The sequence below is a fragment of the Burkholderia sp. MSMB2157WGS genome, from assembly GCF_001532755.1.
Lineage (GTDB): Bacteria > Pseudomonadota > Gammaproteobacteria > Burkholderiales > Burkholderiaceae > Burkholderia.
In genome coordinates, this window is record NZ_LPJG01000050.1 from 55,396 (window position 1) to 111,224 (window position 55,829).

Sequence of the window (55,829 nt, forward strand, 5' to 3'; positions counted from 1 at the left end):
ACGTTTCGCTCGGACCGGTGCTGGGTATGAAAGTAGCCGTTCTCGGCGCCGGTGCCTGGGGCACCGCGCTCGCGGGCCATCTGGCCGCGCGGCACGATACGCTCTTGTGGGCGCGCGACGCCGCGCTCATCGCCGGGCTGCAGGCCCGGCACGAAAATTCCCGCTATCTGGACGGCATCGCGCTGCCCGATGCGCTGCGCTACGACGCCGATCTCGGCGTCGCGCTCGCGCATGGCGCCGCGGACGACGCGCTGTGCGTGATCGCCGCGCCGGTGGCCGGGCTGCGCACGCTGTGTCGCGCGATGCGCGACGCAGGCTGCGTGCCCGCGCACATCGTCTGGGTCTGCAAGGGCTTCGAGGCCGACACGCATCTGCTGCCGCATCAGGTGATCGCGGCCGAGCTGCCCGAACAGCGGAGCAACGGCGTGCTGTCCGGCCCGAGCTTCGCGCGCGAGGTCGGACAGTCGCTGCCCGTCGCGCTGACGGTGGCGAGCACGTCGGCCGAATGCCGCGAGCGCACGCTCGCCGCGTTCCATCACGGCGCGATGCGGATCTATACGGGCGACGACGTGGTCGGCGTCGAGGTCGGCGGCGCGGTGAAGAACGTGCTGGCGATCGCGACCGGCATTTCCGACGGCCTCGGCCTCGGGCTGAACGCGCGCGCCGCGCTGATCACGCGCGGCCTCGCCGAAATGTCGCGGCTCGGCGTGGCGCTCGGCGGCCGCGCGGAAACCTTCACGGGCCTCACCGGCCTCGGCGACCTGATCCTCACCGCGACGGGCGACCTGTCGCGCAACCGCACGGTCGGCCTGCAACTGGCGGCCGGCCGCACGCTGAACGACATCCTCGGCGCGCTCGGCCACGTGGCCGAAGGTGTGCGTTGCGCGCAGGCCGTGCTGGCGCTCGCCCGCGCGCGGGCGATCGAAATGCCGATCACGGAAGCGGTGTGCGGCGTGCTGTTCGACGGCATCGCGCCGCGCGACGCGGTCAGCGGTCTGCTGCGCCGCGACGCGCGCGCCGAGTAGGCCCGGCGGGATCGCCCGGCACGGGTGCGCCGGGCACGCGGCGCCAAAGCGGACTACGCTTGAAGTGTCTCCGGCGTTCCGCGAGGTCGTCATGCTGCAGATCCATTCCACCACGCTCGATGCGCAGGTCGTCGACATCACGACGCTCGACGTCGATGCGATCGTCAACGCCGCGAACGGCTCGCTGCTCGGCGGGGGCGGCGTCGACGGCGCGATTCACCGCGCGGCCGGCCCCGGCCTGCTCGCCGAGTGCCGCACGCTCGGCGGCTGCGACACCGGCGACGCGAAGCTCACGCGCGGCCACGGGTTGCCCGCGCGCTACGTGATCCACGCGGTCGGGCCGGTATGGTATGGCGGCGCGCGCGGCGAGGCCGAACTGCTCGCATCGTGCTATCGGCGCGCGATCGAGCTGGCCGAAGAGGTTGCCGCGACGTCGATCGCGTTTCCGGCGATCAGCTGCGGCGTCTACCGCTATCCGGCCGAAGCCGCCGTCGATATCGCGGTCGGCACCGTCATCGAGATGCTCGCGCAGGCGCCGAACCTCGCCCGCGTGGTATTCGCGTGCTTTTCCCCCGACATCTACGACCTGTACCGCGCGCGCCTCGTGCGAACCTGACGCATTCGGCGCCTGGGCTGCGTGCGGCGCGCGTCAGGCGCCGCCTTCGAAGCCGGCCTGACGCCAGGCCTCGAACACGACCACCGCGACCGTGTTCGACAGGTTCAGGCTGCGGTTGTCCGGCCGCATCGGCAGGCGCACGCGCTGTTCGTTCGGGAAGCGTTCGAGCAGCTCGGCGGGCAGGCCGCGCGTTTCGGAGCCGAACACGAACCAGTCGCCGGGCAGGAACGCACGATCGTGGAAGCGGCCCGAGCCGCGCGTCGTGAACGCGAACATCCGCGCGGGCTCGGGCGCTTCGGCGGCGACGAACGCGTCCCAGTCGCGATGCACGCGCATCTGCGCATACTCGTGATAGTCGAGGCCGGCGCGGCGCATCCGCGCGTCGTCGAGCGGAAAGCCGAGCGGCTCGATCAGGTGCAGGTGCGCGCCGGTGTTCGCGCACAGGCGGATCACGTTGCCGGTGTTCGGCGGAATTTCGGGGGCGACGAGAACGACGTTGAACATGTTTCGGTTGGGCTGGGGCGGCCGGAGCGGCGCAGCGCGCGCGTGCATCCGGCCGGCCGGTTCGTGACGGCCGCACGCGGGCGGCCGGCTTATCTATCTAATTAATCCCTGGCGGTGCGCAGCGCAACCAGATTCGTCACGCGCGCGGCGCCCGCCGCCTTCAGCGCCTGCGCGGCCGCCGCGAGCGTCGCGCCGGACGTCATCACGTCGTCGACGAGCGCGATGTGGCGACCGGCGACGCCGCCTGCCACCGCGAAAGCCGCCATCACGTTGTCGCGTCGTGCGTGCCGGTCGAGCCGCGACTGCGGCGCGGTGTCGGCGACGCGCGCGAGCAAGGCCGCGTCCGCTTGCACGCCGAGCCTGCGCGCGAGCGGACGCGCGATCGCCCACGCCTGGTTGTAGCCGCGCGCGACGAGCCGCCGGTGCGACAGCGGCACGGGTGCGACGAGGTCGAAGCCGCGCGCATCGCGCGTATCGTCGACCAGCCGTGCGAGCCGGGCCGCGAATTCGCCGCCGAGCGCGAGCCGCGCATGAAACTTCAGGCCGCGCGCGAGCCCGTCGAGCGGCGCGCGGTAATCGGCGAGTGCGAGCGTCGCGTCGAACGGCGGCGGCGCGGTGCGGCACGCGTCGCACCGGTACGCGGCCGCGCGGCCGGCGCCGGGGCGACGGCCGCCGGGCGATCGCACGTGCCCGACGCCGAGCGGCAGCGCGCAGACGTCGCAGCGCAGCCGCGCTTCATTCCAGTACGCGGCATCGCAGGCGCCGCAAATCACGGCGTGTGACAAATTGCCGCACAGCGCGCACCGGTTCGGCAACGCGACCGCGGCAACGCGCGCGCCCCATGTTCTGGCGTGCGACAAAACGACGCGCACCGAGCGTTCGGCGGAACCGCGGACCATCGCAACACTCCTGGCATGCCGCCTCAATGAAGCTTGCGAGGCGAGCGAGTATACTTCGGGCTCTTCGCCAGTGTGCCCGACATGTCCCCAGCTTCGACTTCAACCGGCCGTCCGGCCAATGACGCCAGGCGCCTGCGGCGGATCTTCGACCGCCGTGCCGCCACGTTCGATGCGGTTGCGTTCCTGCCGCGCGAGATCGCGCAGCGGATGAACGAGCGCCTCGAATACATCAAGGTGAGCCCCGCGGCCGTGCTGGATGCGGGCTGCGGCCCGGGCGACGATCTCCCGGCGCTGCGCGCGCGCTTTCCGGAAGCGCCGGTGTTCGGCGTGGACCTGTCCGGCGCGATGCTCGCGCGGGCCGGTCGGCGCGAAGTCGAGCAGACTACCTGGCGCCGCTGGCTGCCGGCGTCGCTCGGTCGGGCGCTGGGCCAGCGCGGCCCGCGCGTCGCGCAGGCCGACTTCGCCGCGCTGCCGTTCCCGGGCGGCGCGTTCGACCTGATCTGGTCGAATCTCGCGCTCCACTGGCATTCGCGTCCCGATACCGTCTTCCCCGAATGGCAGCGCGTGCTGCGCGTGAACGGGCTCCTGATGTTCAGCACGCTCGGCCCCGACACGCTGCGCGAGCTGCGCGCGGCCTGCGCGCACGCCGAAGCGGCGCTCGGCATCGCGCCGCCCGCCGCGCGCGTGATCGATTTCGTCGACATGCACGACCTCGGCGACATGCTCGTCGAGAGCGGCTTCGAGATTCCCGTGATGGACCAGGAAGTGCTGACCGTCACCTACAAATCCGCCGATTCCCTGCTGGCCGACGTGCGCCGTTGGGGCGCCTATCCGTTCGAGCGCACGGCGCCGCGGCACGCGATGCGGCGCTTTCGCGCGGCGCTCGGCGACGCGCTGGACGCGCGCCGGCGCGAGGACGGCACGATTGCGCTGACCTTCGAGGTGATCTACGGCCACGCGTGGAAGGCCGTGCCGCGCACGACCGCGGAAGGGCATGGGATCGTGCGCATCGAGGACATCGGCAAGGGGCGTCCGAAGAATCGGTAAAGCGGTAAAGAGGGGTTTTGTTATGTCTGAAATTAGCGGCGCAAAGCGGGGTCGAATTGGCGGCTAAAACGGCCGAAAAGCTTGTCGCGCTTGGCTTGGCGGGCGATAGGCGCTTGCTTGTGGATGCCATTGAACCCGCCTATAATGCGTCAGCTTGTCGTCCCGGGGTCCCCGCAATACGGGGCGACGAGTCCGATGCAGGCATGCATCGCATGCCATTCGCGTGAGGCGGCGATGGAAGCAGCGAGGGTTTTGGCGGAGACGGCGGACAGCGAACCGATCCTCGAAGATTGGCTCATGAAACGCAACTGTTCGGTGTCGCCACGCCAGTTCGTGCTGTTTTACGCGTCGCTCGCGGGCTTCTCGCTGGCGATCGCGGCGTTGCTGATGTGGAGAGGGGCCTGGCTCGTCATGCCCTTTACCGGCATCGAGTTGCTGGCGGTGGGTGTCGCATTTGCGATCTACGCTCGCCATGCGGTCGATTACGAGCGCATCAGGCTGTTTCCGCACCGGCTCGTGATCGAGCGGATGGATGCGGAGCGGCTCACGCAGATCGAATTCAACCCGCGCTGGGTGCGGGTCGAGCCGGGTGCGACGCCACGCGATCCGATTCGGCTGGTGTCGCGCGGGCAGACCGTCGTAATCGGGCAGCATCTCGCGCAGTACAAGCGCGCGCAGTTCGCCGACGAACTGCGCGTGTCGCTCAGGCGCTGCGGCTGACGAGGCGCAGCCATCGGCCGGATCGGGCCGGCGGCTTGCGACGGGGGAGGGTTTGAATGGAAATTTTGGGTAAGGATGCTATGAAAACAATCAAGCGAGCCCTCGCGGGCGTGCTGGCATGCAGCGGATTGCTCTTTGCCGGTGCGGCCCTGGCGGTCGGTGATAGCCCGGGCGGCCCCCGTGTCAACGAGATCAACTTTCAGCCGCCGGTCACGAAAATCGCCGAGGAGCTCTACGATCTCCACACGATGATGCTGATCCTGTGTACGGTGATCTTCGTCGGCGTGTTCGGCGTGATGTTCTATTCGATCTTCGCGCACCGCAAATCCAAGGGCCACAAGGCCGCCAATTTCCATGAAAGCACGACCGTCGAGATCATCTGGACGATCGTGCCGTTCGTCATCGTCGTGCTGATGGCGCTGCCGGCGACGAAGGCCGTCGTCGCGATGAAGGACACGACGAACGCCGATCTCACGATCAAGGTCACCGGCTACCAGTGGAAGTGGGGCTACGACTACGTGAAGGGCCCGGGCGAGGGCATCGGCTTCCTGTCGACGCTGACCACCCCGCGCGACGAAGTGATGGGCAAGAAGCCGATCACCGACACCTATCTGCAGGAAGTCGACAATCCGCTCGTCGTGCCGGTCAACAAGAAGATCCGCATCATCACGACCGCGAACGACGTCGTCCACTCGTGGTACGTGCCCGCGTTCGGCGTGAAGCAGGATGCGATCCCCGGCTTCGTGCGCGACACGTGGTTCAAGGCCGACAAGGTCGGCACGTTCCGCGGTTTCTGTACCGAGCTGTGCGGCAAGGAACACGCGTACATGCCGGTCGTCGTCGAAGTGCTGTCGGAAGACGACTACGCGAAGTGGGTCACCGCGCAGAAGGCGAAGCTCGCCAGCGCGGCGGTCGATCCGAACAAGGTCTACACGATGGCCGAACTCGTCGCGCACGGCGAGGAAGTCTACAAGGCGAACTGCGCGGCCTGCCACCAGGTGAACGGCAAGGGCCTCGGCGCGTTCCCGGCGATGGACGGCAGCCCGATCGTGAACGGCCCGATCGCGGCCCACGTCGAGCGCGTGCTGCACGGCAAGGGCGCGATGCCGTCGTGGGCATCGCTGTCGGACCTCGACATCGCTTCGGTCGTCACGTACGAACGCAACTCGTGGGGCAACCACAAGAACGACCTGCTGCAGCCGAAGCAAGTGGCTGACGCACGCAACGGCAAGATGCCGGAAGACACCGCGGGCGCGGCACCGGCAGAAGCGGCTTCGGCACCGGCGCAAGCCGCGTCGGGCACCGAGCAGCCGGCGGCAGCGGCATCGGCCGCGCTGTCGACTATCTACTTCGAGACGGGCAAGAGCGTGCTGCCGGCCGACGCGAAGGCGGCGATCGCCGCCGCGGCCGACTATGCGAAGGCGCATCCGGACGCGAAGCTCGCGCTGTCGGGCTTCACCGACAAGACGGGCTCGGCCGACGCGAACGCCGAACTGGCGAAGCATCGGGCCCAGGCCGTGCGCGATGCGCTGAAGGCAGCAGGCGTGGCGGAAGACCACATCATTCTCAAAAAGCCGGAAACGATCACGGGCGGGGCTGACGCGAAGGAAGCCCGGCGTGTCGAGATCGGCCCGGCGGCTTGACGTGTCGCTGAGTTAGTCGACGTATTCGCATTAGGAGATTCTCATGTCTAGCATCGGGCACGACGTAGCCGCGGACCACGCGCACGACGACCACGCGCACGAAGCCCCGCACGGCTGGCGTCGCTGGCTGTTCGCCACCAACCACAAGGACATCGGTACGCTGTACCTGCTGTTCTCGTTCATCATGTTCCTGTCGGGCGGCGTGATGGCGCTCGGCATCCGTGCCGAGCTGTTCGAGCCGGGCCTGCAGATCATGCGTCCGGAGTTCTTCAACGAACTCACGACGATGCACGGCCTGATCATGGTGTTCGGCGCGATCATGCCGGCCTTCGTCGGCTTCGCGAACTGGATGATTCCGCTGCAGATCGGCGCATCCGACATGGCGTTCGCGCGGATGAACAACTTCAGCTTCTGGCTGCTGCCGGTCGCGGCCGTGCTGCTGGTCGGTTCGTTCTTCGCGCCGGGCGGCGCGACGGCCGCCGGCTGGACGCTGTACGCACCGCTGTCGACGCAGATGGGCCCGGGCATGGACTTCGCGATCTTCGCGGTCCACATCATGGGCGCGTCGTCGATCATGGGCGGGATCAACATCGTCGTGACGATCCTGAACATGCGCGCACCGGGCATGACGCTGATGAAGATGCCGATGTTCGCGTGGACGTGGCTGATCACCGCGTACCTGCTGATCGCCGTGATGCCGGTTCTGGCAGGCGCGATCACGATGGTGCTGTTCGACCGCCACTTCGGCACGTCGTTCTTCAACGCGGCAGGCGGCGGCGACCCGGTGATGTACCAGCACATCTTCTGGTTCTTCGGCCACCCCGAGGTGTACATCATGATTCTGCCGGCGTTCGGGATCGTGTCGCAGGTGATCCCGGCGTTCGCGCGCAAGACGCTGTTCGGCTATAGCTCGATGGTGTACGCGACGGCGTCGATCGCGATCCTGTCGTTCATGGTCTGGGCGCACCACATGTTCGCCACGGGCATGCCGGTCACCGGCCAGCTGTTCTTCATGTACGCGACGATGCTGATCGCGGTGCCGACGGGCGTGAAGGTGTTCAACTGGCTCGCGACGATGTGGCGCGGCTCGATGACGTTCGAAACGCCGATGCTGTTCGCGATCGGCTTCCTGTTCGTGTTCACGTTCGGCGGCCTGACGGGCCTGATGCTCGCGATGGCGCCGCTCGACATCCAGTATCACGGCACCTACTTCGTGGTCGCGCACTTCCACTACGTGCTGGTGGCCGGCTCGCTGTTCGCGCTGTTCTCGGGCTGGTACTACTGGGCGCCGAAGTGGACGGGCTGGATGTACAACGAGACGCGCGGCAAGATCCACTTCTGGGCGTCGATGATCTTCTTCAACCTGACGTTCTTCCCGATGCACTTCGTCGGTCTCGCGGGCATGCCGCGCCGCTATGCGGACTACCCGGCGCAGTTCACGGACTTCAACCAGGTGGCGACGATCGGCGCATTCGGCTTCGGCCTCGCGCAGGTGTACTTCCTGTTCGCGGTCGCGCTGCCGGCCTATCGTGGCGGCGGCGAGCTGGAGAAGGCGTCGGACAAGCCGTGGGACGGCGCGACGGGCCTCGAGTGGACGGTGCCGAGCCCGGCTCCCTTCCACACGTTCGAGCAACCGCCGCACGTCGAATAAGTGTCACCCGGCGTTCCGCCGCTGCCTGCCGCGCAGGCAGGCGCGGCGGGCGCCGAATCGATGGATCAGCGAAGTTTCAGCGAAGTTGCAGATGACCCGGAATCCACAAGAAAGACGAACGCCCGAGCAGATCCGCGCGGGCAACAAGCGGCTCGGCCTCACCCTGCTCGTCATCGCCGCCGTTTTTTTTGTGGGTGTCGTGATCAAGCAGTGGTGGCTGTCCACCCACTGATGCAGTAATTGACGCAGTAGCGAGGAAGTCGTCGTATGTCGAAGCCGGAAGAGGGCGCCGTGGATCGTGCGTTCAATCGTTCGATGCTGGTGAAGCTCTTCGTCGTGGCCGGGCTGATGTTCGGTTTCGGCTTCGCGCTGATCCCGATGTATCGGGCGATCTGCCAGATCACCGGCATCAACAACCTGGTGCAGCGCGATGTCAGCGAGCGCGAGGTGAAGAACTCGCAGGTCGACTATAGCCGCACGGTGTCGGTCGAGTTCGATGCGAACGCACGCGGGCCGCTCGGGTTCAAGCCGGAGCACAACAGCCTCGACGTGCATCCGGGCGAGCTGACGACGATCGTGTACGACGTGACGAACGGGCAGGGCCGGCCGGTCGTCGCGCAGGCGATTCCGAGCTACGCGCCGAAGCAGGCGACGGAGTTCTTCAAGAAGATCGAGTGCTTTTGCTTCACGCAGCAGACGCTGACCGCGAACGAGTCGCGCAAGATGCCGGTGGTGTTCGTGATCGACCCGAAATTGCCGAAGGACGTGAAGACGATCACGCTGTCGTACACGTTCTTCGAGCTGAATACCCCGGCCACGCCGGCACCGGCGCAGCGCAGCACGGCGGCGGCGCAGGGTGCGGCGAAGCCGGACGCATGAAGACGGAGGCGGGGCGATGACGGAGATCAAGCGGAGCGGGACGTTCGGACAGGCGTTGAGAGCGGTGCTGTGGTCGTTCTTCGGGGTGCGCAAGCGGCGCGACCTGGAGGCCGATGCGACGCAGCTCAATCCGCTGCACGTGCTGATCGTCGCGTTGATCGCGGCCGGCGTGTTCATCGGCGTGCTGATCCTGATCGTGCGTGCCGTCGTGGGCTGAGGGCGCGCGGCCAGCGGCGCGCAGCCACGAAAGAATGCAGTGCGCGGCGCCACGGCGCGGCGTGCAGGAAAGAGCGGCGGCGGTCTCGCCGCGCAAGAAATAAAGCCGGAGCGGTTTCCGGTACACAAATTGGACTGAAGTGGAGAATCAAGCATGAGCGGTCAAAACCAGACCCCGTACTATTTCGTGCCGCATCCGTCGCAGCATCCGATCAGCGCGGCCATCGGCCTGCTGGTCATGCTGGGGTCGGTAGCGCTGTGGATCAACGGTCACGACTGGGCGCCGTTTACGGCGCTGCTCGGCCTGCTGTGGTTGCTCTTCACGCTGTATCACTGGTTCGGCGACGCGATCGCCGAATCGGAAGGCGGTCATTACGGCAAGAACGTCGACAAGTCGTACCGCTGGAGCATGAGCTGGTTCATCTTCTCGGAAGTCATGTTCTTCGGCGCGTTCTTCGGCGCGCTGTTCTATGCGCGTGAAATCGCGCTGCACCAGCTCGGCAGCCTCGACTACAAGCTGATCTGGCCGGACTTCTCCGCCGTGTGGCCGAACGAAGGCCCCGCCGCGCTCGCCGGTCACTTCAAGACGATGGGCCCGTGGCCGATCCCGACGCTGAACACCGCGCTGCTGCTGTCGTCGGGCGTGACGCTGACGATCTCGCACCACGCGCTGCGCGACGATCATCGCAAGAAGGCGATTGCATGGCTGGCCGCGACGCTCGTGTTCGGGATCTGCTTCCTGTTCCTGCAGGGCTTCGAGTACTACCACGCGTACAACGAACTGAACCTGACGCTGAACTCGGGCGTGTACGGTTCGACGTTCTTCCTGCTGACCGGCTTCCACGGCTTCCACGTGTTCCTCGGCGGCACGATGCTCGCGGTGGTGCTGGTGCGGATGATCCGCGGCCACTTCAAGCCCGATCATCACTTCGCGTTCGAAGGCGCCGCGTGGTACTGGCACTTCGTCGACGTCGTCTGGCTCGGCCTGTACGTCGTCGTCTACTGGCTGTAAATGGAAAAACGGCCCGCGCAGCGATGCGCGGGCCGTTTTCATTGGTGTGCGGGCGCGGCGGCGAAGCCGCGGCCGACACCGCCCCGGCGCCGCCGCGACTCAGTCAGGCGGCGCTTTTGCTTGGTGGCGCGGCCGTGCGGCGAAATGTCACAGCGGCTGCGGCAGCCGGCGCGGCAACGGCATCAACGTCCGATCGGCAGGCCGGTCGAATGGATCCAGCCCATCCAGTTCGCGAACAGGATGAACAGGAACAGCGACACCGACAGCCCGACGCGGGTGGCGAGCGACCAGACCATGCGCTTCGTATGGCCGCGGTCGTGCATCATGAAGTAGAGCGCCGAGCCCATGCTGGCAATGATGAGGACGAAGGCGATGGGAACGAGTATGTGCATGACACGAACCGGACGACGGCAATTCGAAAGGAAGAGGATAATTATCGCACTTCGCTTTCGCGCACGTGCCGGGCGGGCCGCACGATGAAGATTCGCTGGCTGCCTGCGCTGCTGATCCTCGTCGTCGTCGCCGTCACGATCCGTCTCGGTTTCTGGCAACGCGACCGCGCACACCAGAAGGAGGCGCTGCAGGCGAGCATCGCGCGCTACGAGCAGGCGGCGCCGGTCGATCTCGGCGCGCAGCCGGTGCCGCTCGCGTCGATCGAGTTTCACCGCGTGCGGGCGAAAGGCCGTTTCATGCCCGAGCAAGCGGTGTTCCTCGACAATCGGCCGTATAACGACCAGCCGGGTTTTTACGTCGTGATGCCGTTTAAACTCACGGGCGGCGGCGTCGTGCTCGTGAACCGCGGCTGGCTGCCGCGCAACATCGCCGATCGCACGGCGATCGAGCCGTTCGCGACGCCGGCGGGCGAGGTCGAGATCGTCGGCATCGCGCGCGCCGATGCGTCGCGCGCGTTCGAGCTCGGCGAAGGCGGGTCGGCCGCGCACCAGAAGATCCGGCAGAACCTCGACGTCGCCGCGTATGCAAAGGAAACCGGGCTGCCGCTGCAGCCGTTCGTGATCCAGCAGACGAGCGACGACGGCGACAAGCTCGTGCGCGACTGGCCGACGGCGACGACCGGCGTCGAGCGCAATTACGGTTACATGTTTCAGTGGTGGGCGATGGCGGCGGCCGCGCTCGGCTTCGGCCTGTACGCCGCGCGGCGTGCGGCGAAGAAGTCGACCGGCGCGTGAGCGCCATGCCAGGACGCGGCGCCGGCGCCGCGGGTTCGTTTCGAGAGGTCTGATTTGTCCATGCAATCTTCCCGTCAAGGTCCGGCCGCAGCGCCGATGTCGCCCGCTGCCCGCAAGCGCGGCCGCTGGATGCTCGTGCTGCTGGGTCTCGTGTGCGCCGCACCGATGATCGCGTCGTATTTCACCTATTACGTGATCAAGCCGAAGGGTGGGTCGACGAATTACGGCACGCTGATCGAGCCGCAGCGCCCGATCCCGACGGATCTGCAGGTCACCGACGAAACCGGCAAGACGGTGCCGCTGTCGTCGCTGCGCGGCGTCTGGCTGTTCGTGATGACCGACCGCAGCGCGTGCGACGACGCCTGCGCGCGCAAGCTCTATTTCATGCGCCAGATCCGCGTCACGCAGGCGGGCGAGCGGCACCGGATCACGATGGTGTGGCTGCGCAGCGATGCGGGCGCGACGCCGCAAAAGGTGCTGGACGCGTATCCGGACACGCGCCGGTTCGTCGCGGATCCGGCCGCGGTGGCCGCGTGGCTGCCGGCCGATGCCGGCACGAAGGACACCGACCACATCTACATGGTCGACCCGAACGGCAACCTGATGATGCGTTTCCCGAAAGACCCGAATCCCAGCAAGATCAAGTCGGACGTGACGAAGCTGCTGAAGTGGTCGAGCATCGGTTGAGGCGAGAGAACGAGGCACCATTCCGATGTCGTATCTACTGCAACTCGGCCTGATCGGCCTGTGCATCGCACTGCTGCCGCTGTCGTACGTGTGGGTGAAGGCCGACGACGACAAGTTCCGCAAGCTCGTGTGGATCACCACGTTCCTGACCCTCGACCTCGTGATGTTCGGCGGCTTCACGCGGCTGACCGATTCGGGGCTCGGCTGCCCCGACTGGCCCGGCTGCTACGGCACGTCGTCGCCGTTCATCGCGCACGCGGCGATCACGGCGGCGCACCAGGCGATGCCGACCGGGCCGGTCAGCATGACGAAGGCGTGGATCGAGATGATCCATCGTTATTTCGCGATGGCGATCGGCGTGCTGATCATCGCGCAGGTGGCGATCGCGTGGGCCGCGCGGCTGCGCCGCCGCCCGCTGCACGTGTCGCCGTGGTGGCCGACGAGCCTGCTGCTGCTGATTCTCGTGCAGGGTGCGTTCGGCGCATGGACGGTCACGATGAAGCTGCAGCCGGTGATCGTCACGATCCACCTGCTGCTCGGCCTCACGCTGCTCGGCACGCTCGGCTGGCTCGCGGCGCGGCAGACGCCGCTGCCGTCGCATGACCCGGAGGCCGGGCGCTACCGGGCGGCCGCGCTCGCGGCGCTCGTGCTGCTGGTCGTGCAGATCGCGCTCGGCGGCTGGGTCAGCACCAACTACGCGGTGCTCGCGTGCACCGACTTCCCGACCTGCAACGGTCAGTGGATTCCGCCGATGGATTTCCAGCACGGCTTCCACCTGTGGCGCGCGCTCGGAATGACGAAGGACGGCGACGCGATCACGCAGGACGCGCTGGTCGCGATCCACTGGACGCACCGCACGTTCGCGTTCGTCGTGGTCGCGTATCTGGTCGCGTTCGCGCTGAAGATGCGCCGCTTCGCATCGCTGCGGCGGCCCGCGAACGGCGTGCTGCTGGTCGTCCTGCTGCAGTTCGTGACGGGCCTGACCAACATCGTGCTGCAGTGGCCGCTGCCGGTCGCGGTCGCGCACAACGGCGGCGCCGCGATCCTGCTGCTGCTCGTCGTCATGTTAAACTTTCGCATCCTTTCAAGCCGCCCCGGCCGTGTCGCGCAGCCCGCGCGCGACGCCGCCCCGGCGTGACCGCCCCCATGCAAAGCACCCTCTCCCAATCGCCCGGTAGCCGCTTTTCCCAGTACATGGCGCTGACGAAGCCGCGTGTCACGCAGCTCGCGGTGTTCTGCGCGGTGATCGGCATGTTCCTCGCGACGCCGGGCATGGTGCCGTGGCATGTGCTGATCGGCGGCACCGTCGGCATCTGGCTGCTGGCCGGCGCCGCGTTCGCGATCAACTGCCTCGTCGAGCAGAAGATCGACGCGATGATGCGCCGCACCGCGTGGCGCCCGTCCGCGCGCGGCGAGATCACGACGCCGCAGATCCTGCTGTTCTCGGCCGTGCTCGGCAGCGTCGGCGCATGGACGCTCTATACGTTCACGAACCCGCTGACGATGTGGCTGACGATCGCGACGTTCGTCGGCTACGCGGTGATCTACACGCTGCTGCTCAAGCCGATGACGCCGCAGAACATCGTGATCGGCGGCGCGTCGGGCGCGATGCCGCCGGCGCTCGGCTGGGCGGCGGTCACCGGCGCGGTGCCGGGCGACGCGTGGATCCTCGTGCTGATCATCTTCGTCTGGACGCCGCCGCATTTCTGGGTGCTCGCGCTCTATCGCCGCAAGGATTACGAGAACGCCGGGCTGCCGATGCTGCCCGTCACGCACGGCGAGAAGTTCACGCGCCTGCACATCCTGCTGTATACGGTGATCCTGTTCGCGGTCACGCTGATGCCGTTCATTTCCGGGATGAGCGGGGCCGTCTATCTGACGAGCGCGGTGCTGCTCGGCGCGGTGTTTCTCGCGTATGCGTGGAAGATCCATCGCGACTATTCGGACGAACTCGCCCGCAAGGCCTTCCGCTACTCGATCGTCTATCTGTCGCTGCTGTTCGCGGCGCTGCTCGTCGATCACTATGCACGCCCGCTGCTCGGCGTGTAACCGCACGGTTTGAACGCAATGCTCCCATCACGGTTCGGGCGCCGCGCGCGCCAAGGCTGGATGCTCGCGTGCGCATTCACGGCAGCGCTGCTGCTCGCCGGATGCGACAACGCGCCGAAATTCCAGAATCTCGACATCACCGGCAACACGCAGTTCGGCAGCGACTTCTCGCTGCCCGATACGACCGGCAAGGTCCGTACGCTCGCCGACTTCAAGGGCCGTGCGGTCGTGATGTTCTTCGGCTATACGCATTGCCCGGACGTGTGCCCGACCACGATGGCCGAATTGTCCGAAGCGCTGAAGCAGCTCGGGCCGGATGCCGCGAAACGCGTGCAGGTGCTGTTCGTCACCGTCGATCCGGAGCGCGACACGCCGGCGCTGCTCGGCCAGTACGTGCCCGCGTTCGATCCGTCGTTCATCGGCCTGCGGCCGGCCGACGAAGCGCAGCTCAAGAAGGTCACGAAGGATTTCCGCGTGTACTACGCGAAGGTGCCCGGCAAGACGCCCGGGAGCTACACGATGGACCACACGGCCGCGAGCTACGTGTTCGACCGCGACGGCAAGCTGCGCCTGTTCGTGCGCGACGGCCAGGGCCCGGCGCCGTGGGTCCACGACCTGAAGCTGCTGGTCGACTGACCGGCAGCCGCCGGGCGAGCGGCCCGGCGTGTCGCGTGACGGCCGTTCTGCGCCGTCGCGTTTTTCCTCTCTCATCGTGGTGCGCATGCGCTGCCCGCCGGGCGGCGCGTCGGCATGCGCGCGCGTGGCGCCGAAGCCGCGTTACGGCAGCGCCGGCACGTTGAAGCCGGAGGCGGCGCGCGTGATCCGGAATTCCGTCACGCGATACGTGGCGAGCCCCTCGGTGACGAACGGGTCGGTCTCGAGGATCGCGTCGAGCGCGTCGCGATCGATGCGGGCCGCGAGGATCACGCCGCCTTCGCGCGGCACCTTCGGCCCCGCCGCGATGAAGATGCCCTTGTCGAACTGCGGCTGCAGGTACGCGCGGTGGCGTTCGAGCGCGTCGTCGATGCGCTCGAGCGACGCGGTGTAGTGGATGTCGATGACGTACATGGATGGCCCTGGAAGGATGCCGGCGCTTCGCGCACCGGCCGGCCGGTCTTTTTAGCACAGCGGACGCGGGCTGTCGCGCCGGCGCGGCCTCGCGACGGGCGCCGTACCTGTCGATCGCCGGCTCGCCGCGGCCGCGCGTATTCAAGATGTAAGCCTCGTTGCCGTAAATGAAAGAGCAACCGTTTGCGCGCGGCAGGCCGTTCGCGCGTCGGATGCTTCGACATCGACAGAGGCACGCAGATGAGCAGAATGAGTTTGAATCGCAAGCTGTGGCTCGCGCTTGCGCTGGTATGGATCGGTCTCCTGGGCGTCGGCGCATGGAGCGCCTACGAGACGCGCGCGACGATGCTCGCCGAACGCAAGGCCGGCATCGCGAATCTCGTCGACTCGGCGGCGGGTATCGTGAAGGCCTATCACGCGCTCGTGCAGAACGGCACGCTGCCCGAGGCCGACGCGAAGCGCGACGCGCTCGCGCGTCTCGCCGCGATGCGCTACGGCGATTCGGGCTACGTGTTCGTGATGGATTCGAAGCCGGTCGTGCTGATGCATCCGACGCTGCCGAAGCTCGTCGACACGCAGGTCGGCGACTATCTCGATCCGGACGGCAAGCCGCTGTTCGTGACGATTCTGAACGCGGCGAAGGCGACCGGCAGCGGCTTCGCCGAATATCGCGGGCGGCTGCCGCACAGCGAGACGGCCGTCCCGAAGATCAGCTACGTCACGCGGTTCGCGCCGTGGGACTGGAACATCTCGAGCGGCGTGTTCCTGAAGGACATCGACACCGTTTACTACCGGACGCTGCTCGGCCATCTGGCCGTGGTGTTCGTGATCGGCCTCGTGATCAGCGCGGCGATGCTGGTGATCATCCGCAACGTGCGCGGCAGCCTCGGCGGCGAGCCCGACGAAGCGGCCGCGCTCGCGACGCGTATCGCGCAGGGCGACCTGACGCAGCCGGTGCCGGTGCGCGCGGGCGACCGCACGAGCATGATGGCCGCGATGCACGACATGCAGGCGCGGCTGCAGGCGACGATCGGCGGGATTCGCCAGTCGGCCGAAGCGATCGCGTCGGCGAGCCGCCAGATCTCGGCCGGCAACGACGACCTGTCGCAGCGCACCGAGGAGCAGGCCGCGTCGCTCGAGGAAACGGCCGCGAGCATGGAGCAACTGACCGCGACGGTGAAGCAGAACGCCGACAACGCGCGGCAGGCGAGCGGGCTCGCGAACAATGCGTCGGACATCGCGCGCACGGGCAGCGACGTCGTGAACCGCGTGATCGGCACGATGGGCGAGATCGACGACAGCTCGCGCAAGATCGCCGACATCATCGGCGTGATCGAGGGCATCGCATTCCAGACCAACATCCTCGCGCTGAACGCGGCGGTCGAGGCCGCGCGCGCAGGCGAGCAAGGCCGCGGCTTCGCGGTGGTCGCGGGCGAGGTGCGCTCGCTCGCGCAGCGCAGCGCGACGGCCGCGAAGGAGATCCGCGCGCTGATCGTCGATTCGGTCGAGCGCGTGCGCAACGGCTCGACGCTGGTCGGCCAGGCCGGTACGACGATGGGCGAGATCCTGCAGGCGGTCGCGCGCGTGACCGACATCATGGGCGAGATCGCGGCGGCGTCCGAGGAGCAGGCGAGCGGCATCACGCAGGTCGGGCGCGCGGTCACGCAGATGGACCAGGTGACCCAGCAGAACGCGGCGCTGGTCGAGGAAGCCGCGGCGGCGGCCGCGTCGCTGCAGGAACAGGCCGCGCGGCTGCGCGATGCGGTCGGCGCATTCCGGGTCGGCAATGCCGGCGGCCCGGCGCCGCGCGGGGCCGGTGCGCGTGCGGTCGAACCGGCCTTCGGCGCGAAGGTTGCCGACGAGACGGTGGCGGCGTGACGCGTGTCGGCCGATGGACCGATGCGTCGATGGACCGATGCGCCAAGAAAAACTGCAACTAACGGCCGACTCGTGCGTCGGCCGCCGGCACCGCGCGGGTGCATACCCATATGAGCGGGATGTATTTCACTTCCCGCCGATCCTGTGACACCATTTGGCCCTTCCTGCGAGTCGGGGCATACCCGTATCGCGCCCCATTTCAAGTAAGCAAGCAAGCGAGAAACAGATGAAGCGTCGCAGTCTCCTGAAGGTATTTTCCGTGCTGGCCACCGGCGCCGCGCTGACGCTGTCGGCAGGCGCGCACGCCGAAGACAAGGTGATCAAGGTCGGCACGGTCGCCGGCCCGGATTCGGAAGTGTGGCAAGTCGTGCAGAAGGTCGCGAAAGAGAAGGAAGGCCTGAACGTGAAGGTCGTCGAGTTCAACGACTACGTGCAGCCGAACGCGGCGCTCGATTCGGGCGACCTCGACGCGAACAGCTTCCAGCACCAGCCCTACCTCGACAGCCAGGTGAAGCAGCGCGGCTACAAGCTCGTCAGCGCGGGCCTGACCTACATCTCGCCGATCGGCGTGTACTCGAAGAAGTTCAAGTCGCTGAAGGATCTGCCGCAGGGCGCGAAGCTCGCGGTGCCGAACGATCCGTCGAACGAAAATCGCGCGCTGCTGCTGCTGCAGGCGCAAGGCGTGATCAAGCTGAAGTCGGGCGCCGGCACGGGCGGCAACAACGCGACGGTGCTCGACATCGCCGAGAACCCGAAGAAGCTGAAGATCTCCGAACTCGACGCCGCGCAACTGCCGCGCGTGCTGTCGGACGTCGACGCGGCCGTGATCAACACGAACTACGCGCTCGCCGCGAACCTGCAGCCGACCAAGGACGCGATCGCGCTCGAATCGCTGACGAGCCCGTACGCGAACCTGATCGCCGTGCGCGCGAAGGACAAGGATCAGCCGTGGGTGAAGAAGCTGGTCAAGGCGTACCAGTCGCCGGAAGTGAAGGAATTCATCAAGAAGCAGTTCAAGGGCTCGATGGTCGCGTCGTTCTGAACGCCGCTCACCGGTCGGACCGCTGAACGCAAAGGGCCTGCATCGCGCAGGCCCTTTTTTCATTGGCGCGGCAGGCGCGCGCCTGCCCTACATCTCGCCGCGCCGCGAGCAGATCGCCATGATCTGCTGGATCGCATAGTTGTCGCGCACGCCGGGCAACGATTGCACGACGCACTCGTGATAGCGCCGCTCGCGCGGCAGCAGCATCGCGTTGTTGCGGTACAGCGCGTCGCACGAGCGCTGGATCAACTGCGCGGCGGCACCGTTGCGGCTTTCGCGCAGCGCATTGAGCATGCAGTCGTCGTATTGCGCGCTGCCGTCGGTCAGCGCGAATGCCGCGCCCGGCAGCGCCTGCGCGACGGCGGCGAAGGCCGCGAAGGCGATCGCGCGAATCGTTCGTTTCATGTCCCCTCCGATGGTGTGGATCGGGTCGGCGGACAGCATAACGTAAAGCCGCGAGCGCGGCTGGCGCGTTGCGCCGGGACCGGCGCGGAGCGCCGCCAGCCGGGCTTTCCAGGCATTTCATGGGGGCGCGGCGGCGCCGCGCATCGGCCGCTCGCGCGAAAGCGCGGAGTCAGGCGGTGGTCTGCGGAAATGGTATCCTCGTGCGTTCGCCGCCACACGCTTTCCCGGAGCGTGCGCGGGCCGATCGCCCGCGTCCCGCACGTGCGGCGGGCGCCCGCCCGACGGCGGCGGGAATCCATCATCCAGAACCGACACAATACGGGGGAGACTCACCCATGAATCGTTTCAAGACTCTCGCGATCCGTTCGATCACGGCCGGCGTCGCCGCACTCGCGCTGGCCGGCGTCGCGCACGCGCAGACGGTCAAGGTCCTGTCGATCGTCGACCATCCGGCGCTCGATGCGATCCGCGACGGCGTGCGCGCCGAACTGAAGGCGCAAGGTTACGGCGACGACAAGCTCAAGTGGGAATACCAGAGCGCCCAGGGCAACACGGGCACGGCCGCGCAGATCGCGCGCAAGTTCGTCGGCGACAAGCCCGACGTGATCGTCGCGATCGCGACACCGGCCGCGCAGTCGGTCGTCGCGGCGACGAAGAGCGTGCCGGTCGTCTACTCGGGCGTGACCGATCCGGTCGCCGCGCAGCTCGTGAAGGGCTGGGGGCCGTCGGGCACCAACGTGACGGGCGTATCCGACAAGCTGCCGCTCGACCGCCAGGTCGCGCTGATCAAGCGCGTCGTGCCGAATGCGAAGACGGTCGGCATGGTCTACAACCCGGGCGAGGCGAATTCGGTCGTCGTCGTGAAGGAGCTCAAGGAGATCCTCGCGAAGCAGGGAATGGCGCTGAAGGAAGCGGCCGCACCGCGCACCGTCGACATCGGCCCGGCCGCGAAGAGCCTGATCGGCAAGGTCGACGTGATCTATACGAACACCGACAACAACGTCGTGTCCGCGTACGAAGCGCTGGTGAAGGTCGCGAACGAAGCGAAGATTCCGCTCGTCGCCGGCGACACCGACAGCGTGAAGCGCGGCGGCATCGCGGCGCTCGGCATCAATTACGGCGATCTGGGCCGGCAGACCGGCAAGGTCGTCGCGCGCATCCTGAAGGGCGAGAAGCCGGGCGCGATCGCGTCGGAGACGAGCAGCAACCTCGAACTGTTCGTCAATACGGGCGCGGCCGCGAAGCAGGGCGTCACGCTGGCGCCGAATCTCGTGAAGGAAGCGAAGACGGTCATCAAGTAAGCCCGCGGCCCGAGCGCCGCGCTTGCAGGCCCGATCCGGGCCTCGACGACATCGCCGGACGGGCGGCTCCCACCCGGGCCGCCCGTTCGCTTCGCCCGGCCGTACACGTCCGGCCGGGAAGCAACAGGATTTCCCCATCATGTCTCTGTTCTCGTTTCTGGGCGCCCTGGAGATCGGCCTGATCTTCAGCCTCGTCGCCCTCGGGGTGCTGATCTCGTTTCGCATCCTCAACTTCCCCGACCTCACCGTCGACGGCAGCTTTCCGCTCGGCGGCGCGGTCGCCGCGACGCTGATCTCGGCCGGCTACGACCCGTTTTCCGCGACGCTGCTCGCGATCGTCGCGGGCGCGCTGGCCGGCTTCGTCACCGGCTGGCTGAACGTGCGCCTGAAGATCATGGATCTGCTCGCCAGTATCCTGATGATGATCGCGCTCTACTCGGTGAACCTGCGGATCATGGGCCGGCCGAACGTGCCGCTGATCACCGAGCCGACGCTGTTCACCGTGCTGCAGCCCGACTGGATGCCCGACTACGTGCTGCGCCCGGCGCTGCTCGCGATCGTCGTCGTGGTCGCGAAGCTCGGCCTCGACTGGTTCTTCTCGTCGCAGCTCGGCCTCGCGATGCGCGCGACCGGCGCGAATCCGCGGATGGCGCGTGCGCAAGGCATCGCGACCGGTCGCGCGACGCTCGCCGGAATGGCGCTGTCGAACGCGCTCGTCGCGCTCGCGGGCGCGCTGTTCGCGCAGACGCAGGGCGGCTCGGACATCTCGATGGGGATCGGCACGATCGTGATCGGGCTGGCCGCGGTGATCATCGGCGAGACGCTGCTGCCCGCACGCCGGCTGGTGCTGACGACGCTCGCCGTCGTGCTCGGCGCGATCGTCTACCGCTTCTTCATCGCGCTCGCGCTGAACAGCGAATTCATCGGCCTGAAGGCGCAGGACCTGAACCTCGTGACGGCCGCGCTCGTCACGATCGCGCTGGTGCTGCCGGCGACGCGCAAGAAGCTGTTCGCGCGCAAGAACGGAGGGGCATGACATGTTGTCCGCACAAGACCTGAAACTCACGTTCAATCCCGGCACGCCGATCGAGACGCGCGCGCTGCGCGGGCTGTCGCTCGAGATTCCCGACGGCCAGTTCGTCGCGGTGATCGGCTCGAACGGCGCCGGCAAGTCGACCTTCCTCAATGCAGTCAGCGGCGATCAGCGCGTCGATGCGGGGCGCATCGCGATCGACGGCGCGGATGTGACGCGCCAGGCCGCGTGGGACCGCGCGCACCTCGTCGCGCGCGTGTTCCAGGATCCGATGGCCGGCACCTGCGAGGCGCTGACGATCGAGGAGAACATGGCGCTCGCGATGGCGCGCGGCGTGCGGCGCGGTTTCCGGGCCGCGCTCGATCGCCCGTCGCGCGAGCTGTTCCGCGACAAGCTGCGGCTCCTGAACCTCGGGCTGGAAAACCGGCTGACCGACCGGATCGGGCTGCTGTCGGGCGGCCAGCGGCAGGCCGTGAGCCTGCTGATGGCGTCGCTGCGGCCGTCGCGCATCCTGCTGCTCGACGAGCATACGGCCGCGCTCGACCCGAAGACGGCCGCGTTCGTGCTGGAGCTGACCGCGCGCATCGTCGCCGAGAGCAAGCTGACGACGATGATGGTCACGCACAGCATGCGGCAGGCGCTCGACTATGGCGACCGCACGGTGATGCTGCACCAGGGGCAGGTCGTGCTCGACGTGTCGGGCGATGCGCGCCGCGGACTCGACGTGCCGGACCTGCTGCAGATGTTCGAGAAGGTGCGGCACGAGCAGCTCGACGACGACGCGTTGTTGCTGGGGTGAATTGGGTTGCTTTCGGCTGTTTTGGCTGGTCTCTCGGGTGTTCCCGGCTGCTTTCGCCGGATCCCGGCTGATTCAGGCTGAGCCGGGCTGATCGACCGGACGGCTGCCCGGGCTGCCCGGCCGGCGTGCAGGTTTGGCGTCGGTCGAGCGGTCCGTTTTCGTATGCGGAATACGGCCGTTCCGTCGCGTCGGCACGGCCTTCGACTTCGCAGCAGCGGACGCGTGCATTCCGGCCCTCCCGGGCCTTCCGACGATCTGCATGTCCCTTTTTGTTGAGGCCTGACAGCGCCCGTTGCGATCCTCTATACTGTATATCCATACAGCATCGAGCCGCATGATGTCCGCCTCATCCCTGTCCCCCGAATCCCTTCATCCGTCGCTATGGCGCGGCTCGCAGCTCGCGCGCGGCGGTCTGCGCACGATCGACACGGGCTTCGCGCCGCTGTCCGCCGAATTGCCGGGCGGCGGCTGGCCGGTCGGCGGGCTCGTCGAGCTGCTGGCCGCGCAGCCGGGCTGCGGCGAGATGCGCTTGCTCGCGCCCGCGCTCGCGCGCACCGTCAGCGCACGGCGGCCGCTCGCGCTCGTCGCGCCGCCGCAGGTGCCGCATGCAAGCGCACTCGCCGGTCTCGGCGTGCCGCCCGACGCGCTGCTGTGGCTGCGTGCCGGCAGCCGCACGGATGCGCTGTGGGCGGCCGAGCAGGCGCTCAAGGCGGGCTGCTGCGGGGCCTTGCTGCTCTGGCAGGACGCGCGCCCCGATGCGCTGCGGCGCCTGCATCTCGCGGCCGCGCGCACCGGCGACACGCTGTTCGTGATGCTGCGTCCGCTGGCGGCCGCGCGGCAGCCGTCGCCCGCGGTGCTGCGGGTCGCGCTGTATCCGGTGCCGGGCGGCGTGTCGCTCGACATCGTCAAGCGGCGCGGGCCCGCGCGCAGCGAGCCGCTCGAGCTCGACCTGCCATCCCCGATCGTGGAGAGCCGCTATGCGCGTCTTGCTCGGCATCCATCTGCCGCGCCTGCCGCTCGACGTGTGCGCCGCGCCGCCGTCTGACGGCGAGGCGGTCGACGCCGGCTGCGCGGTGCTCGAACACGGCGCCGTGCTGATCGCCGACGCGGTCGCGCGCCGGCAAGGCGTGCGTGCGGGCATGAAGCGCGGCGGCGTGCTGACGCTCGCGCCCGACACGCAGCTCGTCGAGCGCGATCCCGCGCGCGAAGCCGATGCGCTGCGTGCGGTCGCGCTCGCGCTGTTGCGCTTTTCGCCATGCGTCGCGCTCGGCGACGAAGCCACGCTGATCGTCGACGTCGGTCCGAGCCTGCGGCTGTTCGGCGGGCTGCCGTCGCTGTGCCGGCAAGTGCGCGCGACGCTCGCGGCGCTCGGCTATGCCGCGCGCCTGTCCGCCGCGCCGACCGGCGGCGGCGCGTGGCTGCTCGCACGCGTGTCGTCTCGCGCACGGATCCGGCGCCGGGTCGCCGGGCACGCGTCGCTCGTTCGCACGCTCGATCGGCTGCCGTGCGTGCTGCTGCCCGACGCACGGCCCTATGCGGGCTGGTTCGACGGCCTCGGCTGCCGCACGCTCGCCGATCTGCGCGGCCTGCCGCGCGCGGGGCTGCAGCGGCGCTGCGGTCCCGCGCTGCTGGCCGCGCTCGATCGCGCGTACGGCGACGCGGTCGAGCCGCTCGCGTGGATGGCGGTGCCGCCGGTGTTCGACGTGCGGCTCGAATTGCCGGAGCGCGTCGAATACGCGGAAGCCGTGCTGTTCGCCGCGCGGCGGCTCGTCGTGCAGCTGTGCGGCTGGCTGGCCGCGCGGCAGCTGTCGTTGGCCGCGATGACGTTCGAGCTCGAGCACGAGCGCGGCCGTCAGGCCGTGCCGCCGACCCCGCTCGAGCTCGCGTTCGCCGCGCCCGTGCGCGACGAGGTGCATTTCATGCGGCTGCTCGGCGAACGGCTCGCGCGCGTCGAGCTGCCGGCCGCGGTGATCGCGGTGCGGCTGAAGGCCACGCGTGTCGAATCGGTCGCGCCGCCGGCCGACGATCTGTTCCCGGAGCCGGGCGGCACGAAGGAGACGCGCGCGCGCCTGTTCGAGCTGCTGGTCGCGCGGCTCGGCGCGGAGAGCGTGCTGCGCGCGGTACCGGCGGCCGATCATCGGCCCGAGGTGGCGAACCGCTGGGTGTCGCTCGATGCGCAGGCCGGCAAGCCGGCGGGCGCGCCGCCGGCGGTGCCGCCGCGTCCGGCGTGGCTGCTGGCGGAGCCGCTGCCGCTGCTGATGCGCGAGAACCGGCCGGTGTTTCATACGCCGCTCAGGACGATGTCGTCGCCCGAGCGGATCGAGGCGGGGTGGTTCGACGGTCAAACGGCCGAGCGCGATTACTACGTTGCGCAGGACGAAGAGGGCGCGTGCTACTGGATATTCAAGGAGCGCATGAGCAGCCAGGCGAACCCGCATTGGTTTCTGCACGGCCTGTTCGGGTGAGCGGCGATGACGACCGAGTACACGTTGCTTCCGGACTATGCGGAACTGTTCTGTCGCTCGAACTTTTCGTTCCTGCACGGCGCATCGCATGCGGAAGAACTGGTCGAGCGCGCCGTGGAACTCGGCTATCGCGGGATCGCGATCACCGACGAATGCTCGCTCGCGGGCGCGCCGCGGATGCATGTCGCGGCGAAGGCGGCCGGATTGCCGCTGATCGTCGGCTCGTATTTCGAGGTGACGCCGGACGATGTGCCGCCCGGCTACGATCCGGGCCCCGGCGCGTTCGGGCTCGTGTTGCTCGCGCAGAACCGCGAGGGTTACGGCAACCTGTCCGAGCTCATCTCGTGGCGGCGGATGGAAGCGCCGAAGGGCACGTACCGGCTGACGTCGAAAATGCTGTCAAGGCCGCCCGAGGCATTCGCCCATCTGCGCGGTATGCCCGAGTGCTTCGCGATCCTCGTGCCCGCGTATCCGGTGCGTGCAAACGTGCTCGATGCGCAGGTTGCGTGGTTTCGCGCGACGTTCGGCGAGCGGGCGCGGCTCGGGCTCGTGCAGTTGCAGCGTGCGCTGGACGGCCCGCAGCGCGACGAGATTCGCGAGGTGGGCGCGCGGCGCGGCGTGCGCGTCGTCGCGCTCGGCGACGTGACGATGCACAGGCGCTCGTGCAAGAAGTTGCAGGATGTGATGACGGCGATCCGCATTGGGATGCCGGTTTCGGAATGCGGGTATGCGCTCGCACCGAACGCGGAGAAGCATCTGCGCGCACGGAACCGGATCGCGAAGCTGTTTTCGCCGGCGGAGATCGCCGAGACTTGCGCGATTCTCGACGGTTGCCATTTCTCTCTCGGCGAATTGAAGTATGAGTATCCCCTTGAACTCGTGCCGCGCGGACATACGCCGACCAGTTACCTGAAACAGGAGACGTGGGCGGGCGTGGCTCGACGTTACTGGAATGGCGTGCCTGAAAAAGTGGCGAAGCAGATCCGGTACGAACTGGCGCTCATCGCGAAGCTGAACTACGAACCGTTCTTCCTGACCGTCTACGACATCGTCAAGTACGCGCGCAGCCGGAACATCCTGTGCCAGGGCCGCGGCTCGGCCGCGAATTCGGTGGTCTGCTATTGCCTCGGCATCACCGAGGTCGATCCGGACCAGAGCACGACGCTGTTCGAGCGCTTCATCAGCGAGGAGCGTGGCGAGCCGCCCGACATCGACGTCGACTTCGAGCATCAGCGTCGGGAAGAGGTGATTCAGCATATCTACGAAAAATACGGACATGATCGCGCCGCGCTGGCGGCTGCCGTCTCGACGTATCGCCCGCGCGGCGTGCTGCGCGAAGTCGGCAAGGCGCTCGGCGTCGATCCGATGCTGGTCGATCGCGTGGCGAAAGGGCATCGCTGGTTCGATGGCAGCCGCGATCTGCTGCAGAAATTCGCGACGGCCGGGCTCGATCCCCACACGCCGCTGATTCGCGCATGGGCCGAACTGGCGGGGCGGCTGCTCAATTTCCCGCGCCACCTGTCGCAGCATTCGGGCGGCTTCGTGATCAGCCGTGGCAAGCTCACGCGGCTCGTGCCGGTCGAGAACGCGGCGATGGACGGGCGGCGCGTGATCCAGTGGGACAAGGACGATCTCGAGGCGCTCGGGCTGATGAAGGTCGACGTGCTCGCGCTCGGCATGCTGTCGGCGCTGCATCGCGCGTTCGACCTGCGCACCGCGTGGCGCGGCCCGGCGAAGGACGGCAAGCCGTTCACGCTGAAGCACATTCCGCAGGAGGACGAAGCGACCTACGACATGATCTGTCGCGCCGATACGGTCGGCGTGTTCCAGATCGAATCGCGCGCGCAGATGTCGATGCTGCCGCGCCTGCGGCCGCGCACTTATTACGACCTGGTGATCGAGGTGGCGATCGTGCGGCCCGGGCCGATCCAGGGCGGCGCGGTGCACCCGTATCTGAAGCGGCGGCAGGGACTCGAAAAGGTCAGTTACCCGAAGGAAGACCTGAAACCCGCGCTCGAACGCACCATGGGCGTGCCGATCTTCCAGGAGCAGGTGATGCAGATCGCGATGATCGCGGCGGGCTTCACGGCCGGCGAGGCCGACGGGCTGCGTCGCGCGATGGCCGCATGGAAGCGCAAGGGCAATCTCGAGAAATATCACGTCAAGATCGTCGAGGGGATGCGCGAACGCGGCTACCCGCCCGATTTCGCCGAGCAGATTTTCGAGCAGATCAAGGGCTTCGGCGATTACGGCTTTCCCGAAAGCCATGCGGCGAGCTTTGCGAAACTGGCCTACGCGAGCAGTTGGCTCAAATGCCACGAACCGGCGATCTTCCTCGCCGCGCTGCTGAACAGCCAGCCGATGGGTTTCTATCCGCCGTCGCAACTCGTGCAGGACGCAAAGCGCCACGGCGTGCAGGTCCTGCCGATCGACGTGACGCAAAGCGGTTGGGAGGCATCGCTCGAAGCGCTGCCCGGCCAGCCGCCGCCACACGGCCAGCCGGCTGTGCGGCTCGGCCTGTCGCTCGTGAGCGGCTTCGGCGAAGCCGCCGCGCGCCGGATCGAAGCCGCGCGCGCGGCCGGCCCGTTCGACAACGTCGACGCGCTTGCGCGCCGCGCGCAACTCGAACGCCGCGACCTCGAGGCGCTGGCGGCTGCGAACGCGCTCGCGACGCTCGCCGGCCATCGCCGCGACGCGCTCTGGCAGGCCGTCGCCGCGGCGCCCGAACGCGACCTGCTCGCGGCCGCGCCGATCGACGAACCCGAGAAGCCCGCGCTCGGCGCGCCGTCGGAAGCCGACGAGATCCTCGCCGATTACGACACCACCGGTCTCACGCTGAACCGTCACCCCGTCGCGTTGCTGCGGCCGGCGCTGCGCGCGCGGCGGTTGTCGTCCGCGGCCGAGCTGCGCGATCGCCCGGACGGCCGGCTCGCGCGCGCATGCGGGATCGTGATCTCGCGGCAGATGCCGGGCACCGCGAAAGGCGTGATATTCATGACGCTCGAGGACGAAACGGGCTGCGTGAACGTGATCGTCCGACCCGAGCTGCTCGCGCGGCAGCGTCGCGAGGCGCTCGATTCGCAATTGCTCGCGGCGTCGGGGGTCTGGCAGGTCGTGAGCGACGTGAGGCACCTCGTCGCGCAGCATTTCGAGGATCTGACGCCGCTGCTCGGCGGCCTGCGCACGTCGAGCCGCGAATTCCACTGACATTTCGCCGACCCTGCTGCCGCCCGACTTCCCTGACGCGAATCGCCGGCCCGGCGGCACGTCGCCACGCGATGCATACCAGTTGGCTCAATTGGTTCTATTCCGGTCTCGTATCCATCCCTGAAATACGCCTGAATCCCACCCGGTAACTGTCCCCTTGCATACCACCTCGGGTAAATCCCTATCCCGCACTGCGTTGTAAACAAAGGCTTTGTCGGCACTAAAACGCTTGCCGTGCAAGGCTTTCGGCGATTTTCGCAGCGCTAATACCAGTTCGTTGACTGGTATTATGGTGGTTATATAATGCGTTCACTTTCGACGGTCCGAGATCGTCGTCCGACACGCGGAGGCACATGGAAACCGGCTGGTCCGAACTGGCGCCCGATCCCCTCGACGACACGCCGCTCTATCTGCAGCTCGCCCGCAAGCTGGCGAGCGCGATCCACGCCGGCGCGTGGCGGGCCGGCGAGGCGCTGCCGTCGGAGCGGCTGCTGTCGGTGTCGGTCGGCGTGTCGCGGATCACCGCGCGTCGGGCGCTCGCGTTGCTGGTCGAGCAGGGACTGATCAAGCGGGCGCGCGGCGCGGGCAGCTTCATCACGCCGCGTGTCGCCGATCCGCTGTCGCATCTCGTCGGCTTCACCGCGAAGATGCGGCAGCGCGGCTTCGTGCCCGATTCGGTGTGGCTGTCGCGCACGCTGCGCGCCGCGAGCCGCGACGAGACCACGCATCTCGGCCTCGCGCCCGGCGCGACGGTGGCGCGGCTCGAACGGCTGCGCCGCGCGGACGGCATCGTGATGGCCGTCGAGCATTCGACGCTGCCCGCCGCGGTGGTGCCCGATCCGCAGGCGCTCGGCGCGTCGCTGTACGAATACCTCGAGGCGCGCGGCATGACCGTCGTGCGCGCGCTGCAGCACTTTCGCGCGGCGAACGCGACGCACGCGATCGCGAAATGGATGGCGGTGAAGCCGGGCTCGGCCCTGCTGGTGATCACGCGGATCGGCTATGGCGCCGACCAGCGCGCGATCGAAATGAGCGAAACGTATTGCCGCGACGACTACTACGACTTCGTCGCCGAACTGAAACGCTGACGCGCGAGACTGCCGGCGCACCATGCGCGATGGAACGCAATCGGGCGCGACGAATCGCAACGAATTGGCAAATCACGACGCGGATGCCCGCGTCACCGGATCATCAAGAGAACGTCATGCTGACTGGCAACATCCTCACCCCCGACGGCTGGATTCACGGTTCGCTCGATAGCGAGAACGGTCGCATCACCACGCTCGACGGCGTGCCCGTCGATCCCGCGCAGAACGACGCACCGTACATCCTGCCCGGCTTCATCGACCTGCACGTGCACGGCGGCGGCGGCGCCGACGTGATGGAAGGCGGCGACGCGATCGAAACCATCGTCCGCACGCACGCGCAATTCGGCACGACGAGCCTGCTCGCGACGACGATGACCGCGCCGCGCGACGAACTGATGGAGGTCGTCGCGAACCTCGGCACCGTCGCGCGCAACCGCACGCCGGGCGGCGCGCGCGTGCTCGGCGTGCATCTCGAAGGGCCGTACATCAACCCCGGCAAGCTCGGCGCGCAGCCCGACGCGGCCGTGTCGGCCGCGCTCGACGAGGTGCTGAAGTACCTGTCGATCGCGCCGATCCGCGTCGTCACGCTCGCACCGGAAATCGCGGGCCACATCGAGATCATCGGCGAGATGGCCGCGCGCGGCGTGCGCGTGCAGCTCGGCCACTCGCTCGCGACCTACGACGACGCGGTCGCCGCGCTCAAGCACGGCGCATGCGGCTTCACGCACCTGTTCAACGCGATGTCGCCGCTGCATCACCGCAACCCGGGCCTCGTCGGCGCGGCGCTCGCGCACGCCGAATACGCGGAAATCATTCCCGACCTGCTGCACGTCCACCCAGGCGCGATTCGCGCGGCGCTGCGCGCGATTCCGCGCCTGTACGTCGTGACCGACAGCACGTCCGCCACCGGCATGCCCGACGGCGAATACCGGCTCGGCAGCCAGCACGTGACGAAGTGCCTCGGCGGCGTGCGGCTCGCCGACGGCACGCTCGCCGGCAGCACGCTGACGATGGACCAGGCGCTGCGCAATCTCGTGTCGCTCGGCCTGCCGATCGCCGACGTGTCGAACCGGATGTCGCGCTACGCGGCCGACTACCTCGGCGTCGCCGATCGAGGCCGCCTCGAGCGCGGCGCATGGGCCGACCTCGCGGTGTTCGATCGCGACCTGAACCTCACCGCGACCTACGTCGAAGGAGAATCGATTGTCGAATATGCTTAAGGAAGCGCGCGAGTCCGCCCAGGTCGTCGCCGCGCAGATCGCCGACACCGCGCGCGTCGAAGCGCTCGCCGGCCAATTGCTCGATCACCCGCCGGCCGTCGCGCTGACGGTCGCGCGCGGCAGCTCGGATCACGCCGCCAGCTATTTCGCGAGCCTGACGATGAGCCGCCTCGGCGTGCCGGTCGCGTCGCTGCCGATGTCGGTCGCGACGCTGCAGCAGGCGCCGCTGAAAGTGCAGGACCAGCTCGCGATCGCCTTTTCCCAGTCGGGCAAGAGCCCCGATCTCGTCAATACGATGGCCGCGCTGCGCGAAGCCGGCGCACGCACCGTCGCCGCCGTGAACGTGCTGCCGTCGCCGCTCGCCGACGCGTGCGAGCACCGGTTGCCGCTGCTGGCCGGCCCCGAGCTGTCGGTCGCCGCGACCAAGAGCTATATCGCGATGCTGTCGCTGTCCGCGCAGATCGTCGCGTACTGGCAGCGCGACGCCGCGCTGATGACCGCGCTGCGCGGCCTGCCCGACGTGCTCGCGCAGGCCGGCCGGCTCGACTGGTCGCAGGCCGTCGCGGCGCTCGCGGGCATCGAACGGATGATCGTCATCGGCCGCGGCCTGGGCCTCGCGATCGCGCAGGAAGCCGCGCTGAAGCTGAAGGAAACGTCCGGCATCCAGGCCGAGGCGTTCTCGAGCGCCGAAGTCCGTCACGGCCCGATGGAGCTGATCGACCGCGACTATCCGCTGCTCGTGTTCGCGCCGCCCGGGCCCGAGCAGGCCGGCCTGCTGCAGCTCGCCGCGGACATGCGCGCACGCGGCGCCGCCGTGCTGCTGGCGGCGCCCGCCGGCACGCCCGGCGTATCGGGCACCGTGCTGCCGCTCGCGCAGTCCGCCCATTCGGCGCTCGACCCGATCGCCGCCATTCTTTCGTTCTACGTGATGGCGGCGGATCTCGCCGTCGCGCGCGGCCGCAATCCCGACACGCCGCGCCACCTGAACAAAGTGACAGAAACGCACTGATAGCCGAGAAAGCCGATGAGACGCGCCGAGGAATCCCAGTTGAAGAGCCCCACCCACGATCAGATCGTTCTGCTCAGCCCGTTGACGGGGCCGATCGTCGCACTGGCCGACGTGCCCGATCCGGTGTTCTCCGGCGGGATGTTCGGCGACGGCATCGGCATCGACCCGCTCGCGGGCCGGCTCGTCGCGCCGTGCGCGGGCGTCGTGTCGCATCTGGCGCGCACCGGCCACGCGGTGACGATCACGACGCCGCAAGGCGCGGAAGTGCTGCTGCACATCGGCATCGATACCGTCGAGCTGAACGGCCAGGGCTTCATCGCGCACGTCGAAGCCGGCGCGCGCGTCGAAGCGGGCGCGCTGTTGATCGAGTTCGACCAGGACGCGGTGGCGCGCCATGCGCATTCGCTCGTGTCGGTGATCGCGATCGCGAATTCCGATGCGTTCGAGGTGGTCGATCGCGCGAGCGGTTTCGCGACCGCCGGCGAGACGCCGTTGCTCGCGCTGCGCGGCAAGGGCGACGCCGCCGCGCAGGCGGCGCAGGCGGGTGCTGCCGCGCACAACGAAGTGCGCCGCGCGATCGTGCTCGCGCAGCCGGGCGGGCTGCATGCGCGGCCGGCCGCACGGGCGCGTGAAGCCGTGCGCGGGTTCGACGCGACCGTCGACGTGCTGTTCGACGGCCGCAAGGCGTCGATTGCGAGCGTCGTCGGCTTGCTCGGCCTCGGCGCCGGCGAAGGCGCGACGGTCGAACTGGTCGGCCGCGGCGCGCACGCGCAGCAGGCGGTCGATGCGGTCGAGCACGAGCTGCTGCGCGAGGCGCACGGCGAAGTGGAAGAAAAGCCGGCGCGGCTGACATCGCCCGCGCCGCGGACGATCGCACGCCACACCGGCGCACCGATCGACGGCGCGCCCATCGATCCCAACACGCTCGCCGGCGTATGTGCGTCGCCCGGCATCGCGGTCGGCACGCTGGTGCGTCTCGACGATGCGGACATCGTGCCGCCCGAACAGGCCACCGGCACGCCGGCCGCGGAAAGCCGCCGGCTCGACCAGGCGTTGAAGGCGGTCGACGCCGAACTCGGCGAAACGGTGCGCAACGCGTCGGCGCGCGGCGCGGTCGGCGAAGCGGGCATTTTCGCGGTGCATCGCGTGCTGCTCGAGGATCCGACGCTGATCGACGCCGCGCGCGACTTGATCAGTCTCGGCAAGGGCGCGGGCTTCGCGTGGCGCGCGACGATCCGCACGCAGATCGACACGCTGTCGAAGCTCGACGACGCGCTGCTCGCCGAACGCGCGGCCGACCTGCGCGACATCGAGAAACGCGTGCTGCGCGCGCTCGGCCACACGAACGGCGCCGCGCGTGCGCTGCCCGACGAGGCCGTGCTCGCGGCCGACGAGTTCACGCCGTCCGATCTGTCGTCTCTCGATCGCGAGCGCGTGACCGCGCTCGTGATGGCGCGCGGCGGCGCGACGTCGCACGCGGCGATCATCGCGCGGCAGCTCGGCATCCCGGCGCTGGTGGCGGTCGGCGACGCGCTGTACACGATCCCGGACGGCACGCAGGTCGTCGTCGATGCGAGCGCGGGCCGGCTCGAACACGCGCCGACCGCGCTCGACGTCGAGCGCGCGCGGCACGAGCGCCAGCGCCTGGACGGCGTGCGCGAGACGAACCGGCAACGGGCCGGCGAGGCGGCCGCGACGGTCGACGGCCGCGCGATCGAGGTCGCCGCGAACATCGCGACGCTCGACGACGCGAACACCGCGGTCGACAACGGCGCGGACGCGGTCGGGCTGCTGCGCACCGAGCTGATGTTCATCCATCGCCAGGCCGCGCCGACGGCGGTCGAACACCGGCAGAGCTACCAGTCGATCGTCGACGCGCTGCAGGGCCGCACGGCGATCATCCGCACGCTCGACGTCGGCGCGGACAAGGAAGTCGACTACCTGACGCTGCCGCCCGAACCCAACCCGGCGCTCGGCCTGCGCGGCATCCGTCTCGCGCAGGTGCGCCCCGATCTGCTCGACGATCAATTGCAGGGCCTGCTCGCGGTGAAGCCGTTCGGCGCGGTGCGCATCCTGCTGCCGATGGTGACCGACGCGGGCGAACTCGTGCGGTTGAGAAAGCGCATCGACGAATTCGCGCGCGCGCAGGGCCGCACCGAGCCGATCGAGGTCGGTGTGATGATCGAGGTGCCGTCGGCCGCGCTGCTGGCCGACCAGCTCGCGCAGCACGCGGATTTCCTGTCGATCGGCACCAACGACCTGACCCAGTACACGCTCGCGATGGACCGCTGCCAGGCCGATCTGGCCGCGCAGTCCGACGGCCTGCATCCGGCCGTGCTGCGCCTGATCGACATCGCGGTGCGCGGCGCGGCAAAGCACGGCAAGTGGGTCGGCGTGTGCGGCGCGCTGGGCGGCGATCCGCTCGCGGTGCCGATCCTGGTGGGCCTCGGCGTGACCGAACTGTCGGTCGACCCGGTGTCGGTGCCGGGCATCAAGGCGCGTGTGCGCCGTCTCGATTACCAGTTGTGCCGTCAGCGCGCGCAGGATCTGCTCGCGCTCGATTCGGCACAGGCGGTAAGGGCAGCAAGCCGCGAGGTCTGGCCGCTCGACTGACGTCGGCGGGGGGCGCGCGACCCGTTTCACTACGAAAGCAATTAGGTCAACGACGATTAATGAAGAGACATGGATTGGAGGACTGAATGGACGGGAACCCATTTCTGAAGATACAGGGCCTGGGTCGGGCGCTGATGCTGCCGATCGCGGTATTGCCGGTCGCCGGCATCCTGCTGCGGCTCGGCCAGCCGGATGTGTTCAACATCAAGATGATCGCCGACGCCGGCGGCGCGATCTTCGACAACCTGCCGCTGCTGTTCGCGATCGGCGTGGCGGTCGGCTTCGCGAAGGACAACAACGGCGTGGCGGCGCTCGCGGGCGCGATCGGTTACCTGATCGAAACCGCGATCATGAAGGACATCGATCCCAAGCTGAACATGGGCGTGCTGTCCGGGATCATCGCGGGCGTGGTCGCGGGCCTGCTGTACAACCGCTACAAGGACATCAAGCTGCCCGACTACCTCGCGTTCTTCGGCGGCAAGCGGTTCGTGCCGATCATCACGGGGCTGGTCTGCGTGATCTTGGGCATCGCGTTCGGGTACGCGTGGCAGCCGATCCAGCATGCGATCGACGCGGCCGGCCAGTGGCTGACGACGGCGGGCGCGATCGGTGCGTTCGTGTTCGGCTTCCTGAACCGTCTGCTGCTCGTCACCGGCCTGCACCACATCATCAACTCGCTTGCGTGGTTCGTGTTCGGCAACTTCACGCCGCCCGCCGGCGGCGAGATCGTGCACGGCGACCTGCACCGCTTCTTCGCGGGCGACCCCACCGCGGGCACCTTCATGGCCGGCTTCTTCCCGATCATGATGTTCGGCCTGCCGGCGGCGTGTCTGGCGATGCTGCACGAAGCGCCGAAGGAGCGCCGCGCGATGGTCGGCGGCCTGCTGTTCTCGATGGCGCTGACGTCGTTCCTGACCGGCGTGACCGAGCCGATCGAGTTCAGCTTCATGTTCCTCGCGCCGGTGCTGTACGTGATCCACGCGGTGCTGACGGGGTTGTCGCTCGCGATCTGCCAGATCCTCGGCGTGAAGCTCGGCTTCACGTTCTCGGCCGGCGCGATCGACTACGTGCTGAACTACGGGCTGTCGACGAAGGGCTGGATCGCGATTCCGCTCGGCATCGCGTATGGCGCCGCGTACTACGGACTGTTCCGCTTCTTCATCCGCAAGTTCAACATGGCCACGCCGGGCCGTGAGCCGGCATCGACCGATGCAGCCGCGCAATCGTACGCATCGGGCGGCTTCGTCGCGCCGGGCGCGGCTGCAACGGCTGCCGCGCCGCGCGCGCAACGCTACATCGCCGCGCTCGGCGGGGCGGCCAACCTGTCGGTCGTCGACGCGTGCACGACACGCCTGCGCCTGACCATCGTCGATCCGGAGAAGGTATCGGAGCCGGAACTGAAGTCGATCGGCGCACGCGGCGTGCTCAAGCGCGGCGGCAACAGCGTGCAGGTGATCATCGGGCCCGAGGCCGACATCATCGCCGATGAGATGCGTGCCGCGATCGGCGGCGGCGCGACCGGTGCCGCATCGACCGCAACCGGCGCTGCCGCGCAGCCCGTCACGGGCGCGACCGCCGGGCCGCTCGATCCGGAGCCGGCCCGTTGGCTCGCGGTGTTCGGCGGGGCGACCAACGTCGCGTCGCTCGAGGCGGTGGCCGCCACGCGCTTGCGCGTGGTCGTGCGCGATCCGTCGGCGGTCGATCGCGAGCGTCTCGGCACGCTCGACGTCGCATGGGTGTCGCTCGACACGTTCCACATCGTCTGCGGCAACGCGGCGGTGCGCTATGCCGAACAGCTCGGCGCGCGTCTGCCGCCGTCGGGCGGCGGCACGGCCGCACAACCGGCGTGATGCGGTGAAGCCGGCCTGATCGATCCGCGCGGGCGGATTCGCGCCGGCGGTCAAAAAAACGGCTTGCGACGTACGCGTCGCAAGCCTTTTTTCCTTTTGGGGCGGGCGATGCGCGATGCGTTGGCCCGCATCGCGCATCGCCGGATGCCTTCAGCCGTTCACGGATTCGTCAGCGTGAACGTCGGCTTCCGGTAGCCGACGCCGGCGCGGTCGAGCTTCGGCAATTCGCGTTGCGTGAGCAGCGTCGCGAAGCCGGCCCAGTCGCGCTGCAGCGCGGCGATGTCGACATGGTGCGTGTCGCCGCGCTTGAAGCGCACGCCGGCCGCATACGGCAGCTCCCAGTCGGCCCGGTGCCACGCGCGCTCGGCGAGCGCGAGCAGCCGCGGATAGGCCATGTATTCGAGGAAGGTGTCGTTGCGCATCACTTCGCCCCACGCCTGGCCCTGCATGCCTTCGATGCGCGGCGCGGCGCCCGTGCCCGTCACCTCGAACGGGTTGCCGTCGCGGTCGCCCATCACCTCGGCGTTCTGCGGCAGGTTCTCCGGCGCGAACGAGAACACCTTGTACTCGTCGGTTGCGTGCGAGCCCCAGTAGTAGCCGCGCTCGCGCGGATTGAGCGTGTACGGGAAGTCGAAGTACAGATAGTCGGGCAGCGCGAGCACCGTCAGGTAGCCCTTGCCGCTGAGGTCGCGCGCGCTGTCCGACGCACCCCAGAAGATCGTGTCCCACAGCGACACCATCACGTGGCGCGTGCTGAAATCCTGCGGCCCGTTCGCATGCTTGATGCCGTCCTGCCACGCGGCCATCGTGCCGATCCCGTTCGCGTTGACCGCCGCGCTCACCTGTTTCGCGAAACGCGTCGGCAGCTCGTCGATCGACTTGATCTCGCCGCGCTGGAGCAGCGCCGTGCACGCGGGCGACCGCGCCCACGGCTTGTCCTGCGCGGCCAGATCGATGCGCCCCTTGTTCGGGTCGGTACCGTTCAGCGGCTGGAAGCCGCCGCCGAGGAAGATGTTCTTCGCTTCGTCGCCGCCGTAGTGCCAGGTCTGCAGCGGCGCTTGCGCGTCCGCGTGCATCGATGCGATCTCGCGGATCACCTTCGACGCGAAGTTGAGCGCGCCCGGCACGCACGGGTTCAGGTCGCTGCGCCGGTCGTAGAACTGCACCGTCGTCAGGTTCGTCGTGTCCTGCGGGTCGAGCAGCCGATACGCGTTCGCTTCCTGCTCGCGGCCGGCCGCATGCAGCCGCCGGTAGCGCGCCTCCATCGTCACGACGGCCGCCCGTGCATGCGCGGGCATGTCGATCTCGGGGATGATCTGCACGAAGCGCGCGGCCGCGTAGCGCACGAGCGCCACGTAGTCGTCGCGCGTCAGGTAGCCGCCGCCGGAGCGGTTGTCGGGGCCGGAGCCGAGCTGCGGCAGCAGGCAGCGCGTCTCGCTCGGGTCGTGGCAGCGGCGTGCGCCGATCTCGGTCAGCTCGGGCAGGCCGGGAATCTCGATGCGCCAGCCTTCGTCGTCGGACAGATGCAGGTGCAGGCGGTTGAGCTTGTACGCGCTCATCTGGTCGATCAGGCGGCGCAGCGTCGCCGGATGCTTGAAATTGCGCGCGAGATCGACGTGCATGCCGCGATGCGTGAAGCGCGGCGCGTCCTCGACGAGCATCGCCGGGATCGGGCCGCCGCCGGCCGGCGCGAGCGAGTAGAGCGTCTGCACGCCGTAGTAGAGGCCCGCGCGATCGTAGCCTTCGATCAGCACGCCGCGCGGCCCGATCGCGAGCCGGTAGCCGCCCGGTGTCGCGAGGTCGGCCGGCAGCCGGCGCGGCGCGAGTGCGCCGCGAACCGGCACGCGCGCGCCGTCGAGCCCGAGGGTCGTCGCACGCTCGCGCAGCGCCGCGACCTGGGCGTCCGGCAGGTCCGGCAGCGAGAGTTCGACGCCGCGCAGATCGAGCGTGCCGGGCAGCGGCTGTTCGCGCTTCACGCTCGGCAGCGCGCGGCCCGGATCGGGGCGGGCGGCCACCGGCGGCGCGTTGCCGGTCGAGTTGTTCTGCGCGTCGGCCGGCAGCGATTCGACGTAGCGCAGTTCGTTGTCGGTGTCGTCGTAGCGCAGCACGGCCGGCGGCGCGCCGTCGACGACGACATACGGGCGCGGAATCACGTCGCTGTAACGCAGCAGCCAGTATTCGGCGACGAACGGCAGCTCGATGCGCTCGCCGGGCGCGAGCCGCACCGAGCCCGGCTGCGGCGTCAGTTCGTACAGGTCGCCGGTGAGCCGCCGCAGCGCGAAGCCCGGACGATCGATCCGCAGCAGGCGGCGGATGCTGTGCAGGTAGAGCTTCCAGCCGCCGTCGGCGATCGCCTGGTGGCCGCGGTTCTGCAGGATCAGGCGGCCCGTCGCGCAGGCGGCGCCGTCGGCGCCGAGATCGGCGCACGGCACGCCGGCCGCGGCCGCGTGGTTGTTGTCGACGGCCACGCGCAGCGCGAGGCCGTCCGACAGCAGCGCCGCGAGACCGGCCGCCTGGGCGCCGCCGGCGCTCGCGCCAGCGGCGGCCGACGCCGGCGTCGACGCCGCCGAGATCGCGGCCGGCGACAGCACCGCGATCAGCAGACCGGCAATGAGGGAGGGCAAGGTAGATTTCATTCGAACTCCTGAGAAAAAGGGGGCGTAGCGGCGTCGTGACGCGACGTCGCTGCGAGCGGGTCTTTCAGTGGAGCTGCGGGCGATACCAGCACGCGGGGCGATGCGGGTGCCCCGCGTGCATTCGGCACGCGGGAGCGTGCGTTACGGAACGGGAGGCGGGCATGCGTGCCGATCGGGCCGGCGCGGCGGCGGGCGCGGATTCATCGGCGGCAGCCGGCAATCGCCACGCCGGCGAGGCGGCGGCAGCCGGCGGCATTCGTCCGGCCGCGCACGGTCGCGACGACGGCGCGCACCCTCGCGCACGGACGTCGACACGGCGCGCAGGCGCACGCCCTACACGGAATTCGCATGTCTCCCCCACCCGGAAGGAATCGGCCTGTCAGCGGCCGTGTCCAACGATCTTATGAAACCTTTTATTGGTATTCAAGTGGTATCAATCTGGCGCTAAATTGGCATCGACGTACGGCGCCTGCCCGCGCGGCCGGGACGAAAAAAACCTCGCGCGAAGCGAGGTTCTTTCCTTTCCGGACGGCGGCGGCGCGCTCGGCTGCGCGCGTGTCGCGCGTCGATGCCGTCAGTCGCGGCGCGCGCGCACCGGCGCTTCCTGCGGCTTCTGCCGCGCTTCGAGCCACATCGCGTTGACGATGCCGAACGACAGCGCGACGCCGATACCGAGAATCCAGCTGAAATACCACATGATCCGACTCCTTGCGAAACGGTGGGCGAGGGCGCCTGCACGCCCCGCCCGGTTCAATGCATCAATACATCGAGTGCTTGTTCTCTTCGAGCGTCTGGTGCGTGACCTTGCCGCGCATCACGCGATACACCCAGCTCGTGTAGAGCAGGATGATCGGCAGGAACACGATCACCGCGAACAGCATCACCTGCAGCGTCATGTGGCTCGACGTCGAATCCCACACGGTCAGGCTACTGCGCGGGTCGAGCGACGACGGCATGATGAACGGGAACATCGAGAAGCCCGCGGTCAGGATAACGCCGACGATCATCAGGCCGGTGCAGAAGAACGCCGTCTTCTCCTGCTTCGAGCCGGCGAGCAGCAGCGCGAGCACGCCGCCCGCGATCCCGACGACCGGCGCCGCGATCATCCACGGATAGTCGCCGTAGTTCGCGAGCCACAGGCCCGAACCGGCGGCGACGTCCTTGAGCAGCGGGTTCGCGACGGTGTCGGTCGGCGCGGCATGGGTGATGTGGAAGCCGCCGATGTAAGACGCCACCAGCACGCCGGCCAGCACGAACAGCACGACCGCGAGCAACGACGCGACGCGTAGCGCGATCGACGCGCGGCGCGCGATCGCGCCGTCGGTCTTCATCTTGATGAACGCGGCGCCGTGCGCGACGAGCATCGTGAGGCTGACGAGCCCGCACAGCAGCGCGAACGGATTCAGCAGCGCCCAGAAGCCGCCGTAGTAGGTCACGCGCAGGTCGCTGTCGAACTTGAACGGCACGCCCTGCAGCAGGTTGCCGAATGCGACGCCGAACACCAGCGCCGGCACGAAGCCGCCGACGAACAGGCCCCAGTCCCAGCCCGCGCGCCAGCGCGGGTCGGGCCGCTTGCTGCGGTAGTCGAAACCCACCGGCCGGAAGAACAGCGCGAACAGCACCAGCAGCATCGCGAAGTAGAAGCCGGAGAACGACGCCGCGTAGACGAGCGGCCACGCGGCGAACATCGCGCCGCCGGCCGTGATCAGCCACACCTGGTTGCCCTCCCACGTCGCGCCGACGGTGTTGATGATGATGCGGCGCTCCTCGTCGGTCTTGCCGAGGAACGGCAGCAGCGCGGTCGCGCCCATGTCGAAGCCGTCGGTGACGGCAAAGCCGATCAGCAGCACGCCGACGAGCAGCCACCAGATCAGCTTGAGAGTTGCATAGTCCATAGCGATTCCTTGTTCCGTTGCGAGGGCGTGCTCAGACTGCGGCCCGCTCGCCGGCAGCGGCGAGTTCGTGGTGATAGCGGCCGGTATGCAGCGACGACGGGCCGAGGCGCGCGTACTTGAACATCAGCTTGATCTCGATGACGAACAGCGCGGTGTAGAACGCGATGAAGCCGGCGAGGCTCAGGTACAGGTCGCTCGGCTGCAGGCTCGACGCGGACAGGTGCGTCGGCAGGATGCCGGCGATGGTCCACGGCTGACGGCCGAGTTCGGCGACGACCCAGCCGAATTCCGCGGCGAGCCACGGCAGCGGGATCGCCCACACCGCGTAGCGGAGGAACCAGCGGCGGTTGTCCTGCAGCAGTTCGCGGCGCGCGCAGAACCAGAACGCGGCGGCGAAGGTCGCGAGGAACAGGAAGCCGAGGAACACCATGATCCGGAACGAGAAGAACACGGGCGCGACCGGCGGGATCGTCTTCTGCGCGGCGGCCTTGACCTGCTCGGGCGTCGCGTCGACCACGTTCGGCGTGAACTGCTTGAGCATCAGCCCGTAGCCGAGATACTGCTTGTGCTGGTCGAACAGTGCGCGGGTCGCGTCGCTCGTGTCGCCTTCCTTGATCTTCTGCAGCGCGCCATACGCGACCATCCCGCTCCGGATGTGCTCCTCGCTGTGCTTCGCGAGCTCGCGCAGGCCGATCACCGGCTCGTCGATCGAGCGCGTCGCGATCAGGCCGAGCGCATACGGGATCTTGATCGCGTAGTCGGTGCGCTGTTCCTCCTGGTTCGGAATGCCGATCAGCGTGAACGATGCGGGCGCCGGCTGCGTTTCCCATTCGGATTCGATTGCGGCGAGCTTCATCTTCTGCACTTCGCCGGTCGTATAGCCCGATTCGTCGCCGAGCACGATCACGCACAGCGTCGCCGCGAGGCCGAAGCCGGCCGCGACCGCGAACGAGCGCAGCGCGAAGTCGACGTCGCGCTTCTTCAGCAGGTACCACGACGACACGCCGAGCACGAACATCGCGGCCGTCACGTAGCCGGCCGACACCGTATGCACGAACTTCACCTGCGCGACCGGGTTGAACAGCACGTCGAACAGGCTCGTCAGCTCCATGCGCATCGTCTGGTAATTGAATTCGGCGCCGACCGGGTTGTTCATCCAGCCGTTCGCGACGAGGATCCACAGAGCCGACAGGTTCGAGCCGAGCGCGACGAGGAACGTGACGATCAGGTGCTTGACCTTCGACAAGCGGTTCCAGCCGAAGAAGAACAGGCCGACGAACGTCGATTCGAGGAAGAATGCCATCAGGCCTTCGACCGCGAGCGGCACGCCGAAGATGTCGCCGACGTAGTGCGAGTAGTACGACCAGTTCGTGCCGAACTGGAATTCGAGCGTGATGCCGGTCGTCACGCCCATCGCGAAGTTGATCCCGAACAGCTTGCCCCAGAACTGGGTCATGTCCTTGTAGACCTGTTTGCCGGTCATCACGTAGACCGCTTCCATGATGACGAGCAGCCAGGACAGGCCGAGCGTCAGCGGCACGAACAGGAAGTGGTAGAGCGCCGTGATGCCGAACTGCAGACGCGACAGATCGACGACTTCGCTACTTATCATGGTGGTCTCCCTCGGTAGATGCAGGCGCCGGCACCGAGAGCAGCTTCTCGGCCACGGCGGCAGGCGGCAACGACATGTGTTCGGCCTGCGGATGATTGAAGAATGCGTATTTGAGCGACATCAGGAGGATCAGCTTGACGATCAGCACCAGGGTGATGTCGCGGGCGAGGGTCGGTCCGCGTGCCCACGCGGCGATGCGCGCGCGCCAGCCGCTCGTGCCGACCGGCCGCGAAGGCGGTGCTGGCTCTTTATTGATCGAGATCAAGGCGATTATCCTGAATCGATTTAGGTCGGATTGGGGGCGACTTTACGTCGGATTGATGACGGCCGTGAAGCTGTTTTAATCCTTTTGCGCCTGACATGCCAATTTTAAAAGGACGGCTTTCCGATGCCGAGTGCTGCGCTGCGGCAGACCGTCGCGAAACATGGGGTGGAAATTGAGGCAGATCAAGGTTATGCGGAAGGGCGCCGCAAATGACGAAATACCCGATGAATCAGGTCAATTGATCGGCGAAGAAACGGAGCGTGAAACGCGCTGAAAAGCGGGTGAAAAGCGGCGGAAAACGGATGAAAAAAACCGCTGCCGGTCGGGCAGCGGTTTTCGATGAAGCGCTCTGAATCGTCGGGGATTTACGCGTATTCGGCGAGGGCGGTGCGCATTTTTTTCATCGCGCTCGCTTCGATCTGGCGGATACGTTCCGCCGACACGCCGAACTCCGCGGCGAGATCGTGCAGCGTCGAGCCGCCCGAGCCGTCGTCGTCGACGTGCAGCCAGCGGGCCTCGATGATGCGGCGGCTGCGCGCGTCGAGTGCGTCGAGCGCCTGCGCGATGCCGTCCGTCTGCAGCATGTCGCGCTGGCGCGCGGCGAGCACGGCGGTCGGCTCGTTGTGCGAATCGGCCAGGTAGGCGATCGGCGCGTACGATTCCTCGCCGTCGTCCACCTGCCCTTCGAGCGCGATGTCGCCGCCCGACAGGCGCGTTTCCATCTCGGTCACTTCCTCGCGCTTGACGTTGAGCTCCTGCGCGAGGCCGTCGATTTCCTCGGGCGTCATCGCCTGCATGCTCTTCTTGTGGCTGCGCAGGTTGAAGAACAGCTTGCGCTGCGCCTTCGTCGTCGCGACCTTCACCATGCGCCAGTTGCGCAGGATGTACTCGTGGATCTCGGCCTTGATCCAGTGAATCGCGTACGACACCAGGCGCACGTTTTGCGCCGGGTCGAACCGCTTCACGGCTTTCATCAGGCCGATATTGCCTTCCTGGATCAGGTCGCCGTGCGGCAGGCCGTAGCCGAGATAGTTGCGCGCGATCGACACGACGAGACGCAGGTGCGACAGCACGAGGCGGCGCGCCGCGTCGAGGTTGTTGTCTTCGCGGAATTCGGTTGCGTACCGGCGTTCCTCCTCGGCGGTCAGCAGCGGAATGCGGTTGACGGCCTGGATGTACGCGTCGATGTTGCCGAGCTGGCCGGGCAACATCGATTGGGCTGCGAGCGCCAACGAGCCTGCCGATTCGGCCTTGGCCGGCGTCGGGCTCAGGGTGTTCGGGAGGGTCAGGGCGTTGCTCACTAAAAACTCCTTTGGAATCAGGGACAAACCCCGGTCTCGGATGAGATTCCGGAAGTCATCTTAGCACTCCCGCAAGGCGAGTGCTAATTCCTTAGAGCGGGCGGGGGCATCCGAGTTCCCCATTTTCTATCGAATTGGTTGAGTCGATAGTCTATTCTGCGACAAGGGGCGTGCCTCGAAGTTCCGTAAGCCGTTGTTTTCGATGGGAATCGGTAGACGATTTCGATTTTTGTCTTTTTGGAAGCAAGCTATTTCGCTTCGTGATGCCGATCCGAAAAGTCCTTTACCATACCATTCAGTTCGCTCGGGCCCGGCCGTTGCGGCAGGCTCCATTCAACCCACAAAGTTGGAGTGTCAGATGAACAATAAGAAGAATCGCCGGCCCCGCAGCCGGCTGGTGCTGCATGCGATGCTGGCAGCATCTCTTCTGGGTGGATCGGGTGCGGCTTTCGCGGATCGATGGGGGATCCAGGCGGGCGGCGGGTTTTCGGATCGTCGCGGGATCGACAAGGCCGATATCGGCGTGGTGTGGGATCCGGGCTGGAACTGGTGGGAAATCGGCGGTTGGCACTTCGCGTTCGTCGTCGAAGGGCACGCCGGCTACTGGCACACGGGCGGCAACGTCCATGGCAGCATCGGCGAGTTCGGCGTCACGCCGATGTTCCGTTTCATCAAGAGTAGCGGGGAGATTCGCCCGTTCATCGAGGCGGGCGGCGGCGTCCGGCTTCTGACGCACCCGACGATCTCGAACAATTTCTCGCTGTCGACCGCGTTCCAGTTCGCGCCGACCGGCGGCGTGGGCGTGCAGTTCGGTCAACGGCAACAGTATCAGGTCGGCTACCGTTTCGAACATGTGTCTAACGCGGGTATCAAAGAGCCGAATCCTGGTATAAATTTCCACCAGTTCTACCTGCAGTACAACTTCTGATCCGTACGCCCGAGCAAGGCGGGCGCGTTGCCGAGGAGTCAGGCGATGGCGAAGGTGGTCGATGCGATCCGCGCGCTCGAGCGCGATCGGTTCCGGGCGATGGTGGACGGCGACGGCGAGGCGCTCGACGCGCTGTTGTCGGACAAGGTGTTTTTCGTCCACACCAACGGCAAACGCGAAACCAAGCAGCAGTTCATCGACGCCATCGTCGCCGGCCGCCGCCGCTATCGCCAGATCGAAATCCAGTCGCAGGACGTGCTGCCGGTCGGCGACGAGACCTGCGTCGTCACCGGGCGTGCGTTGATCGAGATGGAAACGAACAACGGCGGCCTCGTCTTCCCGATTGCCTATACGTCCGTCCACACGCACGCCCAGGGCCGCTGGTGCCTGTTCGCGTGGCAGGCGACGCGGTGCGCGACCGAAACCTGAGCGCGGGTGGCGCTCCGTTTCATGTGTCGACCGAAGCGGCCTTCTGAGCCGCTTTTTGCTGCCTCGTGCGGCGCGGATCGCGCGGCGCACGGGTGGTCACGCACCGCTCGCTGACGTTTCAACCCTGCATCGAAGCTCGTGCTCAGGCCGCCGCGCGGCGGTCCGCGCAATGCCATGCCGAGCGGTTGATCGCGCTGACGACCGCATCGAGCGCCGCGCTCGCCGCATCGGCGTGCATGCCGACACCGTGCCGCAGCGGCGCGTCGCCGACCCGGCAGCCGACCGACACCGCGATTCGGCCGTCCGCGGCGCGCGTGTGTTCGCACGACGCGACGTCGATCGCGACGCCGGCGGCCGCCGCAAATGCCGCGGCGAAATGTCGCACGGCGTCGTCGGGCGTCGCGTCGGCGGCAGGCGCCGCCGCGATCTCGCGGTTCTGCCAGCGCGCGCCGCTGCCGTGGCGCGCGGCCGGGCCGTCGGTCTCGAAGAATTCGCGCGCGAACAGCGTGCAGATCGCGTCGCCCGTCACTTCCTCGCCCGATGCGTCGGCGAGCGTCTGCACCGCATGGCTGAACTCGATCTGGACGCGGCGCGTCGGCGTGAAGCCCATCCCGCGTTCGAGCAGGAACGTCGCGCCGCCCTTGCCGGACTGGCTGTTCACGCGGATCACCGCGTCGTAGCTGCGGCCGAGATCGGCCGGGTCGATCGGCAGGTACGGCACCTCCCACATCGCGTCGGGGCGCTGCTGCGCGAAGCCCTTGCGGATCGCGTCCTGGTGCGAGCCCGAGAACGCGGTGAACACGAGGTCGCCCGCGTACGGATGGCGCGGATGCACGGGGATCTGGTTGCAGCGCTCGACGACGCGGCGCACGGCGTCGATGTCGGAGAAATCGAGGCCCGGGTCGATACCTTGCGTGTAGAGGTTCAACGCGAGCGTGACGAGATCGACGTTGCCGGTGCGCTCGCCGTTGCCGAACAGGCAGCCTTCGATCCGGTCGGCACCCGCGAGCAGCGCGAGTTCGGCCGCCGCGACCGCGGTGCCGCGATCGTTGTGCGGATGCACGGACAGCACGATGCTGTCGCGATACGCGAGGTTGCGGTCCATCCATTCGATCTGGTCGGCGAACACGTTCGGGGTCGCGGCCTCGACGGTGGCCGGCAGGTTGACGATCATCTTGTGGTCGCGGGTCGGACGCCACGTCTGCGCGACCGCGTCGCAGATCTCGCGCGCGAACGTCAGCTCGGTCATGCTGAAGGTTTCCGGCGAGTACTGGAACGTCCACTGCGTATCGGGGCGCGCGGCCGCGTGTTCCTTGATGATGCGCGTGCCGTCGATCGCCAGCGCCTTCACGGCGTCCTTCGACATCCCGAACACGATGCGGCGGAACGACGGGCAGACCGCGTTGTACAGGTGCACGATCGCGCGCGGCACGCCTTCGAGCGCGTCGAACGTGCGCGCGATCAGGTCTTCGCGCGACTGCACGAGCACTTCGATGGTCACGTCGTCGGGAATCCGCTTCTCGTCGATCAGCTTGCGGACGAAATCGAAGTCGGTTTGCGACGCCGACGGAAAACCGACTTCGATCTCCTTGAACCCGATGGCGACCAGCATTTCGAAGAACTCGAGCTTCTGCTCGATGCTCATCGGCTCGATCAGCGACTGGTTGCCGTCGCGCAGATCGGTGCTCATCCATACGGGCGCACGCTCGATGGTGCGGGCGGGCCAGCGGCGGCCATTGAGGCGGACGGGCTCGAACGGACGGTACTTGTCTTGCGGATTGCGCATCATCTTCTGGACCTCGGGTCTCAAGTCGCGAGCGAAGACGGGCGGCAGGGCGCCGGTGGGCGCTGCCTCGCATCCGGCGCGCGATGGCGCCGCGGATGCGGATGATCTTCGCGAATCGGCCGACGGATGGACGGACGAATGCTGACGACTTCGGGTTGTAAAAATTACGAGAGGGGTACTGCGAGGAACTGCTGGGAGGACCGTGCGGACGGCACACGGCGCTACGACAGCCTTAGGCTAGTCGTAGCGATAGCGGCCGCGCTAGGCGGCCGGAGGTAATTCGGAGGGTGTTCGGAAAGGAACGCATGACGGCCACTCTATGCCAGGATGCGCTCGCGTGTCAAATGTCGGGATAAAGGGGCGGGTCGCCGCGGCGCCCTCAGTGCGCGACGCGGGCGATCCGGACGATCGTCGCGACCTGTCGCGCCACCGTGTCGGGCACCGGCACCTCGCCGCGCAGCACGGCGTCCGTCCACGCGGCCGTGGTCGCCGCATCGCGCGACTCGGGCAGTGCGACGGGCGGCGCATCGGTCGACGAACGCTCGGCGTCGATCAGCGTGTCGCACACGCCGTCGTGCAGCCAGTCGACCTGTACCTGGCGTCGCGTATCGGCCACCGCTTCGCCTTCGGTGCCGCGCGCGAGCAGCGCGCCGCCCCGCGCGGCGTCCGGATGGTCGCGGAACAACTGCGCGAGGCTGTCGCGGTACGGCGGATGCGTGTAGTTGACGAGCCGCAGTCCGGCCGGCGCGAACGGCTGCAGGATCTTCACGAGCGTATGCGTCGAATTGCGCACGCCGAGCACGCGGCGCATCGACAGCAGGTGCGCGATGCGCGGCGCCAGCACGTCGATCGGGGCGAACGCGACACGGCGTTCGGCGAGCGTGTCCTCGATCGCATCGTGCGACGTCGACGGCGCGAGCGACAGTGCCGAGAAAATCTCGGCGCTCGTCACGCGGCCCGGATCGCGCTCCACCCCATGCACCAGCACCGGCACGCCTTCGCGCGCGAGCAGCAGCGCAAGCAGCGGCACGAGGTTCGGCTGCTTGCGCGCGCCGTTGTAGCTCGGGATCGACACCGGCCGGAACGCGGCGTCCTGCACGTGCACGGGCTCGAACGACGCCTGCGCGGCGGCGAGCATCGCGGCCAGTTCGTCGGCGGATTCGCCTTTCAGCCGATAGGCGATCAGGATCGCGCCGAGTTCGACGTCCGACACGCGCGCATCGAGCATCGCGCGATAGAGCTCGAACGTGTCCTCGGCGGACAGGGCGCGCGCGCCGTTCGGGCCCCGGCCGATTTCCTTGATGAAGCGGGCGCAGGGGAACGGAGCGGCGGCGGGATCGTGGGAAGCGGTCATCGGGGCGTGGGGCGGGCGGCCGGCATCGGGCCGCGCGGTGAGCGATCAGGAATGCCCCGAGTATCGCACGGGCGCGGCCGCGCATCGTGCCGCGCTACACTCTGGTTCCCGGCGACGCGCGCACCGGCTGCGCCGCACCCGCGCCGTTGCCGGCCGAATACGACAACGAGAGACATCCCATGAAGCTCTACAGCTATTTCCGCAGTTCCGCGTCGTACCGCGTGCGGATTGCCCTGAACCTCAAGCAGTTGCCGTTCGACTACGCACCCGTGCACATGCTGCGCGACGGCGGCGAGCAACTGAAGGACGCGTACCGCGCGCTGAATCCGGATGCGGTCGTGCCGACGCTGATCGACGGCGACGCGACGCTGCAGCAGTCGCTCGCGATCATCGAATATCTCGACGAAACCCATCCCGAGCCCGCGCTGCTGCCGAAGCAGCCGGTCGATCGCGCGTACGTGCGCGCGGTGGCGCTGCAGATCGCATGCGAAATCCATCCGCTCAACAATCTGCGCGTGCTCAAGTACCTGAAGCACACGCTGAAGGTGCCCGAGGACGCCAAGACCGCGTGGTACCGGCACTGGATCGAGGCCGGTTTCGAAACGCTCGAGGCGCGTCTCGCGAACGATCCGCGCACCGGCACGCTGTGCTTCGGCGACACGCCGACGCTCGCCGACATATGCCTCGTGCCGCAGGTGTTCAACGCGAACCGCTTCTCGATCGACACGACGCGTTTCCCGACGATCCAGCGCATCGTCGACCATGCGGCGACGATCGATGCGTTCAAGGCCGCCGAGCCGGGCGTGCAACCCGACGCGGAATGAGCGCGGCGCGCCCGTGGCGGGCAACGATCGGGCGCGCATGAAAAAGGGCGCCCGAAGGCGCCCCGTGCGAGGTGCGACGCGAGCCGGCGGCGTTCAGCCGAGCAGCGCGTCCGCGAATTCCGCCGCGCTGAACGGCTGCAGGTCCTCGACCTTCTCGCCGACGCCGATGAAGTAGACGGGCACCGGGCGTTGCCGCGCGATCGCGGCGAGAATCCCGCCCTTCGCGGTGCCGTCGAGCTTCGTGACGATCAGGCCGGTGAGGCCGAGCGCGTCGTCGAATGCCTTCACCTGCGTGAGCGCGTTCTGGCCGGTGTTCGCGTCGATCACCAGCAGCACTTCATGCGGCGCGCCGTCGTGCGCCTTCGCGATCACGCGCTTCACCTTCTTCAGCTCTTCCATCAGATGGAGCTGCGTCGGCAGGCGGCCGGCCGTGTCGGCCATCATCACGTCGATCTTGCGCGCGCGCGCGGCGCTGACCGCGTCGAAGATCACCGCGGCCGGATCGCCGCTTTCCTGCTGCACGACCGTCACGTTGTTGCGCTCGCCCCAGACCGCGAGCTGTTCGCGCGCGGCCGCGCGGAACGTGTCGCCGGCGGCCAGCAGCACCGACTGGTCGAAGCTCTGCAGATGCTTCGCGAGCTTGCCGATGCTGGTCGTCTTGCCCGCGCCGTTCACGCCGGCGATCATCATCACGAGCGGCTGCGCGCGGCCGAGCATCAGCGATTTCTCGAGCGGCGTCAGCAACTCGACGAGCAGGTCGCGCAGCGCATTCTTCACCTGTTGCGGATCGGTCAGCCGGCCCGCGCGCACCTTCTCGCGCAGCGCGCCGAGCAGGTATTCGGTCGCGTCGACGCCCGCGTCGGACATCAGCAGCGCGGTTTCGAGCTCCTCGTACAGATCCTCGTCGATCTTCGTGTTGACGAAGACGCCGGTGATGTTCGAGCCCGTCTTCGCGAGACCCGTTTTCAGGCGCGCGAGCCACGACTTCTTCGCGGACGCGTCCTGCTGCGGCGGCGGGACGATCTCGACCGTCTCGACGACTTCGTCGCGGCCGTCGTTGGTCGGCGTGACCGTCATCACGACGGCCGGCGCGGCTGGTTGCGCGGGCGCCTGCGGCACGTCGGCCGCGGGCGGCGTCGCGCGCGCGTCGGCGTCGGACGTTTCGTCCGCTTGCTGCGCATCGGCCGATGGCGATTCCGCCGGATCGGGCTCCTGCGTTTTCTTGAATCGTTTGAAGAAACTGAACATGGTCTGACGTCGGGAAGAGGGCGGGCCGCCGCCGAGGGCGGGGCGCCGGACGGGCCGTTCTGCGTTCGCGCGGGCGCGGCGCACGGCGGCCGAAACCGTGCATTTTATCAGCGCGGCGTGGCGCTCGCGTCGGTGCGCGTCGCCGCTGTGGTAACGTGCGCCTGTTTGGCGGCGCCCTCTGCGCGCGCCCGGTCCCTCCGTTGTCGATATCCCGTATGTCCCGTTCCTCTTCCGGCCGCCCGGCGGCCCCCCCTGGCCGCGGCAAGCCGCACACGATCCGCATCATCGGCGGCGACTGGAAACGCACGCCGCTCGCGGTGCTCGATCTCGACGGCCTGCGCCCGACCCCCGATCGCGTCCGCGAGACGCTGTTCAACTGGCTCGGCCAGGATCTCGACGGTTGGCGCTGCCTCGACCTGTTCGCGGGCACCGGCGCGCTCGGCTTCGAGGCCGCGTCGCGCGGCGCGGCGAGCGTCGTGATGGTCGAGCGCCATCCGCGCGCCGCGCAGCAGCTTCGTGCGATCAAGGACAAGCTCGGCGCCCGTTCGGTCGAGATCGCCGAGGCCGACGCGCTGCGGCTCGCGGCCGGGCTCACGCCGGGCGCGTTCGACGTCGTGTTCCTCGATCCGCCGTTCGACGACCTGGCCGCGCTCGAGCGCGCGATCGCGTTGTCGGCGCCGCTCGTCGCGGCCGGCGGCGCGCTGTACGTCGAAACGGGGGCGGAACTCGATCCGGCCGCGCACGACGCGCTCGCGGGCTGGCAGGTGGCGAAGCACGGCAAGGCCGGTGCGGTTCACTATCATTTGCTGCGGCGCGAAAATGATGAATAATGCGCGTTCCATACGAGGCGGCGCGCGGCAAAGGCGACGCATGCCCATCTCGGCAGCGGCGTGCGCATCGCACGGCTGCCATCCCGTTTGCGTGATGACAGGAGGAGCGACATGGTAGTCGCCGTGTATCCCGGTACGTTCGATCCGCTGACGCGCGGGCACGAAGACCTCGTGCGGCGTGCGTCGAGCATTTTTGATACGCTGGTGGTGGGTGTCGCCGACAGCCGCGCGAAAAAGCCGTTTTTCTCGCTCGAAGAACGTCTGACGATTGCGAACGAAGTGCTCGGTCATTATCCGAACGTGAAGGTGATGAGTTTCACCGGCCTCCTGAAGGATTTCGTCCGCGTCAACAATGCGCGCGTGATCGTGCGCGGGCTGCGCGCCGTGTCCGATTTCGAATACGAGTTCCAGATGGCGGGCATGAACCGCTATCTGCTGCCCGACGTCGAGACGATGTTCATGACGCCGTCCGACCAGTACCAGTTCATCTCGGGAACGATCGTGCGCGAAATCGCGCAATTGGGCGGCGATGTCAGCAAGTTCGTGTTCCCGTCCGTCGAGAAGTGGTTGACCGAGAAAGTCGCCGCGATCGGAGGCCCGGCCGCGTGACGCGGCGCCGGCCGGTTTCGTCGCGAAGCCGGCCGGCGGCCTGAAGAAGTGAGATCAGTATGTCTTTGATGATTACCGACGAGTGCATCAATTGCGACGTGTGCGAGCCCGAGTGCCCGAACGGCGCGATTTCGATGGGCCCGGACATCTACGTGATCGACCCGAACAAGTGCACCGAGTGCGTCGGCCATTTCGACGAACCGCAGTGTCAGCAGGTGTGTCCGGTCGAATGCATTCCGCGCGATCCGCAGCATGACGAATCGCACGCGCAATTGATGGAGAAGTATCACGCGTTGATCGCCGCGAAAGGCGACGACGCATCGTGATCCTGCGCTGACGCGCGCGCCTGGCTTGGCTCGCGCGCGTCGTGCTTTCGGATCGGCGCCGCCCGGCGCCGGTTCCTTCGTGTCAGCCCAGCAGCTCGCGCAGCACCGCGACGAGCGCATCGCATTCGGCATCGGTGCCGACGGTGATGCGCAGGTGCTGGTCGATCCGCGGCAGCCGGAAGTGCCGCACGAAAATCTCCCGTTCCTTCAGCTTCGCCGCGATCGTGCCCGCATCGTGCGCGGGATGGCGCGCGAACACGAAATTCGCGGCCGACGGCACGATCTCGAAGCCGAGTGCGTCGAGCGCATGCGTGAGCCGCGCCCGGCTGTCGATCACGCGCCGGCAGGTGGCGTGGAAGTAATCGGCGTCCTCGTAGGCGGCCTGCGCGGCCACCTGCGCGAGCCGGTCGAGCGGATACGAGTTGAAGCTGTCCTTCACGCGGTTCAGTGCGTCGATCAGCGCCGCATCGCCGAACGCGAAGCCGACGCGCATGCCCGCGAGCGAGCGCGCCTTCGACGTCGTATGCACGACGAGCAGGTTCGGATGACGGTCGATCAGCGTGATGGCCGACTGCGCGCCGAAATCGACGTACGCTTCGTCGATCACGACGACCGACGACCGATTCGCGGCCGCGATCCGCTCGACGTCCGCGAGCGGCAACGCGCGCCCGGTCGGCGCATTCGGGTTCGGAAACAGTACGCCGCCGGCGTCGTCGAGATAGTCGTCGACGCGGATCGAGAAATCGTCCGCGAGCGGCACGATCGTGGTCTCGACGCCGTACAGGCGCGCGTAGGTCGGATAGAAGCTGTACGTGATGTCGGGAAAGCGGAGCGGCCGGTCGTGCTTGAGCAGCGCCTGGAACGCGTGCGCGAGCACCTCGTCGGAGCCGTTGCCGACGAACACCTGCTCGGGCGCGATGCGGTGATGGGCCGCGACCGTCTCGCGTAGCGCGCGCGCGACCGGGTCCGGATAGCGGCGCAGCGTGTCGCCGGTGTCGCCGAGTTCGCGTGCGATCGCCGCGACGACGCGCGGCGACGGCGGATAGGGATTCTCGTTGGTGTTCAGCTTGACGGGGTGTGCAAGCGCGGGCTGTTCGCCCGGCACGTAAGGCACGAGTTGCTGAACGACGTCGCTCCAGTAACGGCTCACCGCTTGGCTCCTGTCGGGCAAAACGTCGAGAGTACCGCATGTGCGCGTCGCGGTGGGGCGGGCGGGGCCGCCCCGGTTGCGCCGAACGGCCGATGCACCAGGCCGGTGCGACGGGCGGTCAGTTGCGATGCAGTTGCATCGTCGCGCGATCGAGTTCGCCCTTGACGATCATCGGCATCACGGCGAGCGCGCGTTCGATCGATGCGTCGATCACGTCCTGTTCCTCGCGGCGCGGCGGTTTCAGCACGAAATTCGCGACGTCGGGCTTCGCGCCGGCGCGCGCACTTTCCGGAATCAGGTCGCGCGGATGGCCGATGCCGATTCGCAGCCGCCAGTACTGCTGCGACGACAGGTGCGCGGAGATGTCCTTCAGGCCGTTGTGGCCGCCGCTGCCGCCGCCGAGCTTCAGCTTCACGGTGCCGGGCGGCAGGTCGAGCTCGTCGTGCGCGACGAGGATCTGGTCGGGCAGGATCTTGAAGAATTGCGCGAGCGCGACGACCGATTGGCCGGAGCGGTTCATGTAGGTTTGCGGCTCGAGCAGGTGGACTTCCTCGCCGTGCAGGCGCGCTTTCGCATAGAAGCCGTGGAAGCGGCGCTCGTCGCGCAGCGTCGTGCCGGCTTCGCGGGCGAGCTGGTCGATCAGCCAGAAGCCGGCGTTGTGGCGCGTCGCGGTGTATTCCGCCCCGGGATTGCCGAGGCCGACGATCAGTTTGATCATGACGTTTCGAAGGCGGCGGCTGCCGCCTGGGCGCAGAAAAAGAAAAACCCGCCGGGCAGGCCGCGGCGGGTTGCGTCGATCGTTTCGTGAAACGGATCGATGGGGCGCGTGAGCGACCGCTTAGGCAGCCGGCGTTTCGCCTTCGTCTGCTGCGTCCGACACGGCGCCAGCCGGGATCGTTGCCGAGGCGACGACCGGGTTTTCCGCGTCGACGTGCGCGACCAGCGCGACGCCCTTCGGCAGCGCGATGTCCTTCGCGTGCAGCGATTGACCGGCTTCGATCTTCGACAGGTCGACTTCGAGGAATTCCGGCAGGGCAGCCGGCAGGCACTCGACTTCGATTTCCGTCGCGACGTGCGAAACGACTGCGCTCGACAGCTTCACGGCCGGGCTGACTTCAGCGTTCAGGAAGTGCAGCGGCACCTTCGTGTGCAGCTTCTTCTTCGCGTCGACGCGCTGGAAGTCCACGTGCAGCACCAGTTGCTTGAACGGGTGGTATTGCACGTCGCGCAGCAGAACCTGTTGCGACTGGCCGGCCACTTCGAGGTCGAGGATCGACGAGTGGAAGGCTTCCTTCTTCAGGGCGTGCCACAGGGCGTTGTGATCGAGTTCGATCTTTTGCGGAGCGGCTTCGCCACCGTAGACGATACCCGTGGTCTTACCGGCGTTGCGCAGGCGGCGGCTCGCACCCGTACCTTGCTGTTGGCGCTCGAAAGCGACGACTTTCATGTGATTCTCCAATGGCTGCCCGCGACCAGGCAGTGAAACGGGGCCATCAAGCGGCCCCCGATGAAACGGCCGGGGTTTCGTCTATCCCGTCCGATTGTGCAAAAAGCGAAGCGTTGCCGCTTCGCTTTCCGCGCATACTATATTCCGTCGATTCGCGATCAGGATTCCGCGAACAGCGACATCACCGAATCGCCGCGGCGAATCCGCGAGAACGTCTCGGCCAGCAGGCTCGCGCTCGTCAGCGAGCGGATCTTCGAGCACGCCAGCGATTCGGCCGACAGCGGAATCGTGTCGGTCACGACCAGCTCGTCGAGTTCAGATGCGGCGATGCGTTCTGCGGCGCCGCCCGACAGCACCGGGTGCGTCGCGTACGCGAACACCTGTTTCGCACCGCGGTCCTTCAGCACTTGCGCGGCCTTGCAGAGCGTGCCGGCCGTATCGACCATGTCGTCCATGATCACGCAGGTGCGGCCTTCGACTTCACCGATGATGTTCATCACTTCGGCGACGTTCGCCTTCGGGCGACGCTTGTCGATGATCGCGAGATCGCAGTTGAGCTGCTTCGCGAGTGCCCGGGCGCGCACCACGCCGCCGACGTCCGGCGACACGACGAGCAGATCCGAGTAGTTCTGCTTGCGCAGGTCGCCCAGCAGGATCGGCGTGGCGTAGATGTTGTCGACCGGAATGTCGAAGAAGCCTTGAATCTGGTCGGCGTGCAGATCCATCGTGATGATCCGCTCGACGCCGGCGATTTCCAGCATGTTCGCGATGACCTTCGCCGAGATCGCGACGCGCGCCGAACGCGGGCGGCGATCCTGACGCGCATAGCCGAAGTAGGGGATGGCTGCAGTGATCCGGCCGGCGGACGCGCGCTTGAGCGCATCGACCATGATCATCAGTTCCATCAGGTTGTCGTTCGTCGGTGCGCACGTGGATTGCAGGACGAAGACGTCCTTGCCGCGCACGTTTTCCTGGATCTCGACCTGGATCTCGCCGTCGGAGAAACGGCTGACCATCGCTTTGCCGAGGGGGATACCAAGGATATTGACGACTTCCTGGGCGAGCGCGGGATTCGCGTTGCCAGTAAAGACCATCAGGCCATCATGGCTGTGGCTGCTCATCGTGCACCTGCTTCAGGCTTGGGCGGGAAATGCGGGAAAATTTTTGGCAGGGGAGGAAGGACTCGAACCCTCGCATGCCGGAATCAAAATCCGGTGCCTTGACCAACTTGGCGACTCCCCTACACTTAACTGATAACTTCACCGAACTCGTGTAGGCCGTTCGGCAAAGTAAAACTTCATGACGCGAAAGCGAAGAGCGGATGCTCGTTCAGGCTCTCGGCAACTGCGCCATTCCAACTGGCGGGCAGTTTGGCTTTCGCCGCTTCTGCCTCGTGCTTGCTGTGAAACGCTGCAAACACGCTTGCTCCGGAGCCGGTCATCCTCGCGGGGGTCACATCATACAACCATTTGACCACCTGCGCAACTTCCGCGTACTTCCTTGTTACAACTTCCTGCATATCGTTCCGACCGAAGCTATCTGGCCATCCCGCATCGCTGGTTTGCTGTGCAAGAAAGTCAGCAATTGTGACGGGCTTCGTATCTCTTGTCAACAACTCATCTGAAAATATTTCAGCGGTCGGGACATGAACGCGTGGCGTCACAACCAGGAACCAGCGAGTCGGCAATTCTACCTCAGCTAATTCTTCTCCGATACCCTCTGCGAACGCATTTTTTCCAAAAATGAAAAACGGCACGTCGGCGCCGAGTTTGACCGCGAGCGACTGGAGTTCGGCGCGCGGCAAATCGAGTTGCCACAGGCGGTTCAACGCGAGCAGCGTCGTCGCCGCGTCGGAGCTGCCGCCGCCGAGACCGGCGCCCATCGGCAGGACCTTGTCGATCTCGATGTCGACGCCGTGCGCGGTGCCCGTATGCGCTTTCAGCAGGTTGGCCGCGCGCACGACGAGATCGCTTTCCTCGGGCACGCCGGGCACGTCGGTGACGCGTGCGACGCGGCCGTCGTCGCGCCGCGTGAAGTGCAGCGTGTCGCCCCAGTTCAGCAGCTGGAATACGCTCT

Annotated in this window: 54 protein-coding genes and 1 tRNA gene (2 of these 55 only partly in view); 35 read left to right on the forward strand and 20 right to left on the reverse strand. The window is 67.7% G+C overall.

Annotated elements, in window-relative coordinates:
* The 3 genes from secB to WT53_RS29145 form a co-directional block, all read left to right on the forward strand.
* Position 1, forward strand: partial view of a protein-export chaperone SecB gene (gene secB / locus WT53_RS29135; protein ID WP_059781425.1) — a 1-nt sliver only. 503 nt of this gene lie to the left of the window's left edge; just 1 of its 504 coding nucleotides falls inside the window; its start codon lies off the left edge, out of view; its stop codon straddles the left edge of the window (only 1 of its three bases is visible, at position 1).
* 25 nt (positions 2 to 26) lie between these two features.
* Positions 27 to 1,025: an NAD(P)H-dependent glycerol-3-phosphate dehydrogenase gene (locus WT53_RS29140; protein ID WP_060262504.1), complete on the forward strand. Its 999-nt coding sequence runs from the start codon at positions 27 to 29 to the stop codon at positions 1,023 to 1,025.
* A gap of 91 nt (positions 1,026 to 1,116) precedes the next feature.
* Entirely contained in the window at positions 1,117 to 1,641 is a 525-nt protein-coding gene (locus WT53_RS29145) for an O-acetyl-ADP-ribose deacetylase (RefSeq protein ID WP_034208458.1), read from the forward strand.
* A gap of 33 nt (positions 1,642 to 1,674) precedes the next feature.
* Here the strand turns inward: WT53_RS29145 and trmL are convergent, their stop codons facing one another.
* Positions 1,675 to 2,145: a tRNA (uridine(34)/cytosine(34)/5-carboxymethylaminomethyluridine(34)-2'-O)-methyltransferase TrmL gene (gene trmL / locus WT53_RS29150; protein ID WP_034208457.1), complete on the reverse strand. Its 471-nt coding sequence runs from the start codon at positions 2,143 to 2,145 to the stop codon at positions 1,675 to 1,677.
* 101 nt (positions 2,146 to 2,246) lie between these two features.
* The gene (locus tag WT53_RS29155) at positions 2,247 to 3,044 is read right to left on the reverse strand and encodes a ComF family protein (RefSeq protein WP_034208456.1); all 798 of its coding nucleotides are present in this window, start codon (positions 3,042 to 3,044) and stop codon (positions 2,247 to 2,249) included.
* A gap of 81 nt (positions 3,045 to 3,125) precedes the next feature.
* Here WT53_RS29155 and WT53_RS29160 point away from each other — a divergent pair, with 81 nt between their 5' ends.
* From WT53_RS29160 to WT53_RS29190, 8 genes are all read left to right on the forward strand, one after another.
* Positions 3,126 to 4,091: a methyltransferase domain-containing protein gene (locus WT53_RS29160; RefSeq protein WP_060262506.1), complete on the forward strand. Its 966-nt coding sequence runs from the start codon at positions 3,126 to 3,128 to the stop codon at positions 4,089 to 4,091.
* Positions 4,092 to 4,286: 195 nt separating this feature from the next.
* Positions 4,287 to 4,811: a DUF2244 domain-containing protein gene (locus WT53_RS29165; RefSeq protein WP_052100358.1), complete on the forward strand. Its 525-nt coding sequence runs from the start codon at positions 4,287 to 4,289 to the stop codon at positions 4,809 to 4,811.
* A gap of 56 nt (positions 4,812 to 4,867) precedes the next feature.
* Positions 4,868 to 6,454 (forward strand): cytochrome c oxidase subunit II, encoded by a 1,587-nt coding sequence (gene coxB, locus WT53_RS29170; protein ID WP_060262508.1) that lies wholly within the window; start codon positions 4,868 to 4,870, stop codon positions 6,452 to 6,454.
* A gap of 43 nt (positions 6,455 to 6,497) precedes the next feature.
* Positions 6,498 to 8,105 (forward strand): cytochrome c oxidase subunit I, encoded by a 1,608-nt coding sequence (gene ctaD / locus WT53_RS29175; protein ID WP_006477731.1) that lies wholly within the window; start codon positions 6,498 to 6,500, stop codon positions 8,103 to 8,105.
* 91 nt (positions 8,106 to 8,196) lie between these two features.
* The gene (locus WT53_RS33940; RefSeq protein WP_006486385.1) at positions 8,197 to 8,337 is read left to right on the forward strand and encodes a cytochrome oxidase small assembly protein; all 141 of its coding nucleotides are present in this window, start codon (positions 8,197 to 8,199) and stop codon (positions 8,335 to 8,337) included.
* Positions 8,338 to 8,372: 35 nt separating this feature from the next.
* Positions 8,373 to 8,984, forward strand: a complete 612-nt coding sequence (locus WT53_RS29180) for a cytochrome c oxidase assembly protein (protein WP_034208453.1) — start codon at positions 8,373 to 8,375, stop codon at positions 8,982 to 8,984.
* A gap of 16 nt (positions 8,985 to 9,000) precedes the next feature.
* Positions 9,001 to 9,201: a DUF2970 domain-containing protein gene (locus WT53_RS29185; protein WP_034208452.1), complete on the forward strand. Its 201-nt coding sequence runs from the start codon at positions 9,001 to 9,003 to the stop codon at positions 9,199 to 9,201.
* Positions 9,202 to 9,354: 153 nt separating this feature from the next.
* Complete coding sequence (locus WT53_RS29190; RefSeq protein ID WP_034208451.1) at positions 9,355 to 10,212, forward strand: cytochrome c oxidase subunit 3; 858 nt, start codon at positions 9,355 to 9,357, stop codon at positions 10,210 to 10,212.
* A 182-nt stretch (positions 10,213 to 10,394) separates the two neighbouring features.
* On the opposite strand, the gene WT53_RS29195 is transcribed toward WT53_RS29190, so the two are convergent.
* Entirely contained in the window at positions 10,395 to 10,604 is a 210-nt protein-coding gene (locus WT53_RS29195; protein WP_006752055.1) for a twin transmembrane helix small protein, read from the reverse strand.
* 84 nt (positions 10,605 to 10,688) lie between these two features.
* Between WT53_RS29195 and WT53_RS29200 the strand changes: the two genes are divergently transcribed.
* The 5 genes from WT53_RS29200 to WT53_RS29220 are packed head-to-tail and all read left to right on the forward strand — an operon-like array spanning position 10,689 to position 14,771.
* A complete protein-coding gene (locus WT53_RS29200) occupies positions 10,689 to 11,399 on the forward strand; it encodes an SURF1 family protein (RefSeq protein WP_060262511.1) in 711 nt (236 codons plus the stop codon).
* A 60-nt stretch (positions 11,400 to 11,459) separates the two neighbouring features.
* Positions 11,460 to 12,086 (forward strand): hypothetical protein, encoded by a 627-nt coding sequence (locus tag WT53_RS29205; protein WP_060262512.1) that lies wholly within the window; start codon positions 11,460 to 11,462, stop codon positions 12,084 to 12,086.
* A gap of 25 nt (positions 12,087 to 12,111) precedes the next feature.
* Positions 12,112 to 13,224: a heme A synthase gene (locus WT53_RS29210; RefSeq protein WP_034208448.1), complete on the forward strand. Its 1,113-nt coding sequence runs from the start codon at positions 12,112 to 12,114 to the stop codon at positions 13,222 to 13,224.
* 8 nt (positions 13,225 to 13,232) lie between these two features.
* Positions 13,233 to 14,135, forward strand: a complete 903-nt coding sequence (gene cyoE / locus WT53_RS29215) for a heme o synthase (protein WP_006477738.1) — start codon at positions 13,233 to 13,235, stop codon at positions 14,133 to 14,135.
* An 18-nt stretch (positions 14,136 to 14,153) separates the two neighbouring features.
* Positions 14,154 to 14,771 carry an SCO family protein gene (locus WT53_RS29220; RefSeq protein WP_034208447.1) on the forward strand — a complete coding sequence of 206 codons (618 nt, stop codon included), beginning with the start codon at positions 14,154 to 14,156 and terminating at the stop codon, positions 14,769 to 14,771.
* A gap of 141 nt (positions 14,772 to 14,912) precedes the next feature.
* Here the strand turns inward: WT53_RS29220 and WT53_RS29225 are convergent, their stop codons facing one another.
* Positions 14,913 to 15,203, reverse strand: coding sequence for a YciI family protein (locus tag WT53_RS29225; RefSeq protein ID WP_012329263.1), 291 nt, complete (start codon positions 15,201 to 15,203; stop codon positions 14,913 to 14,915).
* 240 nt (positions 15,204 to 15,443) lie between these two features.
* On the opposite strand from WT53_RS29225, the gene WT53_RS29230 reads away from it, so the two are divergent.
* Both WT53_RS29230 and WT53_RS29235 read left to right on the forward strand, forming a co-directional pair.
* Entirely contained in the window at positions 15,444 to 17,081 is a 1,638-nt protein-coding gene (locus WT53_RS29230) for a methyl-accepting chemotaxis protein (RefSeq protein ID WP_034208768.1), read from the forward strand.
* A gap of 226 nt (positions 17,082 to 17,307) precedes the next feature.
* A complete protein-coding gene (locus tag WT53_RS29235; RefSeq protein WP_034208446.1) occupies positions 17,308 to 18,123 on the forward strand; it encodes a MetQ/NlpA family ABC transporter substrate-binding protein in 816 nt (271 codons plus the stop codon).
* An 87-nt stretch (positions 18,124 to 18,210) separates the two neighbouring features.
* Here WT53_RS29235 and WT53_RS29240 read toward each other — a convergent pair whose 3' ends face one another.
* The gene (locus WT53_RS29240; RefSeq protein WP_034208767.1) at positions 18,211 to 18,528 is read right to left on the reverse strand and encodes a VF_A0006 family four-cysteine protein; all 318 of its coding nucleotides are present in this window, start codon (positions 18,526 to 18,528) and stop codon (positions 18,211 to 18,213) included.
* A 335-nt stretch (positions 18,529 to 18,863) separates the two neighbouring features.
* On the opposite strand from WT53_RS29240, the gene WT53_RS29245 reads away from it, so the two are divergent.
* From WT53_RS29245 to nagE, 11 genes are all read left to right on the forward strand, one after another.
* On the forward strand, positions 18,864 to 19,829 hold the full coding sequence (locus WT53_RS29245; RefSeq protein ID WP_060262515.1) for an ABC transporter substrate-binding protein: 966 nt from the start codon (positions 18,864 to 18,866) through the stop codon (positions 19,827 to 19,829).
* Positions 19,830 to 19,968: 139 nt separating this feature from the next.
* Positions 19,969 to 20,865 (forward strand): ABC transporter permease, encoded by an 897-nt coding sequence (locus tag WT53_RS29250; RefSeq protein WP_034208444.1) that lies wholly within the window; start codon positions 19,969 to 19,971, stop codon positions 20,863 to 20,865.
* A gap of 1 nt (position 20,866) precedes the next feature.
* Positions 20,867 to 21,661, forward strand: a complete 795-nt coding sequence (locus WT53_RS29255; protein ID WP_034208443.1) for an ABC transporter ATP-binding protein — start codon at positions 20,867 to 20,869, stop codon at positions 21,659 to 21,661.
* A 337-nt stretch (positions 21,662 to 21,998) separates the two neighbouring features.
* Entirely contained in the window at positions 21,999 to 22,706 is a 708-nt protein-coding gene (gene imuA / locus WT53_RS29260; RefSeq protein ID WP_034208766.1) for a translesion DNA synthesis-associated protein ImuA, read from the forward strand.
* The gene (locus WT53_RS29265) at positions 22,639 to 24,126 is read left to right on the forward strand and encodes a DNA polymerase Y family protein (protein WP_034208442.1); all 1,488 of its coding nucleotides are present in this window, start codon (positions 22,639 to 22,641) and stop codon (positions 24,124 to 24,126) included. The genes imuA and WT53_RS29265 overlap by 68 nt, the downstream gene beginning before the upstream one ends.
* Positions 24,127 to 24,132: 6 nt before the next feature.
* On the forward strand, positions 24,133 to 27,333 hold the full coding sequence (locus tag WT53_RS29270) for an error-prone DNA polymerase (protein WP_034208441.1): 3,201 nt from the start codon (positions 24,133 to 24,135) through the stop codon (positions 27,331 to 27,333).
* A gap of 353 nt (positions 27,334 to 27,686) precedes the next feature.
* On the forward strand, positions 27,687 to 28,421 hold the full coding sequence (locus WT53_RS29275; protein ID WP_034208440.1) for a GntR family transcriptional regulator: 735 nt from the start codon (positions 27,687 to 27,689) through the stop codon (positions 28,419 to 28,421).
* 116 nt (positions 28,422 to 28,537) lie between these two features.
* Positions 28,538 to 29,641: an N-acetylglucosamine-6-phosphate deacetylase gene (gene nagA, locus WT53_RS29280; protein WP_034208765.1), complete on the forward strand. Its 1,104-nt coding sequence runs from the start codon at positions 28,538 to 28,540 to the stop codon at positions 29,639 to 29,641.
* Positions 29,634 to 30,650: an SIS domain-containing protein gene (locus WT53_RS29285; RefSeq protein ID WP_034208439.1), complete on the forward strand. Its 1,017-nt coding sequence runs from the start codon at positions 29,634 to 29,636 to the stop codon at positions 30,648 to 30,650. Before nagA ends, WT53_RS29285 begins: the two co-directional genes overlap by 8 nt.
* A gap of 15 nt (positions 30,651 to 30,665) precedes the next feature.
* Positions 30,666 to 33,263 carry a phosphoenolpyruvate--protein phosphotransferase gene (ptsP, locus tag WT53_RS29290; protein ID WP_034208438.1) on the forward strand — a complete coding sequence of 866 codons (2,598 nt, stop codon included), beginning with the start codon at positions 30,666 to 30,668 and terminating at the stop codon, positions 33,261 to 33,263.
* Between the two features lie 86 nt (positions 33,264 to 33,349).
* Positions 33,350 to 35,113 (forward strand): N-acetylglucosamine-specific PTS transporter subunit IIBC, encoded by a 1,764-nt coding sequence (nagE, locus tag WT53_RS29295; protein ID WP_034208437.1) that lies wholly within the window; start codon positions 33,350 to 33,352, stop codon positions 35,111 to 35,113.
* Between the two features lie 158 nt (positions 35,114 to 35,271).
* On the opposite strand, the gene WT53_RS29300 is transcribed toward nagE, so the two are convergent.
* The 6 genes from WT53_RS29300 to rpoH all read right to left on the reverse strand — a co-directional run bounded on the left by WT53_RS29300 (position 35,272) and on the right by rpoH (position 42,822).
* A complete protein-coding gene (locus WT53_RS29300; RefSeq protein WP_034208436.1) occupies positions 35,272 to 37,749 on the reverse strand; it encodes a family 20 glycosylhydrolase in 2,478 nt (825 codons plus the stop codon).
* A gap of 574 nt (positions 37,750 to 38,323) precedes the next feature.
* Positions 38,324 to 38,446, reverse strand: a complete 123-nt coding sequence (gene cydX, locus WT53_RS29305; RefSeq protein ID WP_006483737.1) for a cytochrome bd-I oxidase subunit CydX — start codon at positions 38,444 to 38,446, stop codon at positions 38,324 to 38,326.
* A gap of 61 nt (positions 38,447 to 38,507) precedes the next feature.
* Positions 38,508 to 39,644 (reverse strand): cytochrome d ubiquinol oxidase subunit II, encoded by a 1,137-nt coding sequence (cydB, locus tag WT53_RS29310; protein ID WP_034208435.1) that lies wholly within the window; start codon positions 39,642 to 39,644, stop codon positions 38,508 to 38,510.
* Between the two features lie 31 nt (positions 39,645 to 39,675).
* Positions 39,676 to 41,256, reverse strand: coding sequence for a cytochrome ubiquinol oxidase subunit I (locus WT53_RS29315; protein WP_034208434.1), 1,581 nt, complete (start codon positions 41,254 to 41,256; stop codon positions 39,676 to 39,678).
* Positions 41,246 to 41,527 carry a cytochrome oxidase putative small subunit CydP gene (gene cydP / locus WT53_RS29320; RefSeq protein ID WP_179949059.1) on the reverse strand — a complete coding sequence of 94 codons (282 nt, stop codon included), beginning with the start codon at positions 41,525 to 41,527 and terminating at the stop codon, positions 41,246 to 41,248. The genes WT53_RS29315 and cydP overlap by 11 nt, the downstream gene beginning before the upstream one ends.
* Before the next feature lie 359 nt (positions 41,528 to 41,886).
* Entirely contained in the window at positions 41,887 to 42,822 is a 936-nt protein-coding gene (gene rpoH, locus WT53_RS29325) for an RNA polymerase sigma factor RpoH (protein WP_034208432.1), read from the reverse strand.
* Between the two features lie 358 nt (positions 42,823 to 43,180).
* Here rpoH and pagL point away from each other — a divergent pair, with 358 nt between their 5' ends.
* Positions 43,181 to 43,750, forward strand: coding sequence for a lipid A 3-O-deacylase PagL (gene pagL, locus WT53_RS29330; RefSeq protein ID WP_034208431.1), 570 nt, complete (start codon positions 43,181 to 43,183; stop codon positions 43,748 to 43,750).
* Between the two features lie 45 nt (positions 43,751 to 43,795).
* On the forward strand, positions 43,796 to 44,179 hold the full coding sequence (locus WT53_RS29335) for a nuclear transport factor 2 family protein (protein WP_034208430.1): 384 nt from the start codon (positions 43,796 to 43,798) through the stop codon (positions 44,177 to 44,179).
* A 142-nt stretch (positions 44,180 to 44,321) separates the two neighbouring features.
* On the opposite strand, the gene leuA is transcribed toward WT53_RS29335, so the two are convergent.
* Both leuA and ybiB read right to left on the reverse strand, forming a co-directional pair.
* Positions 44,322 to 45,968, reverse strand: coding sequence for a 2-isopropylmalate synthase (leuA, locus tag WT53_RS29340; RefSeq protein ID WP_034208429.1), 1,647 nt, complete (start codon positions 45,966 to 45,968; stop codon positions 44,322 to 44,324).
* Positions 45,969 to 46,344: 376 nt separating this feature from the next.
* The gene (ybiB, locus tag WT53_RS29345; protein ID WP_034208428.1) at positions 46,345 to 47,319 is read right to left on the reverse strand and encodes a DNA-binding protein YbiB; all 975 of its coding nucleotides are present in this window, start codon (positions 47,317 to 47,319) and stop codon (positions 46,345 to 46,347) included.
* A 179-nt stretch (positions 47,320 to 47,498) separates the two neighbouring features.
* On the opposite strand from ybiB, the gene maiA reads away from it, so the two are divergent.
* Positions 47,499 to 48,143, forward strand: coding sequence for a maleylacetoacetate isomerase (maiA, locus tag WT53_RS29350; RefSeq protein WP_034208764.1), 645 nt, complete (start codon positions 47,499 to 47,501; stop codon positions 48,141 to 48,143).
* 93 nt (positions 48,144 to 48,236) lie between these two features.
* Here maiA and ftsY read toward each other — a convergent pair whose 3' ends face one another.
* Positions 48,237 to 49,391: a signal recognition particle-docking protein FtsY gene (gene ftsY / locus WT53_RS29355; protein ID WP_034208427.1), complete on the reverse strand. Its 1,155-nt coding sequence runs from the start codon at positions 49,389 to 49,391 to the stop codon at positions 48,237 to 48,239.
* 215 nt (positions 49,392 to 49,606) lie between these two features.
* Here ftsY and rsmD point away from each other — a divergent pair, with 215 nt between their 5' ends.
* The 3 genes from rsmD to WT53_RS29370 all read left to right on the forward strand — a co-directional run bounded on the left by rsmD (position 49,607) and on the right by WT53_RS29370 (position 51,156).
* Positions 49,607 to 50,221, forward strand: coding sequence for a 16S rRNA (guanine(966)-N(2))-methyltransferase RsmD (gene rsmD, locus WT53_RS29360; RefSeq protein WP_034208426.1), 615 nt, complete (start codon positions 49,607 to 49,609; stop codon positions 50,219 to 50,221).
* A 111-nt stretch (positions 50,222 to 50,332) separates the two neighbouring features.
* Positions 50,333 to 50,830, forward strand: a complete 498-nt coding sequence (gene coaD, locus WT53_RS29365) for a pantetheine-phosphate adenylyltransferase (protein ID WP_027785472.1) — start codon at positions 50,333 to 50,335, stop codon at positions 50,828 to 50,830.
* A 59-nt stretch (positions 50,831 to 50,889) separates the two neighbouring features.
* Positions 50,890 to 51,156: a YfhL family 4Fe-4S dicluster ferredoxin gene (locus tag WT53_RS29370; RefSeq protein ID WP_027785471.1), complete on the forward strand. Its 267-nt coding sequence runs from the start codon at positions 50,890 to 50,892 to the stop codon at positions 51,154 to 51,156.
* A gap of 82 nt (positions 51,157 to 51,238) precedes the next feature.
* Here WT53_RS29370 and hisC read toward each other — a convergent pair whose 3' ends face one another.
* The 6 genes from hisC to ispE all read right to left on the reverse strand — a co-directional run.
* On the reverse strand, positions 51,239 to 52,306 hold the full coding sequence (gene hisC, locus WT53_RS29375) for a histidinol-phosphate transaminase (protein ID WP_034208425.1): 1,068 nt from the start codon (positions 52,304 to 52,306) through the stop codon (positions 51,239 to 51,241).
* A 118-nt stretch (positions 52,307 to 52,424) separates the two neighbouring features.
* Complete coding sequence (gene pth / locus WT53_RS29380; RefSeq protein ID WP_027785469.1) at positions 52,425 to 53,024, reverse strand: aminoacyl-tRNA hydrolase; 600 nt, start codon at positions 53,022 to 53,024, stop codon at positions 52,425 to 52,427.
* 120 nt (positions 53,025 to 53,144) lie between these two features.
* Positions 53,145 to 53,753: a 50S ribosomal protein L25/general stress protein Ctc gene (locus tag WT53_RS29385; protein ID WP_034208424.1), complete on the reverse strand. Its 609-nt coding sequence runs from the start codon at positions 53,751 to 53,753 to the stop codon at positions 53,145 to 53,147.
* A gap of 158 nt (positions 53,754 to 53,911) precedes the next feature.
* On the reverse strand, positions 53,912 to 54,874 hold the full coding sequence (locus WT53_RS29390) for a ribose-phosphate pyrophosphokinase (protein ID WP_034208423.1): 963 nt from the start codon (positions 54,872 to 54,874) through the stop codon (positions 53,912 to 53,914).
* 44 nt (positions 54,875 to 54,918) lie between these two features.
* Positions 54,919 to 54,995, reverse strand: a tRNA-Gln gene (locus WT53_RS29395).
* 55 nt (positions 54,996 to 55,050) lie between these two features.
* Positions 55,051 to 55,829 carry the 3' portion of a 4-(cytidine 5'-diphospho)-2-C-methyl-D-erythritol kinase gene (gene ispE / locus WT53_RS29400; RefSeq protein ID WP_034208422.1) on the reverse strand. The gene runs 103 nt beyond the window's last position, so 779 of the gene's 882 nt are visible here — the last part of the coding sequence; its start codon lies beyond the right edge, outside the window; its stop codon occupies positions 55,051 to 55,053.

Coding starts and splice junctions, on each gene's coding strand:
- WT53_RS29140 (WP_060262504.1), top strand. CDS start 27: ATGAAAGTAGCCGTTCTCGGCGCCGGTGCCTGGGGCACCGCGCTCGCG.
- WT53_RS29145 (WP_034208458.1), top strand. CDS start 1,117: ATGCTGCAGATCCATTCCACCACGCTCGATGCGCAGGTCGTCGACATC.
- trmL (WP_034208457.1), bottom strand. CDS start 2,145: ATGTTCAACGTCGTTCTCGTCGCCCCCGAAATTCCGCCGAACACCGGC.
- WT53_RS29155 (WP_034208456.1), bottom strand. CDS start 3,044: ATGGTCCGCGGTTCCGCCGAACGCTCGGTGCGCGTCGTTTTGTCGCAC.
- WT53_RS29160 (WP_060262506.1), top strand. CDS start 3,126: ATGTCCCCAGCTTCGACTTCAACCGGCCGTCCGGCCAATGACGCCAGG.
- WT53_RS29165 (WP_052100358.1), top strand. CDS start 4,287: ATGCAGGCATGCATCGCATGCCATTCGCGTGAGGCGGCGATGGAAGCA.
- coxB (WP_060262508.1), top strand. CDS start 4,868: ATGGAAATTTTGGGTAAGGATGCTATGAAAACAATCAAGCGAGCCCTC.
- ctaD (WP_006477731.1), top strand. CDS start 6,498: ATGTCTAGCATCGGGCACGACGTAGCCGCGGACCACGCGCACGACGAC.
- WT53_RS33940 (WP_006486385.1), top strand. CDS start 8,197: ATGACCCGGAATCCACAAGAAAGACGAACGCCCGAGCAGATCCGCGCG.
- WT53_RS29180 (WP_034208453.1), top strand. CDS start 8,373: ATGTCGAAGCCGGAAGAGGGCGCCGTGGATCGTGCGTTCAATCGTTCG.
- WT53_RS29185 (WP_034208452.1), top strand. CDS start 9,001: ATGACGGAGATCAAGCGGAGCGGGACGTTCGGACAGGCGTTGAGAGCG.
- WT53_RS29190 (WP_034208451.1), top strand. CDS start 9,355: ATGAGCGGTCAAAACCAGACCCCGTACTATTTCGTGCCGCATCCGTCG.
- WT53_RS29195 (WP_006752055.1), bottom strand. CDS start 10,604: ATGCACATACTCGTTCCCATCGCCTTCGTCCTCATCATTGCCAGCATG.
- WT53_RS29200 (WP_060262511.1), top strand. CDS start 10,689: ATGAAGATTCGCTGGCTGCCTGCGCTGCTGATCCTCGTCGTCGTCGCC.
- WT53_RS29205 (WP_060262512.1), top strand. CDS start 11,460: ATGCAATCTTCCCGTCAAGGTCCGGCCGCAGCGCCGATGTCGCCCGCT.
- WT53_RS29210 (WP_034208448.1), top strand. CDS start 12,112: ATGTCGTATCTACTGCAACTCGGCCTGATCGGCCTGTGCATCGCACTG.
- cyoE (WP_006477738.1), top strand. CDS start 13,233: ATGCAAAGCACCCTCTCCCAATCGCCCGGTAGCCGCTTTTCCCAGTAC.
- WT53_RS29220 (WP_034208447.1), top strand. CDS start 14,154: ATGCTCCCATCACGGTTCGGGCGCCGCGCGCGCCAAGGCTGGATGCTC.
- WT53_RS29225 (WP_012329263.1), bottom strand. CDS start 15,203: ATGTACGTCATCGACATCCACTACACCGCGTCGCTCGAGCGCATCGAC.
- WT53_RS29230 (WP_034208768.1), top strand. CDS start 15,444: ATGAGCAGAATGAGTTTGAATCGCAAGCTGTGGCTCGCGCTTGCGCTG.
- WT53_RS29235 (WP_034208446.1), top strand. CDS start 17,308: ATGAAGCGTCGCAGTCTCCTGAAGGTATTTTCCGTGCTGGCCACCGGC.
- WT53_RS29240 (WP_034208767.1), bottom strand. CDS start 18,528: ATGAAACGAACGATTCGCGCGATCGCCTTCGCGGCCTTCGCCGCCGTC.
- WT53_RS29245 (WP_060262515.1), top strand. CDS start 18,864: ATGAATCGTTTCAAGACTCTCGCGATCCGTTCGATCACGGCCGGCGTC.
- WT53_RS29250 (WP_034208444.1), top strand. CDS start 19,969: ATGTCTCTGTTCTCGTTTCTGGGCGCCCTGGAGATCGGCCTGATCTTC.
- WT53_RS29255 (WP_034208443.1), top strand. CDS start 20,867: ATGTTGTCCGCACAAGACCTGAAACTCACGTTCAATCCCGGCACGCCG.
- imuA (WP_034208766.1), top strand. CDS start 21,999: ATGTCCGCCTCATCCCTGTCCCCCGAATCCCTTCATCCGTCGCTATGG.
- WT53_RS29265 (WP_034208442.1), top strand. CDS start 22,639: ATGCGCGTCTTGCTCGGCATCCATCTGCCGCGCCTGCCGCTCGACGTG.
- WT53_RS29270 (WP_034208441.1), top strand. CDS start 24,133: ATGACGACCGAGTACACGTTGCTTCCGGACTATGCGGAACTGTTCTGT.
- WT53_RS29275 (WP_034208440.1), top strand. CDS start 27,687: ATGGAAACCGGCTGGTCCGAACTGGCGCCCGATCCCCTCGACGACACG.
- nagA (WP_034208765.1), top strand. CDS start 28,538: ATGCTGACTGGCAACATCCTCACCCCCGACGGCTGGATTCACGGTTCG.
- WT53_RS29285 (WP_034208439.1), top strand. CDS start 29,634: ATGCTTAAGGAAGCGCGCGAGTCCGCCCAGGTCGTCGCCGCGCAGATC.
- ptsP (WP_034208438.1), top strand. CDS start 30,666: ATGAGACGCGCCGAGGAATCCCAGTTGAAGAGCCCCACCCACGATCAG.
- nagE (WP_034208437.1), top strand. CDS start 33,350: ATGGACGGGAACCCATTTCTGAAGATACAGGGCCTGGGTCGGGCGCTG.
- WT53_RS29300 (WP_034208436.1), bottom strand. CDS start 37,749: ATGAAATCTACCTTGCCCTCCCTCATTGCCGGTCTGCTGATCGCGGTG.
- cydX (WP_006483737.1), bottom strand. CDS start 38,446: ATGTGGTATTTCAGCTGGATTCTCGGTATCGGCGTCGCGCTGTCGTTC.
- cydB (WP_034208435.1), bottom strand. CDS start 39,644: ATGGACTATGCAACTCTCAAGCTGATCTGGTGGCTGCTCGTCGGCGTG.
- WT53_RS29315 (WP_034208434.1), bottom strand. CDS start 41,256: ATGATAAGTAGCGAAGTCGTCGATCTGTCGCGTCTGCAGTTCGGCATC.
- pagL (WP_034208431.1), top strand. CDS start 43,181: ATGAACAATAAGAAGAATCGCCGGCCCCGCAGCCGGCTGGTGCTGCAT.
- WT53_RS29335 (WP_034208430.1), top strand. CDS start 43,796: ATGGCGAAGGTGGTCGATGCGATCCGCGCGCTCGAGCGCGATCGGTTC.
- leuA (WP_034208429.1), bottom strand. CDS start 45,968: ATGATGCGCAATCCGCAAGACAAGTACCGTCCGTTCGAGCCCGTCCGC.
- ybiB (WP_034208428.1), bottom strand. CDS start 47,319: ATGACCGCTTCCCACGATCCCGCCGCCGCTCCGTTCCCCTGCGCCCGC.
- maiA (WP_034208764.1), top strand. CDS start 47,499: ATGAAGCTCTACAGCTATTTCCGCAGTTCCGCGTCGTACCGCGTGCGG.
- ftsY (WP_034208427.1), bottom strand. CDS start 49,391: ATGTTCAGTTTCTTCAAACGATTCAAGAAAACGCAGGAGCCCGATCCG.
- rsmD (WP_034208426.1), top strand. CDS start 49,607: ATGTCCCGTTCCTCTTCCGGCCGCCCGGCGGCCCCCCCTGGCCGCGGC.
- coaD (WP_027785472.1), top strand. CDS start 50,333: ATGGTAGTCGCCGTGTATCCCGGTACGTTCGATCCGCTGACGCGCGGG.
- WT53_RS29370 (WP_027785471.1), top strand. CDS start 50,890: ATGTCTTTGATGATTACCGACGAGTGCATCAATTGCGACGTGTGCGAG.
- pth (WP_027785469.1), bottom strand. CDS start 53,024: ATGATCAAACTGATCGTCGGCCTCGGCAATCCCGGGGCGGAATACACC.
- WT53_RS29385 (WP_034208424.1), bottom strand. CDS start 53,753: ATGAAAGTCGTCGCTTTCGAGCGCCAACAGCAAGGTACGGGTGCGAGC.
- WT53_RS29390 (WP_034208423.1), bottom strand. CDS start 54,874: ATGAGCAGCCACAGCCATGATGGCCTGATGGTCTTTACTGGCAACGCG.